This window comes from Labrenzia sp. 5N, assembly GCF_012395805.1.
GTDB lineage: Bacteria > Pseudomonadota > Alphaproteobacteria > Rhizobiales > Stappiaceae > Roseibium > Roseibium algicola.
This window is the reverse complement of sequence record NZ_JAAZTM010000004.1, coordinates 567658-625328: the sequence shown is the minus strand read 5'-3', so window position 1 is coordinate 625328 and position 57671 is coordinate 567658. Positions and strand designations below refer to the sequence as shown.

Here is a 57671-nt window from a genome sequence, read left to right as displayed (position 1 = left end):
TTTCCGCTGGAGCCAAACCAGGCGGCGCTCGGTCTGAACTACCGCATGAACACGGCGCAGTGGCCCGCAATCCAGCAGGCGATGGTGACGCGTGACGTCGTGATTGCAGGCCCACTGGAACTTGTGCAGGGGGGCAGGGCCCTCCTGATCCGAATTCCCATCTTTCCAGCCAGCTTCCTTGGGCAACCGCTCAAGGAGCGCAGTTACTGGGGTGTCGCCACCCTGGTGTTGGACGAAGAGGGCATGATGAAGACTGCCGGCATCACGGATGTCATCAACGGCATCCGTATCGGCCTTGTGAACCGGAGCGCGGTTGCCTCCAACAACATGATTTTCGGCAGCCAGTCTCTCCTTGAAAAGGACCATGTGTCCCTGCCTCTGCATCTTCCCGGCGGTCTGAACTGGGAGCTTGTCGGCCTTCCGGAGGCCGGCTGGTCGAGCACGGGCAACCAGGTCTGGATCACGCAACTCGTCGGCAGCCTGATCTCGCTTGTCTTTGGCGCCATGGCGTTTCTGTTGATCAGCGAAGTCTACAAGGTTCGCTCCATGGCGCTGCATGACCCGCTGACAGGACTGGCGAACCGGCGCCTGCTGGAAGACCGCATGCACCAGCTTGCCGCCATGTGCGAGCGCAGTGGCGCGGGCTTCGAGATTTTTTACGTCGATCTGGATGCCTTCAAGCCGGTCAACGACAACTATGGTCACGCAGTTGGCGATCAGCTTCTGATCGAGGTCGGGCAGCGGCTGCAGAACCAGATCCGGCAGACGGATACCGTCGCCAGGGTCGGTGGCGACGAGTTCATCGTGTTGACGCCAGGCAACATGCGGCGCCAGGAGAAGGACACCTTTCTCAATCGACTTGGTGAGCGTGTGACCGAGGCTTTCGAGTATTCGGGTGCCCGTATCGACGTGAAGGCCAGTATTGGTTCTGCAAGCTATCCCGGCGATGCCGCTACGGTGGAAGATTTACTTAGGGTTGCTGACGGTAGAATGTACGCGCAAAAGGCAAAGTCCAAGAGAAATTCACAGGATATTCCCGGAAACGGCCTCCCCCAGACAGGTTAAATTTCTGTCATCTCGGCAGCCAGCAGGTGACGCAGGGCCAACAGGTCCCTACACTGATTCTCTAAACCCGTGATTTGGGTTCAGGAACCGGAAGGGGACGGAGAAGCCGATGGTGTTCAAATGGCATGTAGGGAAGCGGGCCGCAGCTGGGCTTGCACTGGCAAGTGTGGTGGTGATGTCGGGGATCGGATCCGTACCGGCTTTCGCGGCTGAACCGGAATGGCATCACGCGGCCGCCCTCAACGGAACACCCAAATACGACGCTGACGCCAGGCATTTCGATTACGTCAATCCCGATGCCCCCAAGGGCGGCACGGTTCGGCTAGCCGCCAGCGGCGGTTTCGATACGTTCAACATTCTGGCGCAGAAGGGCAATATCGCCCCCGGCATCCTGAATATCTACGAAAGCCTGATGGAGCCCTCTCTGGACGAAGAGGACATCAGTGCCCAATACGGCGTCTTGGCCGAAGCGGTCCGCTTTCCCGACGACTATTCCTGGGTCGAATATAGGCTCAACCCGGATGCAAGGTGGCATGACGGCGAGCCGGTAACCGCCGACGATGTCATCTGGTCGTTCGAAAAGTCCATCGAGCTGGACCCGCAGCGCAAGTACTACTTCCAGAATGTCCAGAAGTCCGAGATTGTCGGCGATGGCACCGTGCGTTTCACCTTTGATGTCAGCGGAAACCGCGAGCTTCCCAAGATCATGGGCCAGCTGACTGTCCTGCCCAGACACTGGTGGGAAGGCACGAACAGCAAGGGAGAACAGCGTGACATCTCCCGCACCACTCTGGAGCCGCCACTCGGTTCCGGTGCCTACAAGATGAAAGAGTTCTCGCCCAACCGACAGGTGATCTACGAGCGCGTGCCGGACTATTGGGGAAAGGACCTGCCGATCCGCGTCGGCACCGATAATTTCGAGGAGATCCGTTACATCTCCTTCCTCGATGATTCCGTGCAGTTCGAAGCCTTCAAGGGTGACCAGTACGACTTCCATACCGAGCGCAGCTCGAGCCAATGGGCCAAGCGCTACGACTTCCCAGCCATCAAGGATGGCCGGGTGGTGAAGGAAATCTTCCCGGACAAGTCCAGGGGCGTCATGCAGGGGTTCTTCCTGAACCAGCGCCGTGAAAAATTCCAGAACCCTGATGTCCGTCAGGCATTGAACTATGCCTACGATTTCGAAACCACCAACGAGATCGTTTCCGCCAATCTTCTCAAGAGGGTCAATTCCTATTTCGCCGGCACGGAACTGGCATCCAGCGGTCTGCCGCAGGGCAAGGAGCTGGAGATCCTGGAGGAAGTGCGGGACATGGTGCCGCCCGAAGTCTTCACGGAAGAATTCAAGAACCCGGTTGGCGGCAATCCGCAGAACGTGCGCGCGAACCTGCGTGAAGCCGTCAAGTTGCTGCGCAAGGCCGGCTATGAGCTGAAAGACCGCAAGATGGTCGATCCGAAAACCGGCGAACAGCTCAGCATCGAATTCCTCTACCGTGACAAGGCCAGCGAACGCACTCTTCTGCCGTATTCGCAGAACCTGGAAGCCATCGGCATCAAGCCGATCCTGCGTCTGGTCGATACCTCACAGTTCGTCAATCGTGTCCGCAGCCGTGATTTCGACACCGTGGTCCTGGCGATCGGCCAGTCCCTGTCGCCCGGAAACGAGCAGCGGGAGTACTGGGGGTCTGAATCTGCTGATAACGAAAGTTCGGCCAACTATGCCGGCATCAAGAACCCCGCGATCGACAAGCTGATCGACAAGGTCATCTTTGCCGAAGACCGGGAAACGCTGGTGGCTGCCACCCGCGCGCTCGACCGCGTGTTGCTGTGGAACCATTATGTAGTGCCGCAGTTCTATTCCGACGAAACTCGCACGGCACGCTGGAACCGCTTCGGCCATCCGCAACAGATGCCGGAATACAGCACCGGGTTCCCGACCATCTGGTGGTACGACGAGGCCCTGGCCGCCAAGACGGGAGCCGCGCGATGAGTGGGGCTCTGACGACTTCCCGGCGCCGTTTCCTGCAAATGAGCAGCGCCGCGGCGTTTGCGTCGGCAGCGCCCTGGCCGGTGTCCACGGCCTTCGCGTCACAAACCGCCTATCCGGATGGCCCCGTACACGGCCTGTCCGTATTCGGCGACCTGAAATACGGACCGGACTTCACCCAGTTCGACTATGTCAACCGGCTGGCTCCGAAAGGCGGGACCTTCTCGTTTCAGGCGCCTTACTGGTACTTCAACCAGAATGTCCTGACCTACAACACTTTCAATGCCTTCATCCTGAAAGGCGATGCCCCGCCCCGCATGGAGCTGTGTTTCGACACCTTGATGGTGCGTGCTTACGATGAGCCGGACGCGGTCTACGGCCTGCTGGCGGAAACGGTAAAGGTGTCGGAGGACGGCAACGTCTTCACGTTCAGTCTGAGGCCTGAAGCCAGATTTCACGACGGCTCCAAACTGACTGCAGAGGACGTTGCCTTTTCGCTTCTGCTTCTGAAGGCCGACGGTCACCCCATGCTCAGCCAGCCGCTGTCGTCATTGAAGGACGCGGTCATTCTGGACGAACACAAGGTCGCGCTGCAGTTCGACGGCTCGCAGTCGCGCAACCTGCCGCTCGTCGTTGCGGCCGATTATCCGATCTTCTCCAAGCGGTATTACACCGCCTACGATTTCAAGCAATCGACCCTGACACCGCCCCTGTCCTCCGGTCCCTACAAGGTCGGAAAACATGCCGTCGGTCACTATGTCGAATATCACCAGGTCGAAAACTACTGGGCAAAGGATCTTCCGGTCAGGGTCGGGCACTGCAATTTCGCGGTTATACGGGTGGAGTTCTACCGCGAACGCCAGACGGCATTCGAAGCCTTCAAGAAGGGCGGGACGTTCTACCGCGAGGAATTCACGTCCAAGAACTGGGCGACGGAGTACAATTTTCCGGCTGTGGAAGAAGGCAAGGTCATCCGCCGCGAGTTTCCCGATGGCCGGCCGTCAGGGGCGCAGGGCTGGTTCATCAACACCCGGCTCGACAAGTTCAAGGACCCGCGCGTGCGCGAGGCTCTTGGATACGCCTTCGATTTCGAATGGTCGAACCAGAACCTGTTCTACGGGCTTTATACGAGAACCCAGTCCTTCTTCGAAAACTCCGACATGAAGGCGGAGGGGATGCCCTCGGCCGCGGAACTCGCTTTGCTGGAGCCCTTCCGGGACCAGGTGCCGGAGGCTGTGTTCGGCGAAGCGGTTATGCAGCCCGTCAGCGATGGATCCGGCAATGACCGCAAGCTGCTGAAACGGGCGAGCGAACTTCTGGCCGAAGCCGGGTTTACCCGGAAGGGGACCGACCTGATCGGCCCGGACGGAAATCAGCTGACGATCGAGTTCCTGAACAACACCGCCGCTTACGAACGGATCGTCAATCCGATGATCAAGAACCTGGAACGGCTCGGCATCAAGGCGAGCCTGCGGATCGTCGATCCGGCGCAATATGAAGCCAGGCTCAACGACTACGACTTTGATATCGCCAGCCGCAGGCTCAGCCTTTCGCCGACACTGTCGGATACCATTCGCGAGATGTGGGGCTCCAAGGCGGCGACAATTCCGGGCACCTACAACACATCCGGCATATCCAGCCCGGTTGTCGATGCACTGATCGACAAGGCCATCGCGGCGACAACGCGCGATGAGATGACCAACGCGGCGCGGGCCCTCGACCGCGTGTTGCGGGCCGGTCATTACTGGATCCCGCAATGGTTCAAGAACGTCCACACTGTTGCCATGTGGGATGTCTACGGCTTTCCCGAAGAAACTCCGCGCTACTTCTTTCCGGTTGAAGAACTGTGGTGGATAGACAAGGAAAAGGCGGAAAAACTCGGCAAAGCCGGGTAATATTTCCAGCGAAACCTCGGGCCCGCTCCAGAAGGCCAAGACAAAAGGGACTGCACACACTCCATGGGCGCCTACATCCTCCGCCGCTTGCTGCTGATGATACCGACGCTGGTCGGGATCATGGCAATCAACTTCGTCATCATCCAGTTTGCGCCAGGTGGTCCGGTCGAGCGGGTCATTGCCCAGTTGCAGGGAACGGACGTTTCGGCGACATCGCGCATCAGCGGTGGTGGCAGCGACATGCTGGGGGGCGGCAACGACGCCTCCGGTGGCAGTGGTGGCGCAACTGCAGACTCGGCCAGTTCGAAATATCGCGGTGCCCAGGGGCTCGACCCGGAATTCATCAAGGAACTGGAAGCGCAGTTCGGTTTCGACAAGCCTCCGCTGGAACGCTTCCTGAAGATGCTGGGCGACTATGCCCGCTTCGATTTCGGTGAAAGCTATTTCCGCGACATCAAGATCATCGATCTGATTGCCGAAAAACTGCCGGTTTCGATCTCGCTCGGCCTCTGGATGACGTTGATATCCTATGCGGTGTCGATACCGCTCGGGATCCGCAAGGCCGTTTCCGACGGTTCGCGGTTCGACGTCTGGACCTCCGGTGTCATCGTCGTGGCTTACGCCATACCAGGCTTTCTCTTTGCGGTTCTCTTGATCGTGCTTTTCGCCGGTGGCTCCTTCTGGGATATCTTTCCCTTGCGGGGGCTGGTGTCTGACAATTGGGAACAGCTCTCGTGGCCTGCCCGGATCGCCGACTATTTCTGGCACCTTGCCCTGCCTCTGACGGCCATGGCCCTGTCCGCCTTTGCCACCACCACCTTGCTGACCAAGAACTCGTTCCTGGATGAAATCCGCAAGCAATACGTGATCACCGCAAGGGCAAAGGGACTGACGGAAAGCCAGGTGCTTTACGGACATGTGTTCCGCAACGCCATGCTGATCGTGGTGGCCGGTTTTCCGGGGGCCTTCATCTCGTCCTTCTTTGCCGGCTCGCTCCTCATCGAGACGATCTTCTCGCTCGATGGCCTGGGATTGCTCAGTTTTGAATCGGTGATCAACCGCGACTATGCGGTTGTTTTCGCAACCCTCTACATCTTCTCGCTCATGGGCCTTCTGGTGAACCTCATTTCCGACCTGACCTACACCTGGATCGATCCTCGGATCGACTTCGAAAGCAGGGAGGTCTGATCGATGGCGACCGATTCAGACAGTGATGCAGGAAGTGCAAACTACGAGACCGGCAGTGGCGGACATGAGGCTGGCGGATATGAAGCCGAAAGCCGAGAGAGGTCCAGGGCGGCCTACTTCGAGGCAGCTGTAACGGATGATCGCGAAGCGTTTGTCGTCCCGGCAAAGGGTTCCAAGGCACGCCTCTCGCCGATAAACCAGCGGCGGCTGGTGAACTTCAAGGCCAACAGGCGCGGATACTGGTCGCTTTGGATCTTCCTGGTGCTGTTCGTTATGGCCATGCTGGCAGAATTCCTGACAAATGATCGACCGATCCTTGTTTCCTACAACGGCGAATTGCTTGCGCCGGTCTTCGTCGATTACCCGGAAGAAAAGTTCGGCGGCTTCCTGGCGGTGACCGACTACCGCGATCCGTTCATCCAGGAAGAGATCAGCGCCAACGGCTGGATGCTGTGGCCGCCGGTGCGTTATTCCTACCGATCGGTCAACAATGACATTCCGGTCCCGGCACCTGCACCTCCCTCCTGGACGATGGACAAGGAAAAGCGTTGCTCGCGCTATCCGCTTGGCGCGGAAGATCCCAATTGCGTCATGGGCAACTGGAACTGGCTCGGTACGGACGACCAGGGCCGGGATGTGCTTGCGCGTCTCGTCTACGGCTTCCGGATTTCCGTTCTGTTCGGCCTGGCGCTGACGCTGGCATCCTCCGTCATCGGCATCGCGGCAGGGGCCGTGCAGGGCTATTATGGCGGCTGGACCGATCTCCTGTTCCAGCGTTTCATCGAGATCTGGACGGCGGTGCCAACGCTTTACCTCATCCTGATCGTGTCGTCGTTTCTGGTGCCCGGCTTCTGGACCCTTTTCACCATTCTGCTGGCATTTTCCTGGGTGGCGCTTGTGGGTGTCGTACGCGCGGAATTCCTGCGCGGCCGGAACCTGGAATACATATCCGCAGCCCGGGCACTCGGCGTTTCCAATCCGGTGATCATGTGGCGGCACCTGCTTCCCAACGCCATGGTGGCGACGCTTACCTTCATGCCGTTCATTCTCAACGGTTCGATTTCCACCCTGACGGCGCTGGATTTCCTCGGCTTCGGCCTGCCGCCAGGGTCGGCATCACTTGGCGAACTGCTGGCGCAGGGCAAGAACAACCTTCAGGCGCCCTGGCTCGGGATCACCGGCTTCATGGTCATTTCACTGATGTTGAGCCTGTTGATCTTTATCGGCGAGGCAGTGCGTGATGCGTTCGACCCGCGCAAGAGTCTGGGGTGAGGAACACAAGATGACAAAAGAAACGCTCCTCTCCGTAGAAGACCTGTCCGTCGCCTTTTCCCAAGGCGGCAGCAAGAACCTTGCCGTCGACCGGATCACCTTCGACATCAAGAAGGGTGAGACCGTCGCACTGGTGGGGGAAAGCGGCTCGGGTAAGTCCGTAACCGCTCAGTCGGTCCTGCGGCTTCTGCCTTATCCCGCAGCCTCGCACCCCTCCGGCAGAATCCTGATGAACGGTCAGGATCTTCTGGCGGTTGAAGAAGCCGAACTGCGCAAGGTGCGCGGCAACGGCATCTCGATGATTTTCCAGGAACCGATGACCTCGCTCAATCCGCTGCACTCGGTGGAAAAGCAGGTTTCGGAAATTCTGAAGATCCACCGGGGCATGAGCGATACAAAGGCGCGTGAGCGCGTGCTGGAACTGCTCAACCAGGTGGGCATCCGCGATCCTGAAAAACGTCTCAACTCCTATCCGCACCAGCTTTCCGGTGGCCAGCGCCAGCGCGTGATGATTGCCATGTCGCTGGCCAACGAACCGGATCTGCTGATTGCCGACGAACCGACCACGGCGCTCGACGTCACGGTTCAGGCGCAGATCCTGGAGTTGCTGAAGGACCTTCAGCGCCGCCACGGCATGGCAATGCTGTTCATTACCCACGACCTTGGGATCGTGCGCAAGTTCGCCGACCGGGTCTGCGTGATGACCAAGGGCAAGATCGTCGAGCAGGGACCGGTCGCCGATATCTTCGACCGGCCGCAGCACGCCTACACCAAGCACCTTCTCACTGCTGAGCCCAAGGGCGAACCACCGGCGACGGACAAGAGCAAGCCGATTGTCGTTCAGGCAGACGATCTGAAGGTGTGGTTTCCGGTCAAGCGGGGCTTCCTGCGCAAGACCGTCGACCACATCAAGGCGGTGGACGGAATCGATGTGGAAGTGCGGCAGGGCCAGACGCTCGGGATCGTCGGCGAAAGCGGATCGGGCAAGACGACACTCGGTCTTGCGATCCTGCGCATGATTTCCTCCACCGGGCGGATTGCCTTCAACGGTGCCGAAATCCAGAAGAATTCCTGGAAGGAAATGCGCCCGCTGCGCCGGGACATGCAGATCGTGTTTCAGGATCCCTTTGGTGCGCTGAGCCCGCGCATGTCGGTGGCTGAAATCGTCGGTGAGGGCCTGCAGGTGCATTTCCCCGGTATTTCGGCCGATGAGCGCGACCGCAAGGTCGCCAAGGCCCTGGAGGAAGTCGGGCTCGATGCGTCCACCCGGCATCGCTATCCGCATGAATTCTCAGGAGGCCAGCGTCAGCGCATCTCCATCGCACGGGCCATGGTTCTTGAACCGAAGTTCGTCATGTTGGACGAGCCGACTTCAGCCCTCGACATGAGTGTCCAGGCCCAGGTGGTCGATCTGTTGCGAGATCTGCAGAAGGCGCACGGTCTTGCCTATCTGTTCATTTCACACGACCTGAAGGTTGTCCGCGCCCTGGCCAACGAGGTTATCGTCATGCGTCAGGGCAAGGTGGTGGAACAGGGCGCCTCCGAACAGATCTTCGATGCGCCCCGGACTGATTACACCAAGGCCCTGATGGCTGCCGCCTTCCGCCTGGAAGCCGCACCGGAAGGTGTGGTGAGCGCGTAATCCTGTTGGACCGGGCAGGGCACATGCGCTGCCTCGTCCAAAGGTGTGCCGTCTGCCGGTCTCGACGGACGGACAGTGAACTCGCTTGAGCCGTTATTCTTCAGTAGCGGCGCGGGCGTCCGGACAACGCGGCAGGCCACCATCGACGCCGTTCTTGCCGTCAGCCATCTGTTCCTCAAGATCGACATCGCGCAGCAGTGGTATGTAGCCGCCCAGCTCATCCGCTTTCAGATAGGTGCTGACGAGGATACGCGCGGGCCGGTGCTCGAAAGCAAGGCAGCCGTCGACGCCGACTTCCATATTGCCTTCGATCTTGTCCCGTTCCGCCTTGTCCATTGTCAGAAGGTACATCTGAAAGGCCTTGAAGGCGGGGATTCTATTGTCCGGTAGCCGGTAGATCGCAATCCGCCGGCCTTCCTGCAGTTCGGCGCTCAGCTCCGCCCGCTCGGCCTTGGACGAAACGCGGACGAAAGCAAGTTTCTCCTCCATAACCAGCTTGCCGGTCTTATTGTCCTTCACCGTCAGCATCATGCGCGCTCCGCCTTCCGGGATACGGATGCTGGCCGGATATCTGACGGCAACCCGCAAGCCTGCCGGGTTGGTTTTCAGAAGGTCGAAGTTTGCCAGTTTGACCATGGTGGCAACTGGAACATGACTGCAGGCAGCCAACAGAAACAGGGGCAGGCAAAGCATAACCGCAAGCAGCGAGCGGCTTGAAAAAGGTGTCGACATGGGAAGTACGTTTCGATCCGAAGACAGGAATGTGTGATTGTCCGTGGCAAGGGTGGGCAAGGTCTGGGGAGACCTTGCCCGCTTCCCCGGTCATGAACAGGGCGGGATCGAGTTCTCGAGGTCGTTGCGGCTTGAAGCCTGCGTGTTTCGCAGGTCGAAACTCTCCGCCAGAGCCACGAAGGTCTCCAGTTCCGATGTCTTGAGATAAGTCGAAATCAGCATCTCGCCGGTATCGACAACATCGAGTTTGCAGCCGGTGACGTCGATCGACAGGGATCCGCCAATCGTTTGCTGACGAGACAGGGGCATGGCCAGATACTTGGCCTGCAGTGCTCGCAATTCAGCCACCTGTTTTGCCGGGATCCGATACACAGTCACCACGGTTTCCGGTGCCTCCGTACGCACTTCAGCTGCCTGTTCGCCGGTTGTGGTCCTTTGCAGCTGGATCCGCTTTTCCTGGACAACGCGCCCGGTTTCCTTGTCGGACAGGACAACTTGAACCGTTGCGGCTCCATCCGGAACCTTCATTCTGTCGGGATGACGGACCGCTAGCCGGAAGAGGTCCGGGTCGGTCGTGGCGGGATTGAACCGGTCGAGTGGGTCCGCAAGGGACGATGCGGTGCCAAAGGCCGTCAGAAAAAGAGCAACAAGAAGGGTTCTCGCGCGCACCCGAGGGTTCGCGCCGCAAGACGACAAAACAGACATGAGGAGTGGCTCCAATTTAAGTTGCAGCGATTAATTATCGTAAAACAATAATAAATGAAAGCAGAAAATATATGACGCACACGCGGCATCAGGCCTTTGGCCGGTCGTAACCAAAGGGGAAATTGGGAATTCCAGCTGAAAACCTTGTGTTTTGAATGTCCTGCAGGCGGTGATCGGCCGTGTCAGCGTTCCGGCATCGACCAGTCGTCCGGCTGCTTCTTGCGTTCACGCAGCCTGAGGGCAAGACCGATTGAAACGCCCACGCCGATGGCAACGGTCAGATCGATCAGGACCGTCAGGATCAGCGTGGTCAACAGCAACATGCGGTCGGCCATCGGGGCGCTCAGATAAGATTTCCACTTGTGCGGTTCGCTCATGCTCCAGGCTGTGAGAACCAGCAAGGCCGCCATGGCGGGCAAGGCAAGGTATCCGGCCAGGGGGGCCGCAATCAGCATGATCAGCAAGATGGCAAGCGCATGCACCAGCCCGGATACCGGCGTCTTGCCACCGGCACGGACGTTTGTGGCCGTGCGGGCAATGGCACCGGTGGCCGGAAGGCCGCCAAAAAGGGCAGACGCGATATTGGCGGTTCCCTGTGCCAGCATCTCGGCGTTGGGGCGGTGGCTTCCTTCGATCATCCTGTCGGCCACCATCGCGGACAGAAGTGATTCCACACCGGCAAGGAACGCGATCACGATGGCGGATGGAAACAGCTCCACGACCCGCTCGACAGTGACGCTCGGCAGTGCCGGAACTGGCAGCGTGTTGGGCAGGGCACCGAAGCGCGAGGCTATGGTCTCTACCGGCAGGGTGGCCAGAACGACAGCCAGCGAGGCCAGTGACACGGCAACGATCAGCCCCGGAAAGGCCGGAGCCATCCGGCGCAGGACGACGATCATTACCAGCGTGACCAGGGCAAGTCCGCTGGCGGCCAGCGACGCGGTGTCACGTGCTTCCCAGAGAACGGGAAGCTTTTCCAGAAAGTCCGCCGGTACCTCGGAGATCTGAAGGCCGAAGAAATCCTTGATCTGGCTGGAGGCGATGATGATCGCGATGCCGATGGTGAACCCGTTGACCACGGCTTCCGGCACATAGCGGATCAGCCTGCCGATCCGGAAATACCCGCCGATCAATAGCAGTATGCCCGCCATGAAGGTTGCCAGCACCAGCCCGTCGTACCCGTGATCGGCAATGACGCCGTAAACCACCACGATGAAAGCGCCGGTCGGCCCGCCAATCTGCACCCGGCTGCCGCCGAGAAGCGAGATGAAGAACCCGCCGACAATCGCCGTTACCAGCCCTTTCGCAGGATCGGCCCCCGAAGCAATGGCGATCGCCAGGCTGAGCGGCAGGGCAACCATGGCAACGGTGATCCCGGCGACGAGGTCGGCACGGAAGAGCGGCAGGGAATAATCCTGCAATGTGGTAACGATCTTGGGGAGCCGCATGAAGGCACCGGAGAAGCAGTAAGGAAGGATGTGGAAACAGTCTTCCGCACTGCACGCCCAAAATCAACTGTTTGTTGAAACGGGCGTCCCGCGGCGCTTGGTCACGGGATACTTCTACCTGGAAACGGCAGTTTTGCGGGCACCTTGAAACACAACCCAGGAGAGCGGTCAGGGTGTGTTCTAGCCGACCCAGCAAGTCGCGAAGAAGCCGTTCTTCTCCTGGTCCTTGCCGATGGATCGACGGGTCTTGAAGCCGATCAGGCCATCGGCGCCGCCAACGTCATGCCCCAGTCCCTCAAGCCTCTGCTGAAGGTTCCGTACCGCGCCTCTGGTTGTTTCCTTCATCGGTTTCCAGTCGCCGACAAAACCGCTGTTGTTGCCATACCTGTCCGCCAGGTGACCGACGAAGAGCGCATAGGTGTCACTCTCGTTGTAGTCCTTGATGACGTAGAAGTTTTCCGTGGCAATGAAAGCTGGGCCGTAGCGGCCGGCAGGCAGCAGGATGTTGCCCGGCCGGTTGACTTCATTGGCCGGGAAAGGCTTGCCGCTGACGCGCTTGACGCCTTCACGCACGAAGTCGGAAATTTTCTGGCGGTTGTCCGGACCTTCCCGCGTGCATGAGACGTTGTCGGGAAGATGGACTTCATATCCCCAGTCGCGGTCAGCTACCCAGCCATGCGCCGAGAGATAATGGGCAATGGAGGCCATCGTGTCGATGTCGGAGGTCCAGATGTTGCGCTTGCCGTCACCGTCGAAATCGACCGCATACTTCCAGAAGGAAGACGGCAGGAACTGCGGTTGACCCATGGCGCCTCCCCAGGAGCTTTTCATGCCCTGCCTGGATACGTCGCCATTTTGCAGGATCTTCAATCCGGCGATCAATTCGCCTTTGAAGAAGTCCGGCCTCTGGCCCATGAAGGCCTGCGTCGCCAGAACACGGATGGCGTCATAGGGGATCTTGGCCCCGCCATAGCCCGATTCCCTTGCCCAGATGGCCAGGATGATCCGGCTGGGCACACCGTATTTCGCTTCGATCCGCGACAGCACGGCCGCGTGTTTCTGCATCAGCGATCGCCCGCGCGGCACAAGGGCGTTCAATTGGCTGTCCCGGAAGTAGCGGCTTGGGGAACCGAACTCGGCCTGAAAGTTGATCTTGGGCGGCGTGCCCTTGCCGCCCGGCCCGACCAGCCCCGGCAGGGAGGTGTCGGGTGTCAGACCTTTCAGTTCCCGGTCGAGAGTTGCCTGGGAGATGCCTTGCTGGCGCGCCGCCGGAGCAACTTCCGAAGACAGGAACTGCCGGAATTGGGCATCATATTGGCCCGCGTTGGCGGGCAGCAAAGTAACGGCGAGGCAGCTCAGGGTCGCAAGAACAAGCTTCGGCAAACGGCAGATCACATCGGGCTCCCGGATCACGACAGGTCTGGGCAGCCTAACATGTTCCGGGTCTTCGTCCGACCGTGCTTAAAGTTCTGTCCAAGCCAAATTGCCCCCGGCCTGGCTCATCAGCCAGGATTTCTCGAAGCGGTACCAGCTGCCGCCGCGTCTCTGGTCGTGATGGCGGGAAATCGGTGCGGCCATCAGATGGCACATCAGCAAGGTGCCGACGGCGCCATGACCGACGAACAGGACCGGGTCTTCCTCGGGAATGTGGCGCAGGGCGCTTTTGACACCATTGACGATCCGGTCCTGGGCGTCGATCGCACGTTCCCAGCCGCGAACGGAGTGATGCGGATCGGCAAAGAAAAGATCTGCGGTCCGCTCGAACTCTTCTGGTGGCAGAAAGCCGGTCGCACTCCGGTCATTCTCGTGCAGGAACGGAAGCGACCGCTGAAAGACGCGGAGGCGGCCGGAGAAGACCTGCGCGGTATCAAGCGCCTTCTTTTCGGCACTGGAGATTACCTGTCGGATGTCCTTGGCAAACGGCAGGACGGTGGCTTTCGTCGCACGCTCCCGGCCCGTATCCGACAGGCCCCACTCGGGAACGGGAACGTCCGGATCGATCAGGACTTCCGGATGGGTCAGGTAAGCGCACCAGGTCATTAGAGCGTTCCGTCGAGCCAGCCCTTGATCAGTTCAAAGGCGATGGAAATCGAAGGTGGTATCTTGTGACCCTCGGGATGCGTATCGGCCAGCATTTGCCGCACTTCGTCCCGGTCGCACCATTTGCAGGCTTCAAGCTCGTCGTCCTCGATAACGATGTCGAAGGAGGTTGCCTTGCCGATACAGCCGAGCATCAGGTTCGCCGGAAACGGCCAGGGCTGGTTGGCAATCAGACGGACGTCGCCAACAATGATCCCGCTTTCCTCCAGCGTTTCGCGCCGCACGGCCTGTTCGATTGTTTCTCCCGGTTCCATGAAACCGGCAAGGGTGGTGTAAATGCCCTCCGGAAGTCGGGCCGGGCGGCCCAGAAGGGCCTTGTCTCCGCTCTCGTCGGTAATCAGCATGATTACACAGGGGTCTGTGCGCGGAAAATGCTGGCCGCCACAGGACGGGCAATCACGACGGTATCCGGCTTCGGACAGATGGCTTTTCTCACCGCAGCGCGAACAGAACTGATGCGTGCGATGCCAGTGGATCAGGGCGCGGGCCTGGGCAAGTGCGCCCATGTCCTGCGGTGCAAATGCGTTCTGCAGGGCAAGGGTGCGCAAGTCGATAAGCTGAAGGTCCGTGCGATCCGCAAGGTCTTCGTCTGTTGCGGGCAAGGCCGTTGCGAACAGGGCCTCGCCGTTTTCCGGGCGCAGTCCCAGGAAAATCATCTCCTCCCGCACGGCTCCGAGCGAAAGGGCGACCTCCAGACGATGCCCGGCGGCAAGGTTTTCGTCCGCGGCAAAGACCAATGTCCGGTCCGTTGAAAGCACGATGCGCGTATCGGGCTTTTCCAGAAGACTTGCCAGATAGGCGGTATCGCCACGCCGTGTCGATTGCCGGTCAAGGGTGTTGCCGAGGAAACTCATTTCCATGGCCAGGGAACCGGCGGGGTTGGCGTTCATGTCAAAGTCCTTGGAAGAGAAAGGGGCGGGAGGTCAAAAGATGCTGGTTCTTCACGTAGTGCATTTTCCAGCTTGGAGAAACCGCTTCCTGCCGATGCCGCCGATCACATCTGAATGCAGATTGAAACAGCTACGAGGCAGGATGTTGGACCGGTCCGGCAGTCAGTCGTCGTCACCGGCAAGGGTATCCCGCAACTTCTCGATCAGGGTTTCCACCCTGTCGTGGGAATACTCCTGCGCCGGAACCGCACCCCAGACCGGCCCGGGCCAGGCCGGATCGTCCCGGTAACGGGCGATCACATGGACATGCAGTTGGGACACCTGGTTGCCGAGCGCGCCGACATTCAGCTTCTCGCAGTCGGTCACTTCGCGCAGCACCCGGCTGGCCAGGGCGATTTCTCGCATCAACTGCATCTGGTCAGCCTCCTCCAGATCGATGATCTCGACGAGGTCCGACTGGCGCGGGATAAGCATGAGCCAGGGATAGTTGGCATCTTTCAGCAGGCGGACGGTGCACAGCGTCAGATCGCTGACGAAGTAGCTGTCGCCTTCGAGACGGGCATTGAGGGCAAAGGATGACATGAAACACTCCGGGCAGAATTTCCCGAAGGCTACACGCTTCGTGGCGGGTTTGGGAGTGTGATTTCCCGGCGCACAAAAAACCGTGTTGCCCTCTTGCCAAACCCCATCCTTCTTCTGATATAAGGCCCTCGGGAGGTTGGTGGTGGACGAGCCACTCGCCAACCGGGTCAGGTCCGGAAGGAAGCAGCCCTAACGAGCCTCGGCACGGGTCGCCGTGCCAGCCTCCCACCCTATGAAAAGCATCAGCTTTACCAAAAAGCACCGCCGGTTCTCCGCGGTGCTTTTTTGTTTTTCAGGCTCGGGCTCTCCGCATCTCAAATCGACAAGTTGACTTATCTGGTACATTGGTACCATGATAACAAGATGGAAAAATCAGTTGAGCGCGTTCAAACCGGTGTGCGCCTGGAAAAACGGTTGCTGAAAGTCCTGAAAGGACTCGCCGAACATCTGGACATCAGTCTTGGCGACCTGATCGAGGGCATGGCGCTGCATGCTTTTGAGAACAAGCCGCCGTTTTCGAAGGAGACACTGGACAAGATCCGGCAACTCAAGAGCGTTTACGACCTCGATCTGAGCGCGGCCGACAGCCACAAACTGAAGGACGAGACAAATGCTGGAGCTTAGGGATTACGCGCAGCTTTCCGATCGCTTCGAAGCTGGCCAGCTGGATGCAAAAGGCTTCAGCCACGTGGACCATATCGGCGTTGCCTGCCGGATGCTGCAGAAGTACGAGTTTCTGGAAGCGGCTTGCCGATATGGCAACGCCTTGCGTGGCCTTGCCTCCAGAGCAGGCGTGCCGGAGAAATACAACACCACCATCACCCTGGCCTTCCTGGGCATCCTGTCGGAGCGGATGGCCGAGACGCCGCATGAAACCTTCGGCGAATTTCTTGCCAAGAACCCGGATCTCAGCTCAAGGGCGTTGATGGCAACGTGGTATTCGGACGCGCGGCTTGGGTCGCCAGGCGCAAGGCAACGGTTTTTGTTGCCGGACAGATATCAGGGTTGAGGAAATCGGATAACTACCGCGGTTTCCTGCTCAGGCGCTTGGCGTTTGCGCGGACACGCTTCGCATAGGGCCGCGTACCCTTTGCCGCGATTGATTGCCCACCCAGCCAGTGCCGCTGAAACGACGTCATTCCATCACGTAGCAGCGCCCTGTTCATGGCAAGCGCGCTTTCCGTCGCAGCTGCAGCCTTTTCGCTGATCATCCGATGAAGCTCCGGATTGGTCCAGGCCGTGCCCGACGCAAGGTTTGCGGTCCAGTTCTGGCAGCGCAGGGCGATGACGACAGGCGCCTGGAACCAGAGGCTGAACAGGTCGTGCGAGAGTTTTCCAGACATATCGTCTCCCTGATGAAAACCGGCTGAAAATAACGGCCAGCAGTTACTCAATGCGTGGCTTGGGCAAAGGGTTCCCTGAAGGTATTGCGGCCCGGGGCAGTCCGACGCACAAAAACTTTCAAAAGCCCGTCCCACTTTTCGAAAAAATGGTTATGGTGCGGCTCATGGACGAGACAGGCTTTTCCGAAAGTGACGGCGGGCAGACGCCGGGGTTGATGGCGGATCAGGGCGCGGTGAAACCGGCGACCGACGATGGTGCTTACCGCGTTCTTGCGCGCAAGTACCGGCCGAAGACGTTTGAGGATCTGGTCGGCCAGGAGCCGATGGTGCAGACGCTGGAAAATGCGTTTGAAACCGGGCGGATTGCGCAGGCCTGGATGCTGACCGGGGTGCGCGGTGTCGGCAAGACCACCACCGCCCGCATCCTCGCGCGGGGCCTAAACTACGAAGTGCCGGGCGTTGCCGACAAGCCGACGGTGAAGCTCACCCAGGAAGGCACGCACTGCAAGGCCATCATGGAAGGCCGCCATGTCGACGTCATCGAGATGGACGCCGCCTCCCACACCGGCATCAACGACATTCGCGAAATCATCGATGCGGCCCGCTACCGCCCGGCAACGGCGCGCTACAAGGTCTACATCATCGACGAAGTGCACATGCTTTCGAACGCCGCCTTCAACGGTCTGCTGAAGACCCTTGAAGAGCCGCCGGAGCACGTGAAGTTCATCTTCGCGACGACGGAGATCCGCAAGGTGCCGATCACGGTCCTGTCGCGCTGCCAGCGTTTCGACCTGCGCCGGATCGAACAATCCAAGCTGATCGGTCTGCTGCGCCGGATTTCCGATGCCGAGGGCATCCAGATTTCCGACGAAGCCCTGATGCTGATTGCCCGTGCGGGGGAGGGGTCGGCGCGCGATTCCCTGTCCCTGCTCGATCAGGCCATGGCCCATGGCGCCGGCGCCATCGAGGCGGAAGACCTGCGTCAGATGCTGGGTCTTGCGGACCGTGCCCGGGTGATAGACCTTTTCGGTCACATCATGGCCGGCCGGATCGAGGACGCCCTGGGCGAACTGCAGGCGCAATATGAGGTCGGTGCGGATCCGGCCATCGTGCTGACGGACCTGGCGGACTTCACGCACCTGGTCACGCGGATGAAGGTTGCGCCGAAATCGGCTGACGAAGCGTCCGTGACCGAAGCTGAACGGGCGCGCGGCCGGGAGTTTGCAGAGCAGATTTCCGTTCGGCTTCTGTCCCGCGCCTGGCAGATCCTCTTGAAGGGTGTCCAGGAAGTTCAGGCCGCGTCCAAGCCACTGGCCGCTGCGGACATGGTGTTGGTGCGCCTTGCCTATGCCGCGGACCTGCCGGATCCGGGCGACCTGATGGCACAGATCAAGAATGGCCAGAACCCGTTTGGCGGTGCGGCACCATCCGGTGGTGGCGGAGCACCTGCCGGTGGTGGCGGTGGTACATCCGCCATGGCTGTCGGCATGAACTACGCGCCCGGCAGTTCGGGCGGTGGCCCGACCATGCAGGCAAGCGCCCGTCCTCAGCTCTCGGCCATCCAGGGTGGCAGGCCTGCGCCTCAGGGAGTGCCGCAAGCCGCGCCCGAACCGCAGGCTCAGCCGGCGTATAATCTCAAGAGCCTCTACGATTGCGCCGCCCTTGCTTCCGAGAAGGGCGACATTCCGTTCAAGGTCAAGATCCAGCGCCTCATGCGACTGGTGAAATTCGAACCCGGCAAGATCGAGATCCAGCCGACGGACGACGCCCCGGCCGATATCGCCGGCGAGTTCGGCCGCAAACTGACCGAATGGACCGGACAGCGCTGGTTTGTCGTGGTTTCCCGCAATCAGGGACGCCCGACCATCCACGAGGAGCAGGAGGCCAACCAGCAGCAACTCCTGTCCGACGCGAAGTCGCACCCTACCGTTGCTGCCCTGCTGGCGCAGTTCCCGGGTGCCCGTGTTGTCGACGTGAAGGTTCAGGTCACCGAAGAAGACGACGCTGCTCTGGCCGACCCGATGGTCAGCGATCCGCTCCTGAGCGAAGCGCTCGGGGATGACGAAGACGATTGATCCGCGCTTCTTGTTCTTCTAAATGCAGTTCCCAGATAGGTAAGGTCGCGGAAATCCGCGCCATGTGAGGGTTTGGAAGGAGTCGTTCCATGGATTTCCTCAAGATGATGAAACAGGCCAAGCAAATGCAGGAGCAGATGGGCTCGCTGCAGGAGCAGATCGTTGAGATCGAGGCCGAAGGCTCGGCCGGTGGCGGCCTGGTCACCGTACGTCTCAACGGCAAGAGCGATCTGAAGTCGCTGTCGATCGATCCGTCTCTTCTGAAGGAAGAGGAAAAGGAGATCCTCGAGGATCTGCTGATTGCCGCCCACACCGAAGCCCGTGCCAAGGTCGAGCAGGCAATTCAGGAAAAGACCCAGGAACTGATGGGTGGTCTGGGCCTGCCCGCCGGCATGAAACTGCCGTTCTGATACCAACTGAAGTGCGTGGCGGCCGTAAGGGCCTCGCGCCATGCCTCGTAAGCCGGCCTCTTGGTTGCTTCCTGGAAATCAGGGGAGCGATCCGGCCGGTTTGACGCAGCAGGTCTTTCAGGTGGTCGTCAACGCGCGCTGAAGAGAAAACCATGGCACAGAAAAGTGTGGCAGGACCGGAAATCGAACGGCTGATCCAGCTCCTGGCGAAATTGCCGGGGCTTGGCCCGCGTTCGGCGCGCCGTGCCGCGCTGCATCTGATCAAGAAAAAGGATCAGCTGCTGGTACCGCTGGCGGACGCCATGGGCATTGCGGTTCGGGAAATCGGCATCTGCTCGACTTGTGGCACTGTCGATACGTCCGATCCCTGCACCATCTGTTCAGATCCGAAACGCGACCAGAGTGTTCTGGTGGTGGTCGAGGATGTTGCCGATCTGTGGGCGCTGGAACGTGCCGGCGCGGTCAATGCCCGGTATCACGTCCTGGGCGGTACCCTGTCGCCTCTCGACGGCATCGGCCCGGAGGATCTCAATCTCGCCTCGCTGATCGACCGTTGCGGGTCGGAAGGCTTTTCGGAAGTCATTCTGGCGATCAACGCCACCGTCGAGGGGCAGACAACGGCCCACTACATCATGGACCAGCTGTCCCATCTTGAGGTCAATGTCACCCGCCTCGCCCATGGGGTGCCCGTCGGCGGCGAACTGGACTATCTGGACGAAGGCACGCTGGCGCAGGCGCTGCGCGCCCGGACGCGGTTCTAGAAACACGCTGGAAACCAGGCACCTGGCACACTGCCGAAACCGACAGCCTCACTTCTCATACAAAAACGCGGCGCAAAACAGATCGCCGGGAAACCGGAAGATCTCCCGGCTCGATGTAAAACCAGCTGTCTTGCCCATCGCCAACCAGTCTTCCGGGGTTTCGGGAAAGTCGTGCGTGCTGATGTGTGCCCAGAGGTGGTCATATTCGGCGTCGGTAAGTGAACGAAACCGGTGGCGCAGTTCTTCCTGCCAGCGGTGTGTGTAATCGGCTCGTGTTTCGCCGGGCAGGCACACAGGCTCCGCGCAGACGAAGACGCCACCCGGCTTGAGCGCGTTGCGGACCGCTGACAGCATTTCCTGTTTTTGCGCGCGCTGAAGATGATGGATGGAATAACCGCACCAGATGAAGTTGGCGCTGGCCGGACGGCTCACGATGCCTTCCACCATGTCCTCTTCGGCAAGTTCCACATCATACGGCACGTCCTTCATCACCCGGGCGGCGCATTGCAGCGCCGGGCGTGACAGGTCGAGGCCCTCGTAGGTCGCGACCTTGCTGTCCTGAAGCACCGTCTGCGCAAGACTGGCGTCGCCGCAGGCCAGATCCAGAAAAGCGAAAGGCCTGTCAAAACGTCTGCCGATCTCGTCGCGCAAGAGCTGGCCGATTTCCCGGTGGTGCATTTCGTTGGCACGCACCAGCTTGTGATAGATGTTCCACTCGAACTGGAACATTTTCAGGGCTTCGGGTGCCAGCCCCTTGGTGATGTCGGTGTCGGGGGCGAAATGAAGATGCAGCATCGTGCGGTCCGAACCTGGGGTGTAAAGTACCGGCAACGAACAACCGTCTAGCAAACTCTAGTTTCAGAAGCAGAATTGCACAACATTAAGTTTAGTTTTCGGGTAGCTATCGTCCGCGGGCTTGCACATGATCGGCGCTGCACTTATGTCGAGGCGGTCGTTCACGAGAAATTTGAAGGTGTCATGTTCCAAGCTGCTTCCCGCGCCATGTCCGAGGTGTTCGAACCGCCGTTCCGGGCAATTTTCTGGAAGATGCTTGGTTTTACACTTGGCGTGCTGGTGGTCATCTGGATCGCCCTTCAGGGCGTGATCGCCGCCTTCGTCGCGCTGCCCTATGCCTGGATGGACACGGCAATTTCCGTTCTGACGGGCATTGGCGCAATATTCGTACTCGGCTTCCTGATTGCGCCTATTTCAGCGCTTTTCGCCGGCCTCTTTCAGGACGAAATCGCGGATATCGTCGACAAGAAGGACTATCCGCACGATCAGCCGGGCCGCGCACTGCCGCTGTCGCAGTCGATCGTGCAGACAATCAAGTTCACCGGCGTCGTGATTTTGGGCAACCTGTTTGCCCTGGTGCTGCTGCTTGTGCCCGGTGTCAATCTGGTCGCCTTCTTCATCGTGAACGGTTACCTGCTCGGCCGGGAATTCTTCGAATTCGCCGCCATGCGGTTTCTTCCGGCGGCCGAGGCGAAGGCATTCCGCAAGGCACGGGGCGGAACCGTTTTTCTCGGTGGTCTCATCATCGCCGGCTTGCTTGCCGTGCCGATTCTCAACCTGGTGACACCGATCTTTGCGACCATTTTCATGCTGCACCTTTTCAAGTTGCTGGCAGTGCAGCGACAGAATGTGGCGCGCGCCTGAAGACTGTCTCGCTCTTGCGGTGCGGGAGACGGCACCCTGCAATTGAGGCTGCCATGATGGCGCCACGTCACCCGACACTTGCATATCCCATGGCAATCTGACCAAGTGCCCCTCCGAACCGGAGGAGCACATGCAGGAATTGCTGACGGAAATCGCGGAAGCCGCTGCGGCCAATCCCGACAAAGGCAATGTCGCGACCTATATTCCCGAACTGGCAGGCATCGATCCCAACCAGTTCGGCATAGCCGTCGCCCTGGCCGATGGCAGGGTATTCACAGCCGGCAATGCCGATGTGCCGTTCTCCATCCAGTCCGTCTCCAAGATTTTTGCCCTTGCTCTGGCGCTCGGCCGGGTCGGAGATCAGCTCTGGTACAGGGTTGGGCGCGAACCCTCCGGGCTTTCCTTCGATTCGATCCTGCTTCTGGAGCGGGAAGATGGCATTCCCCGCAATCCGTTCATTAATGCCGGTGCGCTGGTGACGACGGATACCTATCTGGCCGGATCAACGCCACGGGAAGCTCTGGGCGAATTGCTGCGCTTTATTCGCGCCGCCTGCGACGACGACAGCATCCACATGAACGAGAAGGTCGCGAAGTCGGAACTGGCCACCGGGCACCGCAATTTCTCGCTTGCCCATTATCTGGCGTCCTACGGCAACCTGCGGGCTTCCGTCGACAAGGTGCTTGGCACCTACTGCCATCAATGCGCCATTGAAATGTCCTGCCGGCAGCTTGCGCTTGCCGGCCGCTTTCTGGTGGATGCGCCCCGGATGCCGGGCCTTGTTTCGATCGAGCGCCGGAGGCGGATCAATGCCCTCATGATGACTTGTGGCCATTACGACGGTTCGGGCGATTTCGCCTTTCGTGTCGGCATGCCGGGCAAAAGTGGTGTCGGCGGCGGCATTCTCGTGATTTCACCAAGTCGGGCGTCGATCGCCGTCTGGTCGCCGGGTCTCAACAAGTACGGCAATTCCAAGCTGGGCACGGAAGCAATGGAGCATTTTGCTCACAAAACCGGCTGGTCGGTGTTCGGCGTTCCCCACGGGGGCGAAGGGGCTCACGTTTAGGTCACTTTCTGTCACCGGATGAATTTAAACGATATAGAAGTAGTTTCCTTGCAATTAGGCCTATAGGATATTTTGACCTTTTGAAGCGTTGGCGCTATTACGCACCTAGACAACGCTTTGATTTGCTTACGTTTGCGTAAACGTAAACTGGGGTGAGGTGAGTTGAGGTTGGGTCGTTTGGCCAGAAGGCTGCGCCGGTTCGTCCGGGGTCGGAACCAGGTTCAAACGGGTCATCTTAAGCGCATTTCGCTCTAGCGTCGTACGGGAGAGGAATTCCATGTCGAACGCCGATCTGCGGGGCAACCGCCCGCTGTCGCCCCATCTTCAGATTTACAAGCCCATTCTGACGATGGTCATGTCGATTCTGCACCGCATCACTGGCGCGGCGCTCTATTTCGGCACTGTCCTGCTGGCCTGGTGGCTGATCGCCGCTGCGGCGGGCCCCAGCTACTTCGATTTCGTCAACGGCATCTACGGCTCGATCATCGGCCGTCTGATCCTGTTCGGCTTCACCTGGGCGCTTGTGCATCACATGCTCGGCGGCCTGCGCCACTTCATCTGGGACATGGGTGCGGGCTTCGGCAAGGAAGCGCGCGAGTGGCTCGCCAAGGCGACCATCATCGGGTCCGTTGCCGTCACGCTGATCCTCTGGATCATCGGCTACGCGGTTCGCTAAGGAGAGTGTCATGACAGATATGCGCACGCCCCTGAACAAGGTACGCGGCCTTGGCTCTGCCAAGGAAGGCACCGATCACTTCTGGAAGCAGCGTCTGACAGCTGTCGCCAACGTGTTCCTGATCTCGTTCTTCGTGATCTTGGTGATCGCGATGCAGGGCTCCTCCCACGGCGACGTGGTCGAGACCCTCAAGAACCCGCTCGTTTCGATCATCCTGCTCCTGGTTATCCTCTCCGGCGTCTATCACATGAAGCTCGGCATGCAGGTGATCATCGAAGACTATGTGCATGGCGAAGGCATCAAGTTCCTCACGTTGATGGCGAACACCTTCTTCTGCGCCTTTATCGGTTTCGGCTGCGTCTTCGCAGTGCTCAAGATTGGCTTTGGAGGCTGACCCGAATGGCCAAGACCTATGAATTTGTCGACCACACCTATGATGTGGTGGTCGTCGGCGCCGGTGGCGCAGGCCTGCGGGCCACGCTCGGCATGGCCGAGCAGGGCCTGAGAACGGCCTGCATCACCAAGGTGTTTCCGACCCGCTCCCACACCGTTGCTGCCCAGGGCGGCATCGCCGCGTCGCTCAAGAACATGACGCCGGACTGCTGGGAATGGCACATGTACGACACGGTGAAGGGGTCCGACTGGCTCGGTGACACCGACGCCATGGAATACCTGGCCCGTGAAGCGCCAAAGGCGGTCTACGAACTGGAACACTATGGTGTGCCGTTCTCCCGGACCGAAGACGGCCGTATCTATCAGCGCCCGTTTGGCGGTCACATGCAGAACTACGGCGAAGGCCCTCCCGTGCAACGCACTTGCGCTGCAGCCGACCGGACCGGACACGCCATCCTGCATACGCTGTACGGCCAGTCCCTGCGCAACAATGCCGAATTCTACATCGAGTATTTCGCACTCGACCTGATCATGTCCGAAGACGGCGTGTGCCAGGGCGTGATCGCGTGGAACCTCGATGACGGCACCATGCACCGCTTTGCCGCCAAGATGGTGGTTCTGGCGACCGGCGGTTACGGCCGCGCCTTCTTCTCGGCAACCTCCGCCCACACCTGCACCGGTGACGGCGGCGGCATGGTGGCCCGTGCGGGCCTGCCGCTTCAGGACATGGAATTCGTCCAATTCCACCCGACCGGTATCTACGGCTCCGGCTGCCTGATCACCGAAGGGGCGCGCGGCGAAGGCGGTTATCTGGTCAACTCCGAGGGCGAACGCTTCATGGAGCGCTACGCACCGTCGGCCAAGGACCTTGCCTCCCGTGACGTGGTCTCGCGCTGCATGACCATGGAAATCCGCGAAGGCCGCGGCGTCGGCAAGGACAAGGACCACATCTTCCTGCACCTGGATCACCTCGATCCGGCTCTGCTGGCCGAACGTCTGCCGGGCATTTCCGAAAGCGCCCGAATCTTCGCCGGCGTGGATGTGACCAAGGATCCGATCCCGGTCCTGCCGACCGTTCACTACAACATGGGCGGCATTCCGACCAACTACTGGGGCGAAGTGCTGAACGCGGACGGCAACAACCCGAACCGCATCCAGGAAGGCCTGATGGCCGTCGGTGAAGCCGGCTGTGCATCGGTTCACGGTGCCAACCGTCTCGGCTCCAACTCGCTGATCGACCTTGTGGTCTTCGGCCGCGCGGCGGCGATCAAGGCTGGTGAGGTCGTCGATCCGAAATCGGCCGTTCCGGCGCCGAGCGAAGCTTCCTGTGAAAAGATCATGGACCGCTTCGACAAGCTGCGGAACGCTTCCGGTTCCATCCCGACCGCTGATCTTCGCGACAAGATGCAGCGCGCCATGCAGGAAGACGCTGCCGTCTTCCGGACCCAGGAAAGCCTGGAGCAGGGCTGCAAGCGTCTGACCGAGATCTGGGGCGAAATGAAGGACCTCAAGGTCTCCGACCGTTCGCTGATCTGGAACTCCGATCTGGTGGAAACACTGGAGCTGGAGAACCTGATGGCCAATGCTATCACCACGGTCTACGGCGCGGAAGCCCGCAAGGAAAGCCGCGGCGCCCATGCCCGCGAGGACTACAAGGACGGTCCGTTCGCCGGTCGTGATGACGAGAACTGGCGCAAGCACACGCTCTCGTGGGTCGACGAAGCCGGCAACGTCAAGCTGGACTACCGTCCGGTGGTGCTCGATCCGCTGACCACCCTTGAAGAGGGTGGCATCGATCCGAAGAAGATCGCGCCGAAAGCGCGCGTCTACTAAGGAGACGGCACGGTGAGCCAGGTGGCAACCCTTTTGGACACGAGAAGTCCGTTCGGCACATATCCCGCCGAGCGGATGGTCCGGGCTGCCTGGCGTCTTGCCGACCGGCACGACCTTTCCAAGGGCCTGCGCAAGCGTATCCGCTCCCTGGTGGCGCGGTTCTTCAAGGGCCCCTACGACCTGGAAGCCGACGGTCTGAAGTTCCGGATCTATCCGGGTGAAAACTATGACGACCGCAAGATCCTGGCCAAGGGCCGCCTGCCGGAGCGCGAAGAACACAAGCTGATCGAACCGCATCTGGGCAAGGGCAAGGTGTTTGTCGATATCGGCGCCAACATCGGCTCCTATTCGATCTTTGCCGCCGGTCTCGGCGCGGAGGTTGTTGCGATCGAGGCCAACCCGCAGACGGCAACGAAGCTGGGCTTCAACGTACGTGCAAACGACCTGGACACCGTTACGGTGGTCAATTCAGCCGTTGGCCCGCGCGACGATACGCTGCCGCTGTGGCAGGAACCGAGCAACTGCGGCTTTGCCACCTTCGTGAAGGACCTGACCACCGGCGAATGGGCTGGCGACTGGACACCGACCTTCGTCAAGGTTCGTCCGCTGACGGCCATAGCCGACGATCAGGGCCTCACCCGGATCGATGTTTTGAAAGTTGATGTGGAAGGCTTCGAGGACCGTGTGGTCCTGCCTTTCCTGAGGCACGCGGACCGGAGCCTCTGGCCCCGCGTGATCCTGCTTGAAACCAATTGCCGGCCCTACTGGACCGAGGATTGCCTGAGTGAACTGGCAAACCGCGGCTACGGGGTAACCGGCCAGACGAATGACAACATGGTCTTTGAGCTCTCTGCCTGAGCGAAAGACGATTTGGCCCTGGACGCGAAACCAAGGGCCCAACGCGGAGCAGTAACGAGATGGTTCAGCTGACGCTTCCCCGGAACTCCCAGGTGACGGAAGGCAAGGTGTGGGACAAGCCGGAAGGCGCCACCAACCTGCGTGAATACCGCATCTATCGCTGGAACCCGGACGATGGCCGCAACCCGCGCGTCGATACCTATTTCATCAATGCGGACGATTGCGGTCCGATGGTGCTCGACGGCCTCATCTACATCAAGAACAAGATCGATCCGACACTGACCTTCCGCCGGTCCTGCCGCGAAGGTATCTGCGGGTCCTGCGCAATGAACATCGACGGCACCAATACTCTGGCCTGCACCAAGGGCATGGACGAGATTGCCGGCGACGTCGTCAAGATCTACCCGCTGCCGCACATGCCGGTGGTCAAGGACCTTGTGCCGGATCTGACCAATTTCTATGCCCAGCACCGCTCGATCGAGCCGTGGTTGAAGACAGTATCGCCAGCCCCGGAAAAGGAATGGCGCCAGTCGCATGAAGACCGGGTGAAGCTTGATGGCCTGTATGAGTGCATTCTGTGCGCCTGCTGTTCCACGTCCTGCCCGAGTTATTGGTGGAACGGCGACCGCTATCTCGGCCCGGCCGTCCTTCTGCAGGCCTATCGCTGGCTGATCGACAGCCGGGACGAGGCCACCGGCGAGCGTCTGGACAATCTGGAAGACCCCTTCCGTCTCTATCGCTGCCACACCATCATGAACTGCTCGCAAGCCTGCCCGAAGGGTCTGAACCCGGCCAAGGCGATCGCCGAGATCAAGAAGATGATGGTCGAACGCCGGGTGTAAGTTTCACGGCGCCAGAAAATCGAAAGGCCGTCCCGGGGGGCGGCCTTTTTTGTATTGGTTCCGAACGACCTTGCCACCGTCATTCCGGACAAGCGCAGTGAAGCTGCGCACCGATCCGGAATCCAGATATCAGCGTGAGCGGAGCGAACACTCTGGAAAGATAAGGCAGCGCTATTCGCGCAGCATATTTCTGGATTCCGGATCTGCGGTCGGCTGCGCCTTCCTTGTCCGGAATGACGCGGGAAAACGCTTTTGCGTTTCCCGGTGCCCTGTTCTGGTCGGGCCGAAGCTGTGCCGGGATTACCGCGTTCTCAAGAAAAGCTCCACCGGCATCACACCTTCGCCCGGCACACCAGAAGCGAGCTGTTGCACCAGCCCCTGAACCCGGGAACACGACCAAGCGTGCGGGTAAGGGCGATTTCAGCGGGTTTCAGCGGACCCCATTCGAAGGTCTTGCCGCGCAGGTGGTGGAACAGTTTCCCGTGGCGGTTGGTTTCCTCGTACCAGGGGCTGAGCATCGGCAGATAGGGCAGGCACGAGAGATAGCCGATGCCGTGCACCGACTCGATCGTGACCGCGCGGCCGATGATCTCCGACCATTCGTTCAAGGTCATGCGGACCTGGTGCTCGGCGTAGTGCAGGTGGCCCAGCTTCAGCCGGTCGAGGCGGTAAAGCTGCGGGACCACGGCTAGGATCAGTCCACCCGGCGCAATGACCTCACCACATTGACGCATCACGGATTCGATCGCCGGCCCACGGCCTGGTAGATGCTCCAGCACGTCCAGAAGGGCGATCACATCCGGTTGCCAGGGAAGGTCGTCGCGGTGTTCGGAAAGACGGGTGGCATCCAGCACGATGTCCGGTTCGAACGCCGCTTCATAATCGGCACCGCAATAGTCGAAATCCAGGCCGGTGTCGGCGAGATATTCTTTCGAAATCGAGGTCGAGCAACCGATATCGAGAATACGCGGCGGCCGACCAAGGTCTTGTGCCCAGTCCCGGATGGTGCGGGCGACAATGTCGAACTTCACCGTTCCGTACAGGTTTCTCTGGGCGTTCGCGAGCTTCTTGACCAGATACTGCGAATGGACAGTAACTTCGGATTGCTCATCATCCGCTAGGTCTGGTCTCTCTGTTCGATCCAGAGTTTGGTGCACACTGCCTCTCCTTCTGTCGCCAAGCGGTGAATGCCGGGTTCGTAGGTGTAGGTGGTCAGGTCGGCCATCAGCACGATCAGTTCGCCGAGGATCAGCTCGACCACTTCATCGGCAACGCTGCCGGAGCCGGGAATGAAATTGGCCGGGTAGCCGTCGTTGACGAGGCAGATCTGCTTGTCCGCCCCCTGTTGACCGGGAAGCTGGAAAGCCTTGATCGACGGATGAATGTCGCAGGCTGGCGACTGTTCCAGAAAATCGACGTCGATTTCGATCCGCCGGGAACTGGCGCTCGCCACCAGGCAGCCGTTGCGAAGCTGCTGCAACACGTCCCGGGTTATCGACAAGCGCCCTGCCGCCCCGACAACCAGGTCGCATTGCTCGAGATCCGTGGGATGAAGGGTCGCCGGATAACCTGACAACCTTGCTTCTGCGATTTTCAGCGGGTCGACATCGATCAGCGAGACGATGACATCCAGCCGGCGCAGGGCCTTGGCCACGCCGAACCCGATCCAGCCTGCTCCGAAGACAGCAGCGTGCCGGCCGGCCAGGGAGTTGCCGAGATCGCGCATGAGCCCGTCCAGGCACCGGGCAATGGTCTCGCCGCAACGTACCGCTTCCAGGCGCTTCAGCTCGCTGTCGGCACAGTGGAGCACAGGCACCCGCAGCCGCGTCTGCCCGGCCCGCCACACGCCTTGCTTGGTGATCTCCACCACGCCTTCGACAAGGTGCAGCTGATCTTGAAACCGCTCGTGCAGCAATTCGACGGCATAACCGCCGACTTCCTGAATGACGAGCTTCTGGTCGGAGGCCAGGCAGGCATCCAGGCTCTTCTGCAAGGCGTTGGCCAGGACCTCTTTGAATTCTGGCTCGGTCTTCGGGCACTGGACCTTGTCGCCGTATACGGCCTGCCATTTCAGCCGTGTCACATCACTGCCGGAGGAATACGGGATGCCGATGATTGCATCGAAATCCATGACCCCTTCCAGCGCATCGATCATGCGCCTTGTGTCGTCAAACAGATGCGCCACCAGCAGATACCGGTGCGCTTCACTCTTGAAGAGATCGAGCCGCTTGACCAGCGCCGGCAGATAGTCCGCACGTCGGGCATAGGCGGGCGCGGCCGCGGTAGATATGTCGCTTAATGGATGCATTGTTGGTTATTCCGAGGGTTCTGCCATTCTGGCACTGCGCCGCCGGTACGCACAAGTGCGAGTTGTGAAATAGACAGGAAAAATGAGGCAGCAATCCAACAACTTTTGAGCCACTGCACAGGAACTGCACAAACAATACTGAAAAGCCGCTCGGCCACGCCCTTTTGTGTCCTGTTCTGTCTTCAATGATCGCCCTGTTGACCGGGTGCCCGTCTGACGGGACATCCTTCTGGCAGAGGGTTGATTTGCATGACAAGCGATACTGAAAACGACACCGTTGAACAACCGCAGGAGCGACCTCAATTTTCGCAGCCCCGCTCACCCCGTGAACAGCCGGTGCGCCGAACGTCTTTTCTTGGGTCTCCTGCAGTCAAGTTCGTGATCATCGGAGTGTTGACCGTGATGCTGCTAGTGCCGAGCTTGTTCGTCTGGGTGCTGGTGGAAGAACGTGCCGAAAGGGCCCGGGATGTCGCTCAGGACATCGCCCGATCTTGGGGTGGCGTCCAGGAGATCAACGGACCGTATCTGGTTGTTCCGTTCAGCGAGACCTTCACTGTTTCCACCGGAGAAAACGCCAAGACCGAAATTCGCTGGCACACTGCCATCCTGTTTCCGGAAAAGCTGGATGTGCGTGGCGACATCTCCGTTCAGGAGCGCAGGAAATCGATCTATTCGCTGCCCGTCTATCATGGCGACGTGACATTGAAGGGCCGGTTCGCCGCAACGTCGTCCGAAAACTTTCAGCCGCAGTTCGGTGGGCAAATCGACATTGCCGGGGACAAGGCGGTTCTTGTGGTCGGCATCGGCGACATCGCAGCGCTGAAAAGCGAGGTCACACTGGTCCTGAACGACAGTGGTTCCGTGCCGTTCGAGCCTGGGCTCGGGCCACTGACCATGGAGCCGATACGGCGGTCTGTTGCCACGATCAACGCGTCCGGTATCAACGCACCTGTCGCTGCGGGTTTGTGGCGAAACGGGTTTTCTTTCGACATCCCGATGCAGCTGAACGGCTCCACCGCCTTCTATGTTGCCCCGGCCGGTCAGACGACCAGCGTATCCCTTCAATCCGACTGGCCGCATCCCGGCTTCACCGGCGCATTCCTGCCGGAAGCCCGAGAAATCGGCGATGCCGGTTTCAACGCATCCTGGACCATCCCCTATCTTGCCCGCGGCATTCCCAAACTGGTGCTCGGTCCGCAAATGCCGTTGCAAAACAAGGTTCTGGGAGTGCAATTCGTTGAACCCGTCAATTTCTATCAGACCATTTCCAGGTCGTTGAAATACGCAGTCTGCTTCATCAGTCTGACCTTCCTGGCGGTCTTCGTTCTGGAAATGCGCTCCGGATGGCGGGTCCATTGGATCCAGTATGGTCTGGTCGGACTGTCCCTGATCGTCTTCTACGTCATGCTGCTCGCCTTTGCAGAGCATGTTGGCTACGGCCTGGCCTATCTTGTGGCCGCTGCCGCCGCGACGCTGCTGAATGCGCTCTATATTGGGACTTCGCTCAAAAGCCGTCTTGCCGGAAGCGTGATGCTTGCGGTCCTGGCTGCGATATTCGGCGTGCTTTATGCGCTCATGCAGGAGCAGGACTACGCGCTCCTGATCGGTTCGATGATCGGGTTCCTGTCACTTGCCGTTACCATGTTTGCCACCCAGCGGATCGACTGGTCCGGGCAACAACAGGTTGGCACGAGGCCGCAAGCCGAAGCGGTCTGACGGTCATTCTGTCATTCCGGTATGTCGCCAATCCGATCGGCGGTGTGGCATCGCTGCGCCGCCGATTTTGCTTGGCATTTGCCGGTTGAGCGCATCGCAGCTCTAAAACGAGGCTTGCAATTCCTCCTTGAATGTTCTTATTTTGTTCTATTGAGGTGAGTGGGAGGACGTGATGTCCATTCTTGATCATATCGGTTTTGCGGTCAGCGATTTTCCGGCGTCTCGTGCGTTCTACGAAAAGGTCCTGGCGCCACTTGGCATCAAGGTGTTGATGGAAGTCACCGCTGAAATGACGGGTGGACCCGCCTATTGCGGTTTCGGCAAGGACAAGCCGGACTTCTGGATTGGCGAAGGCAAAGCCCCCGGAACACCGGTGCATGTCGCCTTTGCAGCTTCGAACCGGGCGCTCGTCGATGCCTTCTACGAGGCTGCGATCGCAGCCGGCGGCAAGGACAACGGCGCACCGGGCCTGCGGCCGCAGTACCACGAAAATTACTACGGTGCTTTCGTACTCGACCCGGATGGTCTGAATATCGAGGCGGTCTGTCACCTGCCTGAATAAGTCTTTGTTTCCTGATTTCAATTTGGAGAATAAAATGCACAAGAGCCGGCTGGGAGATCTGGTGATCGACTGTGAAGGTGGCGATATCGACCGCCATGCGGAATTCTGGGCCGGTGCGCTCGGGCGCACTGTTGAAGCTGAGCCGAAAAACCCACGCTATCGCCGTCTGATCGGCACGGAAGATGAAATCGGCATCCTGCTCCAGTCGGTCGAGCATCCCTCCCGCGTGCACCTGGATATCGAAACCGGCGATCCGGAAAAGGAAGTTGCCCGGCTTGAAGGTCTGGGCGCGACCATCGTTCAGAAACTGGACGGCTGGACAGTGATGCAGGCAACCAGCGGTCACCGGTTCTGCGTCGTCAAACCGCAGCTCGCCGGTTTTGAGGAGGCTGCCAAGACCTGGGAGGCCTGAGAACGGCCTGATCGGACATGGCTTTGGCGGTCCGAAACGAGGGGCCTCACGCCAGGCTCACGGGCATGTGCTGGTTTGGCGAGCGGAGTTGAGTTTGTCTCAGCCGCCGGGCGCGTTACCTCTTTCGGGTAGAATTCGAAATGCCTTCTCCGGTCTTCCAACCCATGAGGCGCATTTCAAAGTCGAAGACCACAGCTCGAAACCCAAGCGCGCTGGTCGTCTTTCCGGTCGGGGTTTCGCCATCATCATCAGGTTGGCGCCCCCTTAGGAAAGGTCGACCACAACCAGCTCCCTGGAGGACCTGACATGAAACGCCTGCTCCCGCTCACTTTCTTTGCCGCGCTCGTGGCGTCGATGCCACCGGGAACCGCACAGGCCGAAACCGCGGTGCTTGCCGGAGGATGCTTCTGGTGCGTTGAATCCGATCTTGAGAAACTTCCCGGCGTGCGCGATGTCGTTTCCGGCTATGCCGGCGGGGAGACCCAGAACCCTACCTACAAGGATTATGATCGTGGCGGTCACCGGGAGGTCGTCAAGGTCGATTTCGACGAGAACAAGATCAGTTACACCGAACTTGTCGGGATATTCCTGCGCACCGTCGATGTGACGGACGCCGGCGGTCAATTCTGCGACCGGGGACATGCCTATTCCACCGCCATCTATCCTCTGGACGAAACCCAGGCGAAACAGGCCAGGGCGGAAATCGCGAAGGCGGAAAAGGCACTCGGCGGCAAGATCGTAACGCCGGTCGAGGCTCCGGCCGTTTTCTGGCCCGCTGAGGACTACCATCAGGCCTATTACAAGAGCCAGGTTCGTACGCTTACCCGCTTCGGCTACGTCACCCGCGCCGACGCCTACAAGGGCTACCGGAAAGGGTGCGGTAGGGATGCGCAGGTCAAGGCCGTGTGGGGCAGCGAAGCCTTCAAGGGGTTGCCCAAGGCAGGGTCATAACATTCGAAAATGGGCCGTTTCCGCGGGGAACGGCCCAAAAGAACAGCATTTTCGTCGAATTTTCAGGCATCAATTTGCCGTAGGGTAAGGTGTACACTACATACTTTCAGTGGGCTTACGTCTGAAAGGACGCTAACATGCTGAGCTTGTTTGGAAGTCGCGTTACAGCAGAGCCGGAATTTATTTCTGAATTGAGAGCCGTCGAGACGGAAGACCGCCTTCGAAGATCCACCGCCGCCATGCTGGAAGCAGCAGGGTTGGAGATCTGTGACACCAACACACCGACCGAATTTGCGGCAGCTGCCACCGTGTCGATCATGAAGCTCGTGCTGAAAGTGGTCGAGCGCGACTTTGACGAACTGTGCTTCGAAAACCGATTTGTCACCGGCCTGTTCGGGTTCCTGATTGCCCATAACCTGACGCGCCGCACCAATGCTGATCTTGGTGTCGTGCTGGGTATTGCGGGTCTGGACCTCTTCTCGCATGAGGAAATCGAACAGATCTACAAGCTCGGCTCGTCCTACAGGCGTCTGCGCCAGCACCGGAACATGCATCTGGCGCTCAGGGACATCATCGACAGTTTCCTGTCCCATCCTGATGAAGAAACCTTGTCGGATCTTGCCGGGGTTTATCAACTCTGCCTGCAGCAGGACGGTTGACCGGATTTCATCGGCAACCATCGTGGCGGTCATACGCCGGCTTCAAATGCCTCGACCAGCTCGAGGAACGCCTCGCCGTATTTTTCAAGTTTGGACTGCCCGACACCGGAAACGGCCAGCAGCGCATCTTCGGTCACCGGGCGCGCAGCGGATATCCCGGCCAGCGTCGCATCCGTGAACACTACATAGGGCGGTACGCCCTGATCGCGGGCAATCTGGGTCCGCAGCCTGCGCAAGCGTTCAAACAGCAGCCTGTCTTCATGGTCCAGTTCATCGGCGATGGAGGCCGTACGTGAAGAACTCGTCCGTTTCAGGCCTGCCGCGCTCCGGTCCTTGCGCAAGGCGAGCTTCTCGTCACCGCGCAGGACGCTCCGGGCCTTTTCCGTCAGAACAAGAGCACCGAACTGGGCATGGTCGACATCGACGTAGCCTGCGGCGACAAGCTGACGGGCAATCGACTGCCAGGTCTTCTGCGGCACGTCCTGAGCAATTCCGAAAACCGACAGCGTGTCATGGCCGAAGCGGGTGCTTTTCTCGTTGGTCTTGCCCAGAAGCACATCTATGACATGCGCCGTGCCGAAACGTTGACCAGTACGATAGATCGCCGACATCAGCTTTTGGGCAGCTTCCGTGCCGTCCCAGGTCTCCACCGGGGACAGGCAGGTGTCGCAGTTGCCACAGGGTTTGGGGTAGGTCTCGCCGAAATGGGCTAGCAGGGCCTGACGACGGCAACCGGCCGTTTCACAAATGCCGAGAAGCGCGTTCAGCTTGGCATTTTCCGCGCGCTTGACCTCTTCGGGCGCATCGCCCTCGGCAATCATGCGCCGGCGCTGCACCAGATCGGCCATGCCGTAAGCCATGAAGGCTTCGGAGGGAGCGCCGTCGCGGCCTGCACGGCCGGTTTCCTGGTAATAGGCCTCGACCGAAGAGGGCAGATCCAGATGCGCGACATAGCGCACATCCGGCTTGTCGATACCCATGCCGAAGGCAACCGTCGCCACCAGGCACAGCCCTTCTTCCAGCAGAAACGCATCCTGGTTGGCGGAGCGCTGTTCCGCGGGCAATCCGGCATGATAGGGCAGGGCCCTGATGCCTTTAGAGGTCAGCCATTCGGCGATATCCTCAACCTTTGCCCGCGACAGGCAATAGACGATGCCACTCTCGCCGGAGTGCTTCTTCAGGAAATCCAGCAGCTGCTGGCGCTGGTTGGTGCGCTCGACAATCTCGTAGCGGATGTTGGGCCGGTCGAAGCTGGTGGAAAAGACGGCGGCGTCTTCCAGCTGCAGGCGGGCCAGAATGTCTTTTTGGGTGTGCGGGTCGGCAGTCGCGGTCAACGCCACACGCGGGACGCCCGGATAGCGGTCGCGCAGACAGGACAGCGACATGTACTCCGGACGGAAGTCATGTCCCCACTGGCTGACGCAATGCGCTTCATCGATGGCAAAAAGGGCAATCTGCAGCGTGTCCAGGAACTTGCGGAAGCTCTCGGTGCCCAGCCGCTCCGGTGTCACGTAGAGTAGGTCGATTTCACCGCGGCGCAGGGCACTGCGAATGCCGTCCTGTTCTTCCGGTGACAGCGTGGAATTGAGGGCCGCGGCCTGAACGCCAGCGGCGCGAAGCGCACCGACCTGGTCTTTCATCAGCGCGATCAGCGGCGAGACGACAATGCCGACCCCACGCCGGCACAGCGCCGGGATCTGGTAACAGAGCGACTTGCCTGCGCCGGTGGGAAACAGAACGACAGCGTCGTTGCCGTCCACAAGCGTTTCGATCACCGCCTGCTGCTTGCCTCTGAAGCTGCTGTAGCCGAAAACCTTCTGCAGAACCGCAAGCGGCTTCGGCTCCGGACGCACGGTCGGAGCAACGGCATGCTGCACTGGAATGACTTCCTCCGCGGCAACAGCGGGCGAAACGGGCATGGGTGAGACGGGTCCTTTGATTCTCCCGCACAATGTCTTATTCGCGAAAGAAGGGCAATGAAGGCGGAACCGCGCCTGTGGATGACGTGCAGGCCCTGGTCAGAGCATCAAAAAATCAGATGCTTAGGAGACGCGTGGAGGCGGTGCGTTGGCACCTAGAACTCCGCGTCCGGATCCGTCGCCAGCGTTTCGGCGCAGTGAATGCGCATCTGTTCGGTCAGATCGCCAAGGTCGCCTTCAAGTTTTTCCGGCCGGATCGGCTTGCCGAAATGCACGTTGAACTTGGCATGTTCCTTGTTGAGCAATTCGTTGAAGACCGTCATGTCGCGCAATTCGGTAGACACTCTCGCAAGGAAATAGAACAGACCGGAATTGCGCCCGCCCATGTGCATGGGAATGATCGGGGCCTTGTTCTTGCGTGCCAGCGCCAGGGCTGACGTCATCCAGGGCCGTTCTGTCAGCTTGCCGTCGTGCCAATAGGCCAGGCGCCCGGAGGGAAACAGCACCACCACCCGCTCCTTGGCAAAGGCGGAGGAGGCGAGCTTGATCGTTTCCTTGGATTTTTCGCGGGTCTTGAAGTCAGCACGCCATTCGACCGGAATGATCATGTCGGCAAGGCGCGGGTTGATGCGGATGGCATCGCGGTTGGCAAAGATCGCTAGATCGTTCCGGCGGGACTTGATCGCATCATAAAGGACGATGCCGTCGGCAATGCCGGTCGGGTGGTTGGACACCAGAACGACGGGGCCTTCCTGCGGAACCCGTTCAAGGCCAAGCGTGGTGACGTCAAGCGACAGCAATCCGCTCAAATGGGCAAAAACCTCCAGCGCTTCCATCTGCGCAATGGTGTCGGCCATTTCGACGGCGGACTTGTAGCGAAGGATCTTGTGAGCGAAGGGTCTGATGAAGGGCCACCACGGGCTGGCCATCACCAGCTTGCCCCGTTCGGCAATCAGAAGGTCGACGATATGCTGCTCAGAAATCTGCCTCTGTGCCGCGGCCTGACGGCGCGTCGGCAAGGTGTCTGTCGTCTGGTCGGTCGTCCGCACAATGCACCTCTGCCCACGAGATTACTGCCTCACTCCGATGCATCGTTAACGAAATCAGCCTCTTGGTGCAAATGATCGTTGTACGAATTTCAGGATCGGAATCCGCCCATCGGCGGCTCAGCTCCATAGGGAACTGGTGAAAATTGCCAGCGATGTCAAGAAGGAGGCTGCCCAGGCAAGCGAGCGCGGCGAGGCGCGGTCGGCCCAGTAGCAGCCGATATAAATGATCCTCAGTAACACGAAAAGCACGGCGAGCCTGTCGATCCAGTGAGGGTCGCCACCCTGGTTGAGGCCAACGAAAACGGCAACCGCAAACAGGGGAAATGCCTCGAAGCCATTCGCCTGTGCCCCCTGTGCGCGAGCGCGAAAACCGTCTCGCCAATAGTCCGGGTCACGTGGGCGGGCGTTGTCGAAGGACTTGTCCAGTTTTGCCGGAAAGACGGAAAGCAGCGGCAGGATGGCGGCGGCAAGGACACACCAGAAGGCGACGGGCATGTGGGCTCCTCAGGAACGTGTTGCAGGTCTTGCGCGAATACCCGGAATGAGGCTGCAGCGGGGCACCGGGCTGCACGCGAGCGTTTGTGCGCATATCTATCAGGCTCGTGGAAGATATCCTCATGATTTTCGATGTTGCCCCGGGTTTGTCATAAAGTCTTCCCGTCCCGGCGCTAGGGGGAGGCCGCCCATGGCGTGATTGGCATGGGCTGCAGCCGCGAAGGAATGCCCCTTGTCGAAAACAACTGTTCTGTTCGTCTGTCCGGACAACAGCCTGCTGTCGCCCCTGGCCGAAGCCTATCTGAATTTTCGGGCAGGTGGTCTGATGCGGGCGTTCTCCGCAGGTGTGGCTCCTTCCCAGGAACTGAGCCGGCATGTGCGCCGGATACTGTCGGCACGGGGCATTGATGCCAAAGGGCTTGCGCCCAAGCCGATCGACATTTTCCTGATGCCGCATGCTGAAATTCCCGACAGGGTCGTCTATCTCGCTGACCAGGCGCCGGTGGCCTTGCCGCCGCAGTGGAAGACCACGACATAGAGTCATTGGTGGAACATTGCCGCAAAACCGCCTTTTCCGGATGGTTTTGGTGCCTGCGCCACTTATTTCGAGAAGATTGCGGAGGCGATCGACAGGCTTGTGGAGCCGCCAAAAACAGCAGGCAAGGCCGTCTCGAACCGGGTTGCCTGAGCGATCAGAAAACGGTCGATTCTCAGGATTTTGGATTTTCGACAAATTGTGGGCTAAGAGTTGCTCCCATATTGGGACGAAGGTGAGGGATTGATTCGTCATGATGCGCGCGGGAAAGTTTGTTTTGATCGTCGGCCTGGTGGTCCTGGCAGCTGGTTGCCAGAGATTGTCCGGAGGCCGGAATTATGCCGAACCGCTGCCGGCGACCCCGACTACACCCGTAGGCTCGGGACAGCTTGCACCGCTTGATCCCAACGCGCCGGCTGGCGGTCTCAACGATCCGTCGGCTCAGCCGACCGACCTGGCCAGCAACCCGGTTGCAGCGCCTGCCGATGCCAAGGAAGTTGGCCGGACAGACCTTCTGGGTGGCTGGAAAATCACCTCCGCTGGCGACAACTGCATGGCCTTCATGACGCTGACAACATGGTCCGGCGGCTACCGTGCAAATACCAGAGGTTGTGCTTCGCCTGTACTGTCCGGGATCTCTGCATGGGACCTGAGCGGCAATCAGGTGGTTCTGAAGGACGGCGCCGGCCTGATCGTTGCACAGCTTTACTCCAGCGCTTCCGGCCAGTTCAACGGTCAGACCTCTACCGGATCGCCGATCTCGCTGTACCGTTAAGGCCCCTCCGTATTTATGCTGGACAGCTCGCGCTATAGGTGTATATTTGCATAGCTACCGGAAAGGCTGTGCAAATGTCAAAATATGAACCACTGCGGGAACACTTGGCACGACTGGAAGATGTTGTCTGGGCGGCCAAGCTGAACGAAGTCGAAGATATCATAGGCTCGTCGCTGCCCAAGAGCGCCCGGGAACACCGGACATGGTGGGCAAATTCCGGCGGCAGTCTCGTTCACCAGAACGCCTGGCTTGATGCCGGCTGGCGGGTAGAGCGAACCGATCTCATGCGCGATGTCATCGTCTTCCGCCGGTTGCGCATCGGCGGAACCGTGGCCGGGGTGTCCGCCCGTATGGATCGGACCGCCAAGAATCCGCAAAAAACTGCAGAAAAGCGGCTCACCAAGGAAATGGCGGCCCTTCGTCAGCCTGCAACCGTAACGTTGCGCTCCGAATGGACCACGCTTGGCGATGTCCAGCGCACGCCCTGTTCCAATTCCATCATTCCGCAGGAAGGCGGCGTTGTGCGCTTCGCGGCCATGGAAGGCGACGAAGTCGTCACTGCCATCGTCGCAACCTTGTCGGTTCACAAGGCCTATCGCAGCCTGCGCATGGCGATGAAGGGTCTGGACGACGATACCGGCAGCCGCGTCGGTACGGAGCTGTTCAAGAAAGCCGGTTTCGATGCCGCCGCACCAATCGAATGCGATGTCGTCAAGTCCGGCAATGCCTGGCTGCTGACCGACGGTCGTGGCCGCAAGGCCAATCTGGACGACCAGTCCGAGTGTTATCTGGTTGCCCAGCTGCTCTATCTTCAGGAAGTCCAGAACGGTCGCAAGACGGCCCTTTACCTGCGCTAAGTGTTGTCTGAGTGCTTTTTGCGCTCAGCCGGGCACAGGCATGATGGCCGGGTCCAGTCAGGCCGAGCCGTTTGGGCGTTCATGATTGCGTTCCTCCCGCACAGGACCCCTCCCTGTGCCCTGCGCCCGTAACCCTCCCACCGGTTGCGGGCGCTGTTTGTTCAGAGGGCGTGCTGCCTTCCTGTTTCGAGTTCCTCAAGGCTTGGCCTGTGTTTTTCTGCCCATTATCAGTGAATTGCGAACCGGGCTGCTGGGTGCGGTGTTCCGTCAATGGGGGCAGTGATGGCGGGGCCGGAAGGAGCGTCATCGCTGGATCAGTCGCATACCTTCCCCTGAGAGCACGCCTTCGATGAAGGATGTCTTGCCGGTATTGTATATTTCCCAGTCGGGGGTCGAACCGGCCATGAGGGCAAGGTCCCGTTTCAGGGCGGCATAGCGCCCGGCAAGGCTGGCATCGCCGCGCAAGGCGTCGCGAAACTGGCGCCGCTTATCAGGTGAGGGGCAATCGGATGCACACAGACACAGCCGATGCGCGATAATCAGCTCGTGATTTTCCCTCTCCTTCGACCGGGGACCTGGTCCGGCTGGCCGGGTCATTTGCACTTCGTCTTCCCGAAAGCGGGCGCCGAGATCATGGTAGCCATACAGCAGGAGATCGTTGCTGAGTGCAGCCGGTGAAAATCCGGAAGCCAGCGTTACATCGATATGAAGTTTGGGTTTGGCAATCAGCCCAGGGACGGCCGTGGACCCGACATGGTCCAGGCGCAGGGCCCTTGCTCCCAGAAGATGTCCGAGGTCGTCGATCAGCAGGTCAGCCTGGCGAAACCAGTCCGGATTATGTGGGAGCAACGGAATGGACATGAGGTCTGAAATCCTTAAATTTCAAACGGTTGAAAAACAAATCCGTAAGAATGTGTGATCGTATGCAACCATATCATGACTTGCATCTGCGACGTTTTGACCTTATTCCGCCGTGCAAATAGATACGTCCAAGACCCCATGAATTCTCATGGAGGGAGCAGCACCCTTGAAGATGGAACTGCCGGTCAACCGCGCCCTGAGCGCCCGCTACGACGCGCTCATCGCGTCGGGTGAGATCAAGGAAGACCCCGTGCAACGGGAGGCGGTGCGCCAGCTCGATCTCCTGAACACCCGTCTTGCCGAAACCCGCCTGGCCTCCAAGAAAAGTTCACTTGGCTGGCTGTTCGCCAACAAGAAGAACCAGCTCTGGGCCTCCGTACAGGGGCTTTACATGTGGGGCGGTGTCGGGCGCGGCAAGACGATGCTGATGGACCTCTTTTACGAGGTAACGGTCATCCGCCGCAAAAGGCGTGTGCATTTCCACGAGTTCATGACCGATGTGCACGAGCGCATTCATGCCCACCGCCAGGCGCACAAGCGCGGCGAGGTCAAGGGTGACGATCCGATCCCGCCCGTGGCGAGCCAGATTGCCGAAGAAACGCGGCTGCTGCTGTTTGATGAGTTCTCGGTGACCGACATTGCCGATGCCATGATCCTCGGCCGCCTGTTCACCCAGCTTTTCGAGCGCGGCGTCATCGTTGTCGCCACGTCCAACGTCGAGCCGTCTCTCCTCTACAAGGACGGGCTTAACCGCCAGCTGTTCCTACCCTTCATCAAGATGCTGACCTCCAAGGTGGAAGTGCTGCATCTGGACAGTCCGACGGATTACCGGCTGGAGAAGCTTGCTGGTGCGCCGGTCTATGTCACGCCTCTTGGCGAGAGTGCAAACGCCCAGATGGATGAGCTCTTTGCCAAGCTGACGCACGGCATGACACCGCATTCCGAAGAGCTGGAGAACAAGGGCCGCAAGATTGCCGTTCCCTGTGTTGCGGCGGGAGCGGCCAGGTTCACCTTCGACGACCTGTGCATGCAGCCGTTGGGGGCGAGTGATTATCTGCGCATCGCTCATGCCTTCGGCACGGTGTTTCTGGACAACGTGCCCGTGCTGTCCAAGGCGCGGCGCAACGAAGCCAAGCGCTTCATCAATCTGATCGATACGCTTTACGATAACGGCATCAAGCTGGTGGTATCGGCTGAGGCCGAGCCGCAGGATCTTTACGTCGGCGAGGACGGCACGGAAGCCTTCGAATTCGACCGGACTGCCTCCCGGTTGATCGAGATGCGGTCCGAGGCGTACCTTGCGGGAGAAAGACGACAAGTACACGCATAGGTCTGCATTCCCTATAGGTGAATTATGCAGACGGGAAGATCTGAGAAAATTTGTCCGGCATCGCGCAATATTCTTTTGGCGAGGTTGCGCGGGCGGATCAAAGGGAGTAGTGCCATCCTCAGTCATCAGAGGATGGCATGGAGTTCCATCTTACGTAAAGGGAAACTTTCGAAATGGCGCGGAACAAGATTGCCTTGATCGGCTCTGGTCAGATCGGCGGCACGCTCGCACATCTGGCAGGTTTGAAGGAACTGGGAGACATCGTGCTCTTCGACATCGCGGAAGGTGTTCCGCAGGGTAAGGCACTCGACCTGGCCGAGTCCTCCCCGGTCGATGGCTTCGATGCCAAAATGGCGGGTGCCAACAGCTACGAAGCCATCGAAGGCTCGGACGTTGTCATCGTTACCGCCGGTGTTCCGCGTAAACCCGGCATGAGCCGCGACGACCTTCTGGAAATCAACCTGAAGGTTATGGAGCAGGTTGGCGCCGGCATCGCAAAGTATGCCCCGAACGCATTCGTCATCTGCATCACCAACCCGCTCGACGCGATGGTCTGGGCCCTGCAGAAGTTCTCCGGTCTGCCGAAGAACAAGGTCGTCGGCATGGCAGGCGTATTGGATAGCGCCCGTTTCCGTTACTTCCTGGCAGACGAGTTCAACGTCTCCATCGAAGATGTGACCGCATTCGTTCTCGGCGGCCACGGCGACACCATGGTGCCGCTGACCCGCTACTCCACCGTCGCCGGCATCCCGCTCACCGATCTGGTCAAGATGGGCTGGTGCACTGCCGAGCGTCTGGAAGAAATCGTCCAGCGCACTCGTGACGGCGGCGCGGAGATCGTTGGCCTCCTGAAGACCGGCTCCGCTTTCTACGCTCCGGCGGCTTCCGCCATCGCAATGGCCGAAAGCTACCTGAAGGACAAGAAGCGCGTTCTGCCGTGTGCTGCTGCTCTCGACGGCCAGTACGGCCTGAAGGACACCTATGTGGGCGTTCCGGTCGTGATCGGCGCCGATGGCGTCGAGCGCATCATCGAGATCGACCTGCAGGGCGACGAAAAGGCCAACTTCGACAAGTCTGTCGCGTCTGTCGACGGTCTGGTCGAGGCCTGCAAGAAAATTCAGCCGGCGCTCGCCTGAACCGGGCCCGCCTAAGGGAATTTGCGGCCGTTCTTCCTGCCGGGAAGAACGGTCCTCCGACAACGGGGGAAACACATGAACATTCATGAATACCAGGCCAAGGCCGTTCTGAAGGAATACGGTGCACCGGTGGCCGAAGGCGTTGCCATCTTCTCCGCCGACGAAGCCGAAGCAGCCGCCAAGAGCCTTCCGGGCCCGCTCTGGGTCGTGAAGTCGCAGATCCACGCTGGTGGCCGCGGCAAGGGCAAGTTCAAGGAACTGTCCGCTGATGCCAAGGGCGGTGTCCGTCTGGCTTTCTCGCTGGACGAAGTCACGTCCAACGCCAAGGAAATGCTCGGCAACACGCTGGTCACCAAACAGACCGGTGCCGCAGGCAAGGTGGTCAACCGTCTCTACATCGAAGACGGCGCCGACATCGAGCGTGAGCTTTACCTCTCCATTCTGGTCGACCGGACCGTTGGCCGCCCGGCTTTCGTTGTCTCCACCGAAGGTGGCATGGACATTGAAGCGGTTGCCGAAGAAACCCCCGAAAAGATCGTCACCCTGCCGATCGATCCGGAAACCGGTGTGACCGAAGCCGATGCCGCCAAGCTGTGCGACGCGCTGGAACTGACCGATGCGGCACGTGAAGACGGCATGAAGCTGTTCCCGATCCTGCACACGGCTTTCGTCGAGAAGGACATGAGCCTTCTGGAAGTCAACCCGCTGATCGTCATGAAGGACGGCCGCCTGCGCGTACTGGATGCCAAGGTTTCCTTCGACGGCAACGCTCTGTTCCGTCATCCGGACATCATGGAGCTGCGCGACGTCACCGAGGAAGACGACAAGGAAATCGAGGCCTCCAAGTACGACCTCGCCTATGTCGCTCTCGACGGTGACATCGGCTGCATGGTCAACGGTGCCGGCCTTGCCATGGCGACCATGGACATCATCAAGCTCTACGGCGCCGAGCCGGCCAACTTCCTTGATGTTGGCGGTGGCGCTTCCAAGGAGAAGGTGACGGCCGCGTTCAAGATCATCACCTCCGATCCGAACGTGAAGGGCATCCTTGTCAACATCTTCGGTGGCATCATGCGCTGCGACGTGATCGCGGAAGGCGTGGTTGCAGCCGTCAAGGAAGTCGGCCTGCAGGTTCCGCTCGTTGTTCGCCTGGAAGGCACCAACGTGGAACTCGGCAAGAAGATCATCAACGAAAGCGGTCTGAACGTGATCGCCGCTGACGATCTCGACGACGCCGCCCAGAAAATCGTGAAAGCCGTGAAGGGGGGCGCGTAAATGTCCATCCTCGTCAATAAAGACACGAAAATCATCGTTCAGGGCCTGACCGGCAAGACCGGCACGTTCCACACCGAACAGGCGCTTGAGTATTACGGCACCAAGATGGTCGCCGGTGTGCACCCGAAAAAGGGTGGTGAGACCTGGTCTTCCGGTGTCGACAGCGCGGCCTCTCTGCCGATCTTTGCGAGCGTTGGCGAAGCCAGGGAAGCAACCGGTGCCGACGCCTCCGTGATCTACGTTCCGCCGGCAGGCGCGGGCGCAGCGATCATCGAGGCCATCGAAGCGGAAGTTCCGTTTATCGTCTGCATCACCGAGGGCATCCCGGTTGCCGACATGGTCAAGGTCAAGGCCAAGCTGGAGAAATCCAAGTCGCGCCTCCTCGGCCCGAACTGCCCGGGCATCCTGACCCCGGAAGAATGCAAGATCGGCATCATGCCGGGCTCCATCTTCAAGAAAGGCTCCGTCGGTGTTGTTTCCCGCTCCGGCACCCTTACTTATGAAGCTGTCTTCCAGACCACAAATGCCGGCCTCGGCCAGACGACGGCTGTCGGCATCGGCGGCGACCCGGTCAAGGGCACCGAGTTCATCGACGTCCTGGAAATGTTCCTGGCCGACGACGAAACCCAGTCGATCATCATGATCGGCGAAATCGGTGGCTCCGCGGAAGAAGACGCGGCGCAGTTCCTGAAGGACGAAGCCAAGCGCGGCCGGTCCAAGCCGATGGCTGGTTTCATCGCCGGACGGACAGCGCCTCCGGGCCGTACCATGGGCCACGCCGGTGCCGTTATTTCAGGCGGCAAGGGCGGTGCAGAAGACAAGATCGCTGCGATGGAAGCTGCTGGCATCAAGGTGTCACCGTCTCCTGCGAAGCTCGGCGAGACCCTTCTCGAAGTCTTGAAGGGCTGATTCTGCAAGAATCTTTAGCGATGGGGACGGAAACTGTTTACGTTTCCTGTCGCATGATGAAAGGATGGGTTCCGGCGCGGTTGACGTGCCGTAACCATTTTTCGAGGGGTCGGTGGAAACCATCGGCCATTGTAGGGAAACCGGCCGCGGGTCAATTTTTCGGGCCCGCCTAAACAAAAGGGCGGAGGATACCTCCGCTAAAGGACATGGCACGGCAGGAAGCGAACAACGTATTCGCACTGACGTCGTTGCTTTACGGCGCCAACGCAGCCTATATCGAAGACCTCTACGCACAGTACAAGACAGATCCGAGCTCGGTCGACGCCGAGTGGCAGGACTTCTTTGCGGCCTTCCAGGACGAGAAGGAAGCCGTGCTGAAAGAGGCTCGCGGGGCGACCTGGAAACGCAAGGACTGGCCGATCGAGGCCAATGGCGACCTCGTCAATGCATTCGACGGCAACTGGGGCCCGATTGAGCAGAAGCTCGGCGACAAACTGAAGAAGAAGGCTGAAGCCAAGGGCGAGCCGGTTTCGGATCAGGAAGTTCATCAGGCGACCCGCGATTCCGTTCGCGCCCTGATGATGATCCGCGCCTATCGCATGCGCGGCCATCTTCATGCAGATCTCGACCCCCTCGGCCTGGCCGGCAAGGGCGACCACGAGGAACTGCATCCCTCCTCCTACGGCTTTACCGAAGCCGACTGGGACCACAAGATCTTCATCGACCACGTTCTGGGTCTGGAATACGCCACCATCCGCGAGATGATGGACATCCTGAAGCGGACCTATTGCTCGACGCTGGGTGTCGAGTTCATGCATATCTCCGATCCGGCGGCCAAGGCTTGGATCCAGGAGCGCATTGAAGGTCCGGACAAGCAGGTTGCCTTCACCACGGAAGGCAAGAAGGCGATCCTGAACAAGCTGGTCGAAGCCGAAGGTTTCGAAAAGTTTCTGGACGTAAAATACACCGGCACCAAGCGCTTCGGCCTGGATGGTGGTGAAGCGCTGATCCCGGCGCTGGAACAGATCATCAAACGCGGCGGCTCGATGGGCCTTAAGGAAATCGTGTTCGGCATGGCCCACCGTGGCCGCCTGAACGTGCTTTCCCAGGTGATGGCCAAGCCGCACCGGGCAATCTTCCACGAGTTCAAGGGCGGCTCCTACGCGCCGGACGATGTGGAAGGCTCCGGCGATGTGAAGTATCACCTCGGCGCGTCTTCCGACCGGACGTTCGACGGCAACGACGTGCACCTGTCGCTGACGGCAAACCCCTCGCACCTGGAAATTGTCAACCCGGTGGTTCTGGGCAAGGCGCGCGCCAAGCAGGATCAGCTGGCTGCCGACGAGAACGGCAACTTCGTCGACACGACCGAAATCGACCGCGGCACGGTTCTGCCGCTGCTGCTGCACGGCGACGCCGCATTCGCCGGCCAGGGTGTTGTTGCGGAATGCTTTGGCCTGTCCGCGCTGCGTGGCCACCGCACCGGCGGTTCGGTCCATGTGATCATCAACAACCAGATCGGCTTCACCACCAACCCGCGCTTCTCGCGGTCTTCGCCCTATCCGTCGGATATGGCGAAGGTGATCGAGGCGCCGATCTTCCACGTCAACGCGGATGATCCGGAAGCCGTCGTCTTTGCGGCCAAGATCGCGATTGAATATCGCCAGACGTTCCATCGTCCGGTGGTCATCGACATGATCTGCTATCGCCGCTTCGGCCACAACGAGGGCGACGAGCCGGCGTTCACGCAGCCGATCATGTACCGCAAGATCCGCAAGCATGCGACGACGCTGCAGCTCTACTCGGAACGCCTCATCAAGGAAGGTGTTCTGACGCAGGACGAAGTCGAGCACATGAAAGCCGACTGGCGCAAGCATCTGGACGACGAGTTCGATGCCGGCCAGGCCTTCAAGCCGAACAAGGCCGACTGGCTGGACGGCAAGTGGGCAGGCATGAAACGGGCCGACGACGAGGACGATCCGCGTCGCGGTGAAACCGGTCTGCCGATGGATGAACTGAAGTCGATCGGCCGGGCTCTGACCCACGTGCCGGACGGTTTCAACATCCACCGCACGATCGCGCGCTTCATGAACCAGCGCGAGCGCATGATCGAGACCGGCGAAGGCATCGACTGGGCAACCGCTGAAGCGCTTGCCTTCGGTTCGCTGCTGAAGGAAGGCCACCCGGTGCGCCTGTCCGGTCAGGATTGCGAACGCGGCACGTTCTCGCAGCGCCATTCGGTTCTGTACGATCAGGAAGACGAGAGCCGGTACATTCCGCTCAACAACGTCTCTCCCGATCAGCAGCGCTACGAGGTCATCAACTCGATGCTCTCGGAAGAAGCCGTGCTCGGCTTCGAATATGGCTACTCGCTGGCAGAGCCGCGTGCTCTGACACTTTGGGAAGCCCAGTTCGGCGATTTCGCCAACGGTGCCCAGGTGGTGTTCGACCAGTTCATCTCTTCGGGTGAGCGCAAGTGGCTGCGCATGTCCGGCCTCGTCTGCCTGCTGCCGCATGGCTACGAAGGTCAGGGACCTGAGCACTCTTCCGCCCGTCTGGAGCGTTACCTCCAGCTCTGCGCCGAAGACAACATGCAGGTTGCGAATTGTTCGACGCCGTCGAACTACTTCCACATTCTGCGTCGTCAGCTGCGCCGTGATATCCGCAAGCCGCTTATCCTCATGACGCCGAAATCCTTGCTGCGTCACAAGAAGGCGGTATCCACGCTGCAGGAACTCGGTCCGGAGTCCTCCTTCCACCGTCTGTTGTGGGACGACTGGGGGCCCAACCTGAATTCGGAAGGCAAGCTGGTTTCAGACGACAAGATCCGGCGCGTCGTGATGTGCTCGGGCAAGGTCTACTATGATCTGTTCGAAGAGCGCGAAAAGCGCGGCGTCAACGACGTCTACCTGCTCCGCGTCGAACAGCTCTATCCGTTCCCGAAAAAGGCGCTGATGCTGGAACTGGCGCGCTTCCCGCAGGCCGAAATGGTCTGGTGTCAGGAAGAGCCCAAGAACATGGGCAGCTGGTTCTTCGTCGAGTCCTACATCGAATGGGTCCTGGAGCAGATCGACGCCAAGCACAAGCGCCCGCGCTATGCTGGCCGCAATGCGATGGCATCGACCGCAACCGGCCTGATGTCCTCGCATCTGGCGCAGTTGCAGGCGTTCCTCGAAGAGGCTCTGGGAAGTTAGTCACAAGAGGGCCTTCGGGCCCTCTTTCAAAAATTTGGCCAGGTAATTTTAAGAGAAGGCGACCATGGCAACCGAAATTCGCGTCCCCACGCTGGGTGAATCCGTTTCCGAAGCGACTATTGCGCAGTGGTTCAAGAAACCGGGCGACGCCGTCAGCCAGGACGAGCCCCTTGTGGAACTGGAAACCGACAAGGTAACCGTCGAAGTTCCGGCACCGGCCGCGGGCACGCTGGAAAGCATCGTGGTCAAGGAAGGCGACACCGTTGAAGTTGGCGCCCTGCTCGGTCAGATCGCAGAAGGCGCCGGTGCTCCGGCCGCGAAGGCTGAAGCGGCTCCGGCAAAGGCTGACGCCAAGGCCGAAACCAAATCCGAAAAGGCCCAGCTGGTTGATGTCGTCACGCCGAGCGCAGGCGAATCCGTCACCGAGGCGGAAGTCGGCGAATGGAGCGTGAAGGTCGGTGATGTCGTCAAGGCCGACGACACGCTGGTGGAACTGGAAACCGACAAGGCGGCCCAGGAAGTTCCGGCCCCGGTTGCCGGCACCATCGTCAAGATCGCAGTCGAAACCGGTACGACCGTGGAACCCGGCGTTCTGCTCTGCCAGATCGATCCGTCAGGCGAAGGTGCTGCTGCTGCTCCGGCAGCCGCTGCACCGGCTGCGTCCGCTCCGGCCGCAAGCGGTGGGTCTTCCATGCCGCCGGCTCCGTCTGCTCAGAAGATGATGGCTGAAAACAACCTTTCCGCCGACCAGGTTGCCGGGTCCGGCAAGCGTGGTCAGGTACTGAAGGAAGACGTCATCAACGCGATCGCCTCCGGTGCAACCTCTTCGTCGTCAGCCCCGTCGGCTGCTCCCGTTGCCCGTGGCCCGGTTGCCGCCCAGGACGAAATTCGCGAAGAACGCGTTCGCATGACCAAGCTGCGCCAGACCATTGCGCGCCGCCTGAAGGACGCACAGAACTCCGCGGCCATGCTTACCACCTACAACGAAGTGGACATGGGCCCGGTCATGGAACTGCGCAAGCAGTACAAGGACCTGTTTGAGAAGAAACACGGCGTCAAGCTCGGCTTCATGGGCTTCTTCACCAAGGCGGTGACCCATGCGCTGAAAGAGATCCCGGCAGTCAATGCCGAGATCGACGGCACCGACATCATCTACAAGAACTTCTGCCACATCGGCGTCGCCGTTGGCACGGACAAGGGCCTTGTGGTTCCGGTTGTGCGCGACGCGGACCAGATGTCCATCGCCGAGATCGAGCAGGAAATCGGCAACCTCGGCCGCAAGGCACGCGACGGCAAGCTGGGCATGGCTGATATGTCCGGCGGCACCTTCACCATCTCCAATGGCGGGGTGTATGGTTCGCTGATGTCTTCGCCGATCCTGAACGCGCCGCAGTCCGGTATCCTGGGCATGCACAAGATCCAGGAACGTCCGATGGCTGTGAACGGCCAGGTGGTTATCCGCCCGATGATGTATCTGGCGCTCTCCTATGACCACCGGATTGTCGACGGCAAGGAAGCCGTGACCTTCCTGGTTCGCGTCAAGGAAAGCCTGGAAGATCCGCAGCGTCTGGTTCTGGATCTCTGATCCGGTTCAGTGCCTAGCTTGTGCCTTGCCGGGAACGCCCCGGCAGGGTGCCCGGACATTTTAAGGTTGCCTGGCCAGCGGCGTTCCAGCTCTCGCGGTTGAATGCCCGTCGGTCTGGCCCAGGAGGAGCCGCATTGTGAGCCTGGAATTTCTGATTACTGCTCTTGTCGTGGTGCTTGTTCCGGGCACCGGTGTTGTTTATACGGTTGCCGTCGGACTTGGCAGAGGCCGTCAGGCATCCGTTGCCGCGGCCTTCGGCTGCACCCTCGGTATCATTCCCGCAATTCTGGCGTCCGTTGTGGGCCTGGCGGCGCTGATGCACACCAGTGCCCTGGTATTCCAGGGCGTGAAATACGCCGGTGTCGCCTATCTTCTCTACCTCGCCTGGCAGACGCTGAAAGACAGCGGACCGATGGAACTGAAAGCTGACAGGGGTTCGCGCAAGAGCTTCCTTGCAACGGCGCGCACCGGCTTCCTGATCAACATCCTCAATCCCAAGCTGACGGTATTCTTCCTCGCCTTCCTGCCGCAATTCGTCAGCCATGATGCCGTCAATCCAACGCTCGACATGCTGCTGATGGGCGGCGTCTTCATGGCAATGACCTTCGTTGTCTTTGTCATCTATGGCGCGTTTGCTTCACTGGTCGGCGAGAAAGTGTTGAAGAGTGATCGCGTGATGGTCTGGATGCGCCGGACCGTGGCTGCAACCTTTGCCGGGTTCGGCTTGCGGCTGGCTCTGGCGGAGCAATAATCGGATCATCGCCGACACGGTGTGAGACGGTCAGGAGAAACAGGAATATGAACGCCATAAAGCGTTATGCCCTTTCGGTTGTTCTTGTCGTCTGGACCGTCCTCGGACTGATAGTCGCTTCGCACGCAAGCGAACAACGCACTGCGCTTGTGATCGGAAACGCGCAATATGGCTATGGCCCGCTCGCCAATCCGGTCAATGACGCTCTGGCCATCGCCCGCGCCCTCGACAAGGCCGGCTTCGAGGTCATCCTTCAGACTGACGCCAACCGTGATGCCATGGAACAGGCGATCCGGGCCTTCGGTGATCGGCTGAAAAAGGAGGGTGGCGTCGGCCTGTTCTATTACGCCGGCCACGGTATCCAGATTAAGGGCGAAAACTACCTGCTGCCTGTGGCTGGGGATGCGCCGGCGGACGAAGTCCTGCAGCAGCAGTCGGTCGCGGTCAGCGAGGCCGTGGAAGTAATGACGTCGTCCCATGACGGGCTCAACATCGTCGTACTGGACGCTTGCCGCAACAATCCCCTCGGTGGGGCATCGTCCGGCCTGTCGCGGATCGACAGCAATGCGCGCCTGTTCGTCTCGTATTCGACGTCACCTGGCTCCGTGGCTCTGGACGGGCAGGGCAGCAACAGCCCTTTCACCAAGCATCTGGCCAGCGCCATCGCGACCCCGGCGCTCAATCTGGAAGAAACCTTCAAGCGCACGCTGAAGGGTGTCTTCCAGGAAACGAACGGCCAGCAAACGCCCTGGATTTCCTCGTCCTTCTTCGGAGATTTTACCTTCGTTGACGGCAGCACTGATAATCCGGCAGGATCGGTGCCCAAGATGGCCGCTCTTGCGGCAATCGGAACCGCGCTCAAGGAGAGCACCGCGCGCACCGGTCCGGCCCGCCAGATCTCGGGTGTCTACCGGGTCGAGGGAACCAACCCGAACGGAACGACCTACGACGGCATGCTGGCAATCACGCCGGAAGACCGGAATGTGCGGCTTACCTGGTGGATCGGAACCGACGTCTTCACCGGCGTCGGCGAGTTCGCCGGCCGCATGCTGGTGGTCAACTGGGGAGACAAGCACCCTGTCGTCTATTCCTTCACTGGCGCGGAAACGCTGGACGGTGAATGGGCGGACGGCTCGGCCAGCGAAAAGCTGACGCTCTATTCGCGCACTGCACCGGTCGAGGCGGAAGGGCTGACTGGCAATTATTCGGTTGCCGGCCGAAACCCGGACGGCACGACATATGACGGTACGGTCGTGTTGACGCAGCAGGGCCGGACATTCACGCTGATCTGGACAGTCGGCACCGACAGCTATCACGGCGTGGGTGAACTGGACGGCAACGTACTGACAGTGGACTGGGGCGACAAGACGCCGGTGGTTTACGCGGTCATGGCGGACGGGCATTTGAAAGGCCTCTGGGCTGCGGGCCGCGGCGCTGAAGAACTGACGCGCATTCAAGGGCAATAGGAACGGGAGCCGGTGGGAATTCATGACTGACACGGTTGTATTGGTAACGGGCGGGAGCCGGGGGATCGGCGCTGCCGTCAGCCGCAAGGTTGCGGCGCTCGGTCACAAGGTGATCGTCAACTACACGCACAACCAGGCTGCCGCTGATGCTCTCGTCGAGGAAATCAAGGCGGCCGGCGGCGAGGCCGTGGCAGTTCAGGGTGACGTCCAGAACGAAGCCGACGTGCTGCATCTTTTCGCCGAAGCCGACAAGCTCGGCACCCTCAAGGGCCTGGTCAACAATGCCGGTGTTGTCGACTATTCCCAGCGCGTCGATGAAATGACCCTGGAACGTCTGACACGAATGTTCTCCATCAACGTGATCGGCGCCTTCCTGTGTGCCCGCGAAGCGGTCAGGCGCATGTCGACCAAGCATGGCGGCACCGGCGGTGTGATCGTCAATCTCGGGTCTGCAGCCTCCAAGCTGGGGTCACCTTCCCAATATGTCGACTATGCAGCCTCCAAGGGGGCTATCGATACCATGACTGTCGGATTGGCGCTGGAAGTTGCCGACGAAGGTGTTCGCGTCAACGGTATTCGTCCCGGCATTATCGACACCGATATCCACGCCTCGGGCGGCCATCCTGACCGGGTGGCCCAGCTCAGGTCCAAACTGCCGATGAAACGTGCCGGAACCGCCGACGAGGTGGCCGAAGCGATTCTGTGGCTTCTCTCCGACCAGTCCAGCTATACGACCGGTGCCATCCTCGATGTCTCCGGCGGCCGGGCAATCCTTCCCTAACCCCCATTCAAACCAGAAATGAAAGAGGCAAAGGCGACCAAAATGTCCCAATATGATCTCGTCGTCATCGGAACCGGTCCTGGCGGCTACGTCTGCGCGATCAAGGCTGCGCAGCTCGGCCTGAAAACGGCTGTCGTCGAAAAACGCGCAACGCTTGGCGGCACCTGCCTCAACATCGGCTGCATCCCGTCCAAGGCGCTGCTGCATGCCTCGGAAATGTTCGAGGAAGCCGGCCACGGTTTCGAAAAACTCGGCATCAAGGTCGCAAAGCCCAAGCTCGATCTGCCGGCGATGATGGAACACAAGACCGGTGTGGTCGACGCCAATGTGAACGGCGTTGCCTTCCTGATGAAGAAGAACAAGATCGACGTTCACACCGGTACCGGCAAGATCCTGGCCAAAGGCAAGGTCGAAGTTACCGATGCCGACGGCAAGGCAAGCGTACTGGAAACGAAGAACATCGTGATTGCCACCGGTTCCGACGTCATGCCGCTGCCGGGTGTCGAGATCGATGAGAAGCAGGTGGTCTCTTCCACCGGCGCTCTGGAACTGGACAAGGTGCCCGGCAAGCTGCTCGTCGTCGGTGGTGGTGTCATCGGCCTTGAGCTCGGCTCCGTCTGGAACCGTCTCGGGTCGGAAGTGACCGTGGTGGAGTTCATGGACAAGATCCTCGGCCCGATGGACGGTGACGTTTCCAAGAACTTCCAGCGCATGCTGAAAAAGCAGGGCATGGAATTCAAGCTGTCCTCCAAGGTCACGGGTGTCGAGAAGAAAGGCAAGGGCCTTGCCGTGACTGTAGAACCGGCAAAGGGCGGCGATGCGCAGGTTCTCGAGGCCGACATCGTTCTGGTTGCCATCGGTCGCCGTCCATACACGGAAGGCCTGGGCCTTGATGGGGCAGGTGTTGCCCTGGACGAGCGCGGCCGCGTCAAGATCGACACCCACTACAAGACCAATGTCGACGGCATCTACGCCATCGGCGATGTGGTCGTCGGTCCGATGCTGGCCCACAAGGCCGAGGACGAAGGCGTTGCCGTTGCCGAAATGCTGGCAGGCCAGGCTGGTCACGTGAACTATGATGTCATCCCGGGTGTTGTCTACACCCAGCCGGAGGTCGCTTCCGTCGGCAAGACCGAGGAAGAACTGAAGGCGGCCGGCGTCGAGTACAAGACCGGCAAATTCGTCTTCTCCGCAAACGGCCGCGCGCGCGCCATGAACAAGACCGACGGTTTTGCCAAAGTTCTGGCGGACGCAAAGACCGACCGCGTGCTTGGTGTTCACATCGTCGGCTTCGGTGCCGGTGAGATGATCCACGAAGCTGCTGTCATGATGGAATTCGGTGGATCTTCCGAAGACCTTGCGCGCACCTGCCACGCCCACCCGACCATGTCGGAAGCGGTCAAGGAGGCGGCTCTCGGCGCATTTGCGAAGTCCATCCACGCGTAATCAACGCTTGAACGATGTCTTTTCGATATCGGTTCGGGGCATCCGGTCACCGGGTGCCCCGTAACATTTTTGTTGGATCGGCCGTCCTGCGGACCGGCAGACGCCATTCAAGTTTGAAGTTCTGCAAGTAAACGTAAAAAATGCCGCGCATCTGCAACTAATGCGCTAGAGTGTTGTCCTGTCAGGGGTGGTGCATTTCAACAAAAGGCAGGAGATGCTTTGCTTGAAAGGCAACGGGGCAACAATCAAAATCTGAATCTCACCCGCGGCTGGCTGCCAGTCGTTGCAGGGGGCGTATTGCCGTTGGTTTGCGGCCTGGTGTTTTTCTGGCCGGAGCGAACCATTCCCTACGTGGATGACCTCTTCTTTATTCCGTGGGCATCCGAATTTGCGCAAACGGGCCGTCACTTGAATCCCCTTCTTGCGGTCCAGTTCCCGGGGCTGGAATCCTATCATCTCCAGCCAAGGCTTCATTTCATTCTGTCCGGATGGTTTTTGAAAGCCGCCGGGATCAGCACCGCGACAATCGTCCTGTTCGAATTCCTCTGTTACGTGGCAACCAGCCTGGTCTTCGTGGTGTTCTGCCTCAGATTGAACCTTCGCACCGCTGCGCTTTTCACACCGTTGATCTTTGCGCCCATGTATGTCGTTTCCGGCTTCCGGCTGGAACTGACGGGTTCATTCATCTGGATGCTCGGGCTGCTGCTGGTCCTGCCGGTTGCAGTCAGGGCAGGTACGGGTGACACGCGGCAGACCGGTCCGGAAACTGTTTCCGCCGTTGCGGGTACCGCGCTTTTGGGAATTGCTCCGCTGACTGCACTGTCCATGCTTGCCTGGAGTGTTGGCGTCATTGCCGTTCTTCAGATCTGGAGGCTCAGGACACGGCAGGCAAGCCTCGTTCGTGTGCTGAGTGAAGGCCTTGTCGCCCTCGCGATTGCCGTTGCCCTGTTTGCGGTCTCGGTGAACTTCGAGTTCGCCGAGTTCTTCCGGCAGATCGCCTATCACTCCAGCCGGTCACATGGCTCCGGCAAGTTCAATGTGGAAGCGATCTTCCGGGCTGCCATGTTTGCAGGCGTATCTTGGGTTGTTTTCCGCAAGTCCCGCACTGCCGGGATGATCGGCTTTTGCCTTGCCGCTGGACAATTCTTCGGCGCCTTCGTGCATGACCGGCCGCTGATCCGGAATCTTGCGGCCGCAATGTTGTTTCTGCTGGCGGTCGACGTGCTGTTGAAAGACCGCTGGCACAGGGTGAAGCTTGGCCTTTGCGCCGCATTGGTGCTGGCGCTTTCCTCCAACTTCATCGTTTTCTATGTGCTGTCGGAACCTTTGCCGAACAGGCAAGCTGTGGTCGAGGCCTACCGGCAGGATCTGGCGGATGGAAAGCGGGTCTTTATCGACGAAACGATGGCCCACCATTTTCTGGATCAGAAAACGTCCGGTGCCCTGTCCTGGACCTGGGGAGGCACATTTCCCAAGGGGCGGCCGACCAGTATGGGAGACCTGAAGGAAGGCGACGTCTGGTATGTCAGCGAATATACCCTGCTCGGCTACCTGAAGGGCAGGCATGACGTTGCTGAAAGGGTTTGGCCGAAGAACGACTATCCCCACGTCCTCCAGTTCTCCTGCATTCTGGGCCGTCATTCCTGCAATCTGCCTGCCAAACGCTGGACAATGATGCGTCTGGAAAGGGTGGGGGGAACGGTGATGGCAACGGAACTCGGCTCAGGCGCCGGACCAAGACCGATAGACGAAAGCTAGCAGCACACTCCCTGGCGGTTGCCATCGGCACGAACGTGCGTGCCGTAGGGGAGCACGGGACTGGACAAGGCTTGCCTGAAGTCGGGCAAAAAGGCTTGTCAGTGCTCCTTCAGGCAGAGGCCATGGTCGCCGAAAGCCTTCAGAACGTTGCATTCGGTCACCGTGTGGTCGCCTTCGCAGCTTGTTGCGATGCGCTTCAACTCCGCCTCCAGTTTGCGCAGGTGGGCAATCCGCTGGCGCACTGCCTTCAACTGATCTTCGGCAATCCGGTTGGCGGTTTCACACGGTTTGTCCGGATGCTGGCTGAGGTCTATCAAATCACGGATGGCCGGCATTGGCAGGCCGAGGTCGCGGCAATGCTTGATGAAACCAAGCCTCTCCAGGTCGCTGGACCGGTAGCGCCTCTGGTTGCCCTCGGTGCGGATCGGCGCTTCCAGCAGGCCTTCCTTTTCGTAATAGCGAATCGTCGGAACCTTCACGCCGGTTCGTCTTGAAAGGTCGCCAATTGAAAAATCCATAAAAAGCCTCTTGAAGCTCTAGTCGCTATAGCAATTACAAGGGACAGGAACCGAAAATCAAGCGACTCGGACAAGGAGTGCATCATGGGTGCCTGTTGCGGACATTCCCACGGAACATTTGACGGAATGTCGAAGGACTATCGCCGCCGGCTCTGGCTGGTGATCGCGTTGAACGGTGGCATGTTCATCGTCGAGATGATTGCCGGCCAGGCAGCCGGCTCAAAGGCGCTGCAGGCCGACGCCCTCGATTTCTTCGGTGACGCGGTCACCTACGGCATATCATTGGCTGTCATTGGCGCATCGCTGAAGACCCGGGCCCTGGCTGCGCTTGCAAAGGGCACAAGCCTGTTTCTGATGGGCGTCTGGGTGGCTGCCACCACGCTCTATCAGGTGTTCGTGCTTGGTGTACCGCAGGCCGCAGTGATGGGCTCCATCGGCTTTCTGGCGCTGGCCGTGAACCTTGCCAGTGTCCTGCTGCTGGTCCGATACAAGGATGGTGACGCCAATGTGCGCTCCGTCTGGCTGTGTTCGCGCAATGATGCCATAGGCAACGTTGCCGTGATGCTGGCGGCCGCCGGTGTCTGGGGAACTGAGAGCGCCTGGCCGGACCTGATTGTCGCCGGTCTCATGGCAGCTCTCTTCGTCAGTTCCTCGGTCCAGATCCTGAGCCAGGCCATAAAGGAATACCGGCACAAGACGGAGCACGAAGTGGCGGCTGAATAATTCGCCCTTTCCGGAACGTTCCTCAAACGGTGGTGCTTCCCAGATGCACCACCGTTATTTCCGGAGGAACACCGAATCGGACGGGCAGGATCGAGCAGCCAAGACCTCCGGAAACGATGAGGTGGCGGGGGTCCGTTTCAAGGCCCAGGTGCCTTGCCAGCTTCGTCCCTTCCGTTTCAACGATGTGGCCATAGGCGTAGCTTTTCACGCTGCGTTTGGGAAAGGCCGGTTTGTAACCGAAACAGTTGACCTGCCCGCCATGGGTGTGACCGCTGAGC

Annotated in this window: 55 protein-coding genes and 1 other RNA gene (2 of these 56 only partly in view); 39 read left to right on the top strand and 17 right to left on the bottom strand. The window is 59.9% G+C overall.

All coding sequences use genetic code 11. The features are described from left to right. From HEP89_RS05970 to HEP89_RS05945, 6 genes are all read left to right on the top strand, one after another. Positions 1-1065, top strand: partial view of a diguanylate cyclase gene (locus tag HEP89_RS05970; protein ID WP_208997791.1) — the 3' portion only. The gene continues 357 nt to the left of window position 1, outside the view; the window shows 1065 of its 1422 coding nt (coding positions 358-1422); its start codon lies off the left edge, out of view; the stop codon is at positions 1063-1065. 109 nt (positions 1066-1174) lie between these two features. Then, positions 1175-3055 (top strand): extracellular solute-binding protein, encoded by a 1881-nt coding sequence (locus tag HEP89_RS05965; protein ID WP_077291021.1) that lies wholly within the window; start codon positions 1175-1177, stop codon positions 3053-3055. After that, positions 3052-4947, top strand: coding sequence for an extracellular solute-binding protein (locus tag HEP89_RS05960; RefSeq protein WP_197923147.1), 1896 nt, complete (start codon positions 3052-3054; stop codon positions 4945-4947). Before HEP89_RS05965 ends, HEP89_RS05960 begins: the two co-directional genes overlap by 4 nt. A gap of 63 nt (positions 4948-5010) precedes the next feature. Then, positions 5011-6135: a microcin C ABC transporter permease YejB gene (locus HEP89_RS05955; protein WP_022999057.1), complete on the top strand. Its 1125-nt coding sequence runs from the start codon at positions 5011-5013 to the stop codon at positions 6133-6135. 3 nt (positions 6136-6138) lie between these two features. Continuing rightward, positions 6139-7407: an ABC transporter permease gene (locus HEP89_RS05950; RefSeq protein WP_022999056.1), complete on the top strand. Its 1269-nt coding sequence runs from the start codon at positions 6139-6141 to the stop codon at positions 7405-7407. Between the two features lie 10 nt (positions 7408-7417). Further along, a complete protein-coding gene (locus tag HEP89_RS05945) occupies positions 7418-9049 on the top strand; it encodes an ABC transporter ATP-binding protein (protein WP_055659277.1) in 1632 nt (543 codons plus the stop codon). Between the two features lie 93 nt (positions 9050-9142). Here HEP89_RS05945 and HEP89_RS05940 read toward each other — a convergent pair whose 3' ends face one another. The 7 genes from HEP89_RS05940 to HEP89_RS05910 all read right to left on the bottom strand — a co-directional run bounded on the left by HEP89_RS05940 (position 9143) and on the right by HEP89_RS05910 (position 15506). After that, positions 9143-9781, bottom strand: a complete 639-nt coding sequence (locus HEP89_RS05940; protein ID WP_168691536.1) for a hypothetical protein — start codon at positions 9779-9781, stop codon at positions 9143-9145. A 90-nt stretch (positions 9782-9871) separates the two neighbouring features. Beyond that, the gene (locus tag HEP89_RS05935) at positions 9872-10486 is read right to left on the bottom strand and encodes a hypothetical protein (protein ID WP_168691535.1); all 615 of its coding nucleotides are present in this window, start codon (positions 10484-10486) and stop codon (positions 9872-9874) included. Positions 10487-10668: 182 nt separating this feature from the next. After that, entirely contained in the window at positions 10669-11934 is a 1266-nt protein-coding gene (locus tag HEP89_RS05930) for a SulP family inorganic anion transporter (protein WP_168691534.1), read from the bottom strand. A gap of 180 nt (positions 11935-12114) precedes the next feature. Continuing rightward, entirely contained in the window at positions 12115-13329 is a 1215-nt protein-coding gene (locus HEP89_RS05925; protein ID WP_168691533.1) for a lytic murein transglycosylase, read from the bottom strand. Positions 13330-13395: 66 nt separating this feature from the next. After that, entirely contained in the window at positions 13396-13974 is a 579-nt protein-coding gene (locus HEP89_RS05920; RefSeq protein ID WP_168691532.1) for a histidine phosphatase family protein, read from the bottom strand. Continuing rightward, positions 13974-14924, bottom strand: coding sequence for an NAD(+) diphosphatase (nudC, locus tag HEP89_RS05915; RefSeq protein ID WP_168691531.1), 951 nt, complete (start codon positions 14922-14924; stop codon positions 13974-13976). The genes HEP89_RS05920 and nudC overlap by 1 nt, the downstream gene beginning before the upstream one ends. A 162-nt stretch (positions 14925-15086) precedes the next feature. Further along, a complete protein-coding gene (locus HEP89_RS05910) occupies positions 15087-15506 on the bottom strand; it encodes an HIT family protein (protein ID WP_168691530.1) in 420 nt (139 codons plus the stop codon). Positions 15507-15637: 131 nt separating this feature from the next. Between HEP89_RS05910 and ffs the strand changes: the two genes are divergently transcribed. The 3 genes from ffs to HEP89_RS05895 all read left to right on the top strand — a co-directional run bounded on the left by ffs (position 15638) and on the right by HEP89_RS05895 (position 16515). Continuing rightward, positions 15638-15735, top strand: an RNA gene (gene ffs, locus HEP89_RS05905) — signal recognition particle sRNA small type. A gap of 134 nt (positions 15736-15869) precedes the next feature. Further along, on the top strand, positions 15870-16130 hold the full coding sequence (locus HEP89_RS05900) for a hypothetical protein (RefSeq protein ID WP_022999047.1): 261 nt from the start codon (positions 15870-15872) through the stop codon (positions 16128-16130). Beyond that, complete coding sequence (locus tag HEP89_RS05895; RefSeq protein ID WP_168691529.1) at positions 16117-16515, top strand: hypothetical protein; 399 nt, start codon at positions 16117-16119, stop codon at positions 16513-16515. Before HEP89_RS05900 ends, HEP89_RS05895 begins: the two co-directional genes overlap by 14 nt. Positions 16516-16528: 13 nt before the next feature. Here the strand turns inward: HEP89_RS05895 and HEP89_RS05890 are convergent, their stop codons facing one another. Then, complete coding sequence (locus HEP89_RS05890; RefSeq protein WP_168691528.1) at positions 16529-16849, bottom strand: hypothetical protein; 321 nt, start codon at positions 16847-16849, stop codon at positions 16529-16531. 215 nt (positions 16850-17064) lie between these two features. Here HEP89_RS05890 and HEP89_RS05885 point away from each other — a divergent pair, with 215 nt between their 5' ends. The 3 genes from HEP89_RS05885 to recR all read left to right on the top strand — a co-directional run bounded on the left by HEP89_RS05885 (position 17065) and on the right by recR (position 20095). After that, entirely contained in the window at positions 17065-18924 is a 1860-nt protein-coding gene (locus tag HEP89_RS05885; protein WP_209014492.1) for a DNA polymerase III subunit gamma/tau, read from the top strand. A gap of 89 nt (positions 18925-19013) precedes the next feature. Continuing rightward, on the top strand, positions 19014-19334 hold the full coding sequence (locus HEP89_RS05880; protein ID WP_006935456.1) for a YbaB/EbfC family nucleoid-associated protein: 321 nt from the start codon (positions 19014-19016) through the stop codon (positions 19332-19334). Positions 19335-19486: 152 nt separating this feature from the next. Then, positions 19487-20095: a recombination mediator RecR gene (gene recR, locus HEP89_RS05875; protein ID WP_022999043.1), complete on the top strand. Its 609-nt coding sequence runs from the start codon at positions 19487-19489 to the stop codon at positions 20093-20095. Positions 20096-20143: 48 nt separating this feature from the next. On the opposite strand, the gene HEP89_RS05870 is transcribed toward recR, so the two are convergent. Next, positions 20144-20890, bottom strand: a complete 747-nt coding sequence (locus tag HEP89_RS05870) for a class I SAM-dependent methyltransferase (RefSeq protein WP_168691526.1) — start codon at positions 20888-20890, stop codon at positions 20144-20146. A 183-nt stretch (positions 20891-21073) separates the two neighbouring features. Here HEP89_RS05870 and HEP89_RS05865 point away from each other — a divergent pair, with 183 nt between their 5' ends. From HEP89_RS05865 to HEP89_RS05835, 7 genes are all read left to right on the top strand, one after another. Further along, positions 21074-21754: a sulfate transporter family protein gene (locus HEP89_RS05865; RefSeq protein ID WP_168691525.1), complete on the top strand. Its 681-nt coding sequence runs from the start codon at positions 21074-21076 to the stop codon at positions 21752-21754. A 130-nt stretch (positions 21755-21884) separates the two neighbouring features. Beyond that, a complete protein-coding gene (locus HEP89_RS05860) occupies positions 21885-22820 on the top strand; it encodes a glutaminase (RefSeq protein WP_022999040.1) in 936 nt (311 codons plus the stop codon). 277 nt (positions 22821-23097) lie between these two features. After that, a complete protein-coding gene (gene sdhC / locus HEP89_RS05855; RefSeq protein ID WP_055657171.1) occupies positions 23098-23496 on the top strand; it encodes a succinate dehydrogenase, cytochrome b556 subunit in 399 nt (132 codons plus the stop codon). A gap of 10 nt (positions 23497-23506) precedes the next feature. Then, positions 23507-23890 carry a succinate dehydrogenase, hydrophobic membrane anchor protein gene (gene sdhD / locus HEP89_RS05850; protein WP_022999038.1) on the top strand — a complete coding sequence of 128 codons (384 nt, stop codon included), beginning with the start codon at positions 23507-23509 and terminating at the stop codon, positions 23888-23890. Positions 23891-23895: 5 nt separating this feature from the next. Beyond that, the gene (gene sdhA / locus HEP89_RS05845) at positions 23896-25722 is read left to right on the top strand and encodes a succinate dehydrogenase flavoprotein subunit (protein ID WP_055657173.1); all 1827 of its coding nucleotides are present in this window, start codon (positions 23896-23898) and stop codon (positions 25720-25722) included. Positions 25723-25734: 12 nt separating this feature from the next. After that, entirely contained in the window at positions 25735-26580 is an 846-nt protein-coding gene (locus HEP89_RS05840; RefSeq protein WP_031268686.1) for an FkbM family methyltransferase, read from the top strand. Between the two features lie 59 nt (positions 26581-26639). After that, positions 26640-27422, top strand: coding sequence for a succinate dehydrogenase iron-sulfur subunit (locus HEP89_RS05835; RefSeq protein WP_031268685.1), 783 nt, complete (start codon positions 26640-26642; stop codon positions 27420-27422). A gap of 332 nt (positions 27423-27754) precedes the next feature. On the opposite strand, the gene HEP89_RS05830 is transcribed toward HEP89_RS05835, so the two are convergent. Next, positions 27755-28579 (bottom strand): methyltransferase domain-containing protein, encoded by an 825-nt coding sequence (locus HEP89_RS05830; protein WP_208997790.1) that lies wholly within the window; start codon positions 28577-28579, stop codon positions 27755-27757. Next, on the bottom strand, positions 28540-29730 hold the full coding sequence (locus tag HEP89_RS05825; protein WP_077291008.1) for an S-adenosylhomocysteine hydrolase: 1191 nt from the start codon (positions 29728-29730) through the stop codon (positions 28540-28542). Before HEP89_RS05825 ends, HEP89_RS05830 begins: the two co-directional genes overlap by 40 nt. Positions 29731-29979: 249 nt before the next feature. Between HEP89_RS05825 and creD the strand changes: the two genes are divergently transcribed. The 5 genes from creD (at position 29980) to HEP89_RS05800 (ending at position 34030) form a co-directional block, all read left to right on the top strand. Continuing rightward, positions 29980-31446, top strand: a complete 1467-nt coding sequence (gene creD / locus HEP89_RS05820; protein WP_077291007.1) for a cell envelope integrity protein CreD — start codon at positions 29980-29982, stop codon at positions 31444-31446. A gap of 178 nt (positions 31447-31624) precedes the next feature. Further along, complete coding sequence (locus HEP89_RS05815) at positions 31625-32008, top strand: VOC family protein (protein ID WP_077293203.1); 384 nt, start codon at positions 31625-31627, stop codon at positions 32006-32008. Between the two features lie 34 nt (positions 32009-32042). Further along, positions 32043-32420: a VOC family protein gene (locus tag HEP89_RS05810; protein WP_077291006.1), complete on the top strand. Its 378-nt coding sequence runs from the start codon at positions 32043-32045 to the stop codon at positions 32418-32420. A gap of 354 nt (positions 32421-32774) precedes the next feature. Continuing rightward, on the top strand, positions 32775-33371 hold the full coding sequence (gene msrA, locus HEP89_RS05805) for a peptide-methionine (S)-S-oxide reductase MsrA (protein WP_208997854.1): 597 nt from the start codon (positions 32775-32777) through the stop codon (positions 33369-33371). Positions 33372-33508: 137 nt separating this feature from the next. Further along, positions 33509-34030, top strand: a complete 522-nt coding sequence (locus HEP89_RS05800; RefSeq protein WP_022999027.1) for a hypothetical protein — start codon at positions 33509-33511, stop codon at positions 34028-34030. A 29-nt stretch (positions 34031-34059) separates the two neighbouring features. Here the strand turns inward: HEP89_RS05800 and recQ are convergent, their stop codons facing one another. The 3 genes from recQ to HEP89_RS05785 form a co-directional block, all read right to left on the bottom strand. Then, entirely contained in the window at positions 34060-35949 is a 1890-nt protein-coding gene (recQ, locus tag HEP89_RS05795; RefSeq protein ID WP_168691524.1) for a DNA helicase RecQ, read from the bottom strand. Between the two features lie 155 nt (positions 35950-36104). Next, positions 36105-36998, bottom strand: coding sequence for a 1-acyl-sn-glycerol-3-phosphate acyltransferase (locus tag HEP89_RS05790; protein ID WP_022999025.1), 894 nt, complete (start codon positions 36996-36998; stop codon positions 36105-36107). Between the two features lie 117 nt (positions 36999-37115). After that, positions 37116-37493 (bottom strand): MAPEG family protein, encoded by a 378-nt coding sequence (locus HEP89_RS05785; RefSeq protein WP_022999024.1) that lies wholly within the window; start codon positions 37491-37493, stop codon positions 37116-37118. 232 nt (positions 37494-37725) lie between these two features. On the opposite strand from HEP89_RS05785, the gene HEP89_RS29725 reads away from it, so the two are divergent. The 3 genes from HEP89_RS29725 to HEP89_RS05770 all read left to right on the top strand — a co-directional run bounded on the left by HEP89_RS29725 (position 37726) and on the right by HEP89_RS05770 (position 39660). Beyond that, positions 37726-38031: a hypothetical protein gene (locus HEP89_RS29725; RefSeq protein WP_209014462.1), complete on the top strand. Its 306-nt coding sequence runs from the start codon at positions 37726-37728 to the stop codon at positions 38029-38031. A 250-nt stretch (positions 38032-38281) separates the two neighbouring features. Then, the gene (locus HEP89_RS05775; RefSeq protein WP_077291003.1) at positions 38282-38803 is read left to right on the top strand and encodes a protease inhibitor Inh/omp19 family protein; all 522 of its coding nucleotides are present in this window, start codon (positions 38282-38284) and stop codon (positions 38801-38803) included. A gap of 74 nt (positions 38804-38877) precedes the next feature. Next, complete coding sequence (locus HEP89_RS05770; RefSeq protein ID WP_022999021.1) at positions 38878-39660, top strand: hypothetical protein; 783 nt, start codon at positions 38878-38880, stop codon at positions 39658-39660. A 303-nt stretch (positions 39661-39963) separates the two neighbouring features. Here HEP89_RS05770 and HEP89_RS05765 read toward each other — a convergent pair whose 3' ends face one another. Continuing rightward, positions 39964-40521, bottom strand: a complete 558-nt coding sequence (locus HEP89_RS05765) for a GrpB family protein (protein WP_077291002.1) — start codon at positions 40519-40521, stop codon at positions 39964-39966. Positions 40522-40693: 172 nt separating this feature from the next. On the opposite strand from HEP89_RS05765, the gene zapE reads away from it, so the two are divergent. The 11 genes from zapE (at position 40694) to HEP89_RS05710 (ending at position 56152) form a co-directional block, all read left to right on the top strand. Further along, positions 40694-41851 (top strand): cell division protein ZapE, encoded by a 1158-nt coding sequence (gene zapE / locus HEP89_RS05760; protein ID WP_031268680.1) that lies wholly within the window; start codon positions 40694-40696, stop codon positions 41849-41851. Between the two features lie 173 nt (positions 41852-42024). Continuing rightward, positions 42025-42987, top strand: coding sequence for a malate dehydrogenase (gene mdh / locus HEP89_RS05755; RefSeq protein ID WP_022999018.1), 963 nt, complete (start codon positions 42025-42027; stop codon positions 42985-42987). A 75-nt stretch (positions 42988-43062) separates the two neighbouring features. Beyond that, positions 43063-44262 (top strand): ADP-forming succinate--CoA ligase subunit beta, encoded by a 1200-nt coding sequence (sucC, locus tag HEP89_RS05750; RefSeq protein ID WP_168691523.1) that lies wholly within the window; start codon positions 43063-43065, stop codon positions 44260-44262. Further along, positions 44263-45171 (top strand): succinate--CoA ligase subunit alpha, encoded by a 909-nt coding sequence (gene sucD / locus HEP89_RS05745; RefSeq protein WP_022999015.1) that lies wholly within the window; start codon positions 44263-44265, stop codon positions 45169-45171. A 206-nt stretch (positions 45172-45377) separates the two neighbouring features. Beyond that, positions 45378-48365: a 2-oxoglutarate dehydrogenase E1 component gene (locus HEP89_RS05740; protein WP_022999014.1), complete on the top strand. Its 2988-nt coding sequence runs from the start codon at positions 45378-45380 to the stop codon at positions 48363-48365. Positions 48366-48429: 64 nt separating this feature from the next. Beyond that, on the top strand, positions 48430-49950 hold the full coding sequence (gene odhB / locus HEP89_RS05735) for a 2-oxoglutarate dehydrogenase complex dihydrolipoyllysine-residue succinyltransferase (RefSeq protein WP_062490813.1): 1521 nt from the start codon (positions 48430-48432) through the stop codon (positions 49948-49950). A gap of 136 nt (positions 49951-50086) precedes the next feature. Then, positions 50087-50701, top strand: coding sequence for a LysE family translocator (locus tag HEP89_RS05730; RefSeq protein ID WP_022999012.1), 615 nt, complete (start codon positions 50087-50089; stop codon positions 50699-50701). A 47-nt stretch (positions 50702-50748) separates the two neighbouring features. Then, positions 50749-52167, top strand: a complete 1419-nt coding sequence (locus HEP89_RS05725) for a caspase family protein (RefSeq protein ID WP_168691522.1) — start codon at positions 50749-50751, stop codon at positions 52165-52167. A 22-nt stretch (positions 52168-52189) separates the two neighbouring features. Further along, positions 52190-52948, top strand: coding sequence for an SDR family oxidoreductase (locus HEP89_RS05720; RefSeq protein ID WP_022999010.1), 759 nt, complete (start codon positions 52190-52192; stop codon positions 52946-52948). A 42-nt stretch (positions 52949-52990) separates the two neighbouring features. Further along, positions 52991-54394 (top strand): dihydrolipoyl dehydrogenase, encoded by a 1404-nt coding sequence (lpdA, locus tag HEP89_RS05715; RefSeq protein WP_168691521.1) that lies wholly within the window; start codon positions 52991-52993, stop codon positions 54392-54394. 408 nt (positions 54395-54802) lie between these two features. Continuing rightward, positions 54803-56152, top strand: a complete 1350-nt coding sequence (locus HEP89_RS05710) for a hypothetical protein (RefSeq protein WP_168691520.1) — start codon at positions 54803-54805, stop codon at positions 56150-56152. Between the two features lie 98 nt (positions 56153-56250). On the opposite strand, the gene HEP89_RS05705 is transcribed toward HEP89_RS05710, so the two are convergent. Then, on the bottom strand, positions 56251-56670 hold the full coding sequence (locus tag HEP89_RS05705; RefSeq protein ID WP_168691519.1) for a helix-turn-helix domain-containing protein: 420 nt from the start codon (positions 56668-56670) through the stop codon (positions 56251-56253). Positions 56671-56754: 84 nt separating this feature from the next. Here HEP89_RS05705 and HEP89_RS05700 point away from each other — a divergent pair, with 84 nt between their 5' ends. Next, positions 56755-57393, top strand: coding sequence for a cation transporter (locus HEP89_RS05700; protein ID WP_168691518.1), 639 nt, complete (start codon positions 56755-56757; stop codon positions 57391-57393). A gap of 22 nt (positions 57394-57415) precedes the next feature. Here HEP89_RS05700 and HEP89_RS05695 read toward each other — a convergent pair whose 3' ends face one another. Further along, positions 57416-57671, bottom strand: the final stretch of a protein-coding gene (locus tag HEP89_RS05695) for a metallophosphoesterase (RefSeq protein WP_168691517.1). 698 nt of this gene lie beyond the right edge of the window; only the last 256 of its 954 coding nucleotides appear in the window; the start codon falls outside the window, past its right edge; the stop codon is at positions 57416-57418.

Coding starts and splice junctions, on each gene's coding strand:
- HEP89_RS05965 (WP_077291021.1), top strand. CDS start 1,175: ATGGTGTTCAAATGGCATGTAGGGAAGCGGGCCGCAGCTGGGCTTGCA.
- HEP89_RS05960 (WP_197923147.1), top strand. CDS start 3,052: ATGAGTGGGGCTCTGACGACTTCCCGGCGCCGTTTCCTGCAAATGAGC.
- HEP89_RS05955 (WP_022999057.1), top strand. CDS start 5,011: ATGGGCGCCTACATCCTCCGCCGCTTGCTGCTGATGATACCGACGCTG.
- HEP89_RS05950 (WP_022999056.1), top strand. CDS start 6,139: ATGGCGACCGATTCAGACAGTGATGCAGGAAGTGCAAACTACGAGACC.
- HEP89_RS05945 (WP_055659277.1), top strand. CDS start 7,418: ATGACAAAAGAAACGCTCCTCTCCGTAGAAGACCTGTCCGTCGCCTTT.
- HEP89_RS05940 (WP_168691536.1), bottom strand. CDS start 9,781: ATGTCGACACCTTTTTCAAGCCGCTCGCTGCTTGCGGTTATGCTTTGC.
- HEP89_RS05935 (WP_168691535.1), bottom strand. CDS start 10,486: ATGTCTGTTTTGTCGTCTTGCGGCGCGAACCCTCGGGTGCGCGCGAGA.
- HEP89_RS05930 (WP_168691534.1), bottom strand. CDS start 11,934: ATGCGGCTCCCCAAGATCGTTACCACATTGCAGGATTATTCCCTGCCG.
- HEP89_RS05920 (WP_168691532.1), bottom strand. CDS start 13,974: ATGACCTGGTGCGCTTACCTGACCCATCCGGAAGTCCTGATCGATCCG.
- nudC (WP_168691531.1), bottom strand. CDS start 14,924: ATGAACGCCAACCCCGCCGGTTCCCTGGCCATGGAAATGAGTTTCCTC.
- HEP89_RS05910 (WP_168691530.1), bottom strand. CDS start 15,506: ATGTCATCCTTTGCCCTCAATGCCCGTCTCGAAGGCGACAGCTACTTC.
- HEP89_RS05900 (WP_022999047.1), top strand. CDS start 15,870: ATGGAAAAATCAGTTGAGCGCGTTCAAACCGGTGTGCGCCTGGAAAAA.
- HEP89_RS05895 (WP_168691529.1), top strand. CDS start 16,117: ATGCTGGAGCTTAGGGATTACGCGCAGCTTTCCGATCGCTTCGAAGCT.
- HEP89_RS05890 (WP_168691528.1), bottom strand. CDS start 16,849: ATGTCTGGAAAACTCTCGCACGACCTGTTCAGCCTCTGGTTCCAGGCG.
- HEP89_RS05885 (WP_209014492.1), top strand. CDS start 17,065: ATGGCGGATCAGGGCGCGGTGAAACCGGCGACCGACGATGGTGCTTAC.
- HEP89_RS05880 (WP_006935456.1), top strand. CDS start 19,014: ATGGATTTCCTCAAGATGATGAAACAGGCCAAGCAAATGCAGGAGCAG.
- recR (WP_022999043.1), top strand. CDS start 19,487: ATGGCACAGAAAAGTGTGGCAGGACCGGAAATCGAACGGCTGATCCAG.
- HEP89_RS05870 (WP_168691526.1), bottom strand. CDS start 20,890: ATGCTGCATCTTCATTTCGCCCCCGACACCGACATCACCAAGGGGCTG.
- HEP89_RS05865 (WP_168691525.1), top strand. CDS start 21,074: ATGTTCCAAGCTGCTTCCCGCGCCATGTCCGAGGTGTTCGAACCGCCG.
- HEP89_RS05860 (WP_022999040.1), top strand. CDS start 21,885: ATGCAGGAATTGCTGACGGAAATCGCGGAAGCCGCTGCGGCCAATCCC.
- sdhC (WP_055657171.1), top strand. CDS start 23,098: ATGTCGAACGCCGATCTGCGGGGCAACCGCCCGCTGTCGCCCCATCTT.
- sdhD (WP_022999038.1), top strand. CDS start 23,507: ATGACAGATATGCGCACGCCCCTGAACAAGGTACGCGGCCTTGGCTCT.
- sdhA (WP_055657173.1), top strand. CDS start 23,896: ATGGCCAAGACCTATGAATTTGTCGACCACACCTATGATGTGGTGGTC.
- HEP89_RS05835 (WP_031268685.1), top strand. CDS start 26,640: ATGGTTCAGCTGACGCTTCCCCGGAACTCCCAGGTGACGGAAGGCAAG.
- HEP89_RS05825 (WP_077291008.1), bottom strand. CDS start 29,730: ATGCATCCATTAAGCGACATATCTACCGCGGCCGCGCCCGCCTATGCC.
- creD (WP_077291007.1), top strand. CDS start 29,980: ATGACAAGCGATACTGAAAACGACACCGTTGAACAACCGCAGGAGCGA.
- HEP89_RS05810 (WP_077291006.1), top strand. CDS start 32,043: ATGCACAAGAGCCGGCTGGGAGATCTGGTGATCGACTGTGAAGGTGGC.
- msrA (WP_208997854.1), top strand. CDS start 32,775: ATGCCACCGGGAACCGCACAGGCCGAAACCGCGGTGCTTGCCGGAGGA.
- HEP89_RS05800 (WP_022999027.1), top strand. CDS start 33,509: ATGCTGAGCTTGTTTGGAAGTCGCGTTACAGCAGAGCCGGAATTTATT.
- recQ (WP_168691524.1), bottom strand. CDS start 35,949: ATGCCCGTTTCGCCCGCTGTTGCCGCGGAGGAAGTCATTCCAGTGCAG.
- HEP89_RS05785 (WP_022999024.1), bottom strand. CDS start 37,493: ATGCCCGTCGCCTTCTGGTGTGTCCTTGCCGCCGCCATCCTGCCGCTG.
- HEP89_RS05775 (WP_077291003.1), top strand. CDS start 38,282: ATGATGCGCGCGGGAAAGTTTGTTTTGATCGTCGGCCTGGTGGTCCTG.
- HEP89_RS05770 (WP_022999021.1), top strand. CDS start 38,878: ATGTCAAAATATGAACCACTGCGGGAACACTTGGCACGACTGGAAGAT.
- HEP89_RS05765 (WP_077291002.1), bottom strand. CDS start 40,521: ATGTCCATTCCGTTGCTCCCACATAATCCGGACTGGTTTCGCCAGGCT.
- zapE (WP_031268680.1), top strand. CDS start 40,694: ATGGAACTGCCGGTCAACCGCGCCCTGAGCGCCCGCTACGACGCGCTC.
- mdh (WP_022999018.1), top strand. CDS start 42,025: ATGGCGCGGAACAAGATTGCCTTGATCGGCTCTGGTCAGATCGGCGGC.
- sucC (WP_168691523.1), top strand. CDS start 43,063: ATGAACATTCATGAATACCAGGCCAAGGCCGTTCTGAAGGAATACGGT.
- sucD (WP_022999015.1), top strand. CDS start 44,263: ATGTCCATCCTCGTCAATAAAGACACGAAAATCATCGTTCAGGGCCTG.
- HEP89_RS05740 (WP_022999014.1), top strand. CDS start 45,378: ATGGCACGGCAGGAAGCGAACAACGTATTCGCACTGACGTCGTTGCTT.
- odhB (WP_062490813.1), top strand. CDS start 48,430: ATGGCAACCGAAATTCGCGTCCCCACGCTGGGTGAATCCGTTTCCGAA.
- HEP89_RS05725 (WP_168691522.1), top strand. CDS start 50,749: ATGAACGCCATAAAGCGTTATGCCCTTTCGGTTGTTCTTGTCGTCTGG.
- HEP89_RS05720 (WP_022999010.1), top strand. CDS start 52,190: ATGACTGACACGGTTGTATTGGTAACGGGCGGGAGCCGGGGGATCGGC.
- lpdA (WP_168691521.1), top strand. CDS start 52,991: ATGTCCCAATATGATCTCGTCGTCATCGGAACCGGTCCTGGCGGCTAC.
- HEP89_RS05705 (WP_168691519.1), bottom strand. CDS start 56,670: ATGGATTTTTCAATTGGCGACCTTTCAAGACGAACCGGCGTGAAGGTT.
- HEP89_RS05700 (WP_168691518.1), top strand. CDS start 56,755: ATGGGTGCCTGTTGCGGACATTCCCACGGAACATTTGACGGAATGTCG.